The sequence below is a fragment of the Providencia sp. PROV208 genome (assembly GCF_028479465.1).
In the GTDB taxonomy this organism is placed as follows: domain Bacteria; phylum Pseudomonadota; class Gammaproteobacteria; order Enterobacterales; family Enterobacteriaceae; genus Providencia; species Providencia alcalifaciens.
On sequence record NZ_JAMPNS010000004.1, the window covers coordinates 288358 to 334080 of the forward strand.

43 protein-coding genes, 1 tRNA gene and 1 pseudogene (1 of these 45 only partly in view) are annotated in these 45723 nt (G+C 41.2%); 33 read left to right on the forward strand and 12 right to left on the reverse strand.

Translation table 11 applies throughout. From position 1 onward, the window contains the following. From PR766_RS04685 to PR766_RS04715, 7 genes are all read left to right on the forward strand, one after another. Window positions 1–41 carry the 3' end of a BMC domain-containing protein gene (locus PR766_RS04685; RefSeq protein ID WP_006658507.1) on the forward strand. Its footprint begins 352 nt before the window's first position, so only the last 41 of its 393 coding nucleotides appear in the window; its start codon lies off the left edge, out of view; the stop codon is at window positions 39–41. Beyond that, on the forward strand, window positions 38–682 hold the full coding sequence (locus PR766_RS04690) for a phosphate propanoyltransferase (RefSeq protein ID WP_006658508.1): 645 nt from the start codon (window positions 38–40) through the stop codon (window positions 680–682). Before PR766_RS04685 ends, PR766_RS04690 begins: the two co-directional genes overlap by 4 nt. A 22-nt stretch (window positions 683–704) precedes the next feature. Next, window positions 705–1403, forward strand: a complete 699-nt coding sequence (locus tag PR766_RS04695; protein WP_224050613.1) for a hypothetical protein — start codon at window positions 705–707, stop codon at window positions 1401–1403. Window positions 1404–1455: 52 nt separating this feature from the next. After that, window positions 1456–1869: a DMT family transporter gene (locus PR766_RS04700; RefSeq protein WP_006658510.1), complete on the forward strand. Its 414-nt coding sequence runs from the start codon at window positions 1456–1458 to the stop codon at window positions 1867–1869. A gap of 18 nt (window positions 1870–1887) precedes the next feature. Continuing rightward, a complete protein-coding gene (locus PR766_RS04705) occupies window positions 1888–2214 on the forward strand; it encodes a DMT family transporter (RefSeq protein WP_006658511.1) in 327 nt (108 codons plus the stop codon). Window positions 2215–2374: 160 nt separating this feature from the next. After that, window positions 2375–2710, forward strand: coding sequence for a tRNA-binding protein (locus PR766_RS04710; RefSeq protein ID WP_006658512.1), 336 nt, complete (start codon window positions 2375–2377; stop codon window positions 2708–2710). A gap of 70 nt (window positions 2711–2780) precedes the next feature. Then, on the forward strand, window positions 2781–3476 hold the full coding sequence (locus PR766_RS04715; protein ID WP_154636250.1) for a helix-turn-helix transcriptional regulator: 696 nt from the start codon (window positions 2781–2783) through the stop codon (window positions 3474–3476). A 13-nt stretch (window positions 3477–3489) separates the two neighbouring features. Here the strand turns inward: PR766_RS04715 and PR766_RS04720 are convergent, their stop codons facing one another. Then, a complete protein-coding gene (locus PR766_RS04720; RefSeq protein WP_006662505.1) occupies window positions 3490–3858 on the reverse strand; it encodes a DUF1992 domain-containing protein in 369 nt (122 codons plus the stop codon). 456 nt (window positions 3859–4314) lie between these two features. Here PR766_RS04720 and PR766_RS04725 point away from each other — a divergent pair, with 456 nt between their 5' ends. The 7 genes from PR766_RS04725 to PR766_RS04755 all read left to right on the forward strand — a co-directional run bounded on the left by PR766_RS04725 (window position 4315) and on the right by PR766_RS04755 (window position 12619). After that, a complete protein-coding gene (locus PR766_RS04725; RefSeq protein ID WP_154636249.1) occupies window positions 4315–5886 on the forward strand; it encodes an AbgT family transporter in 1572 nt (523 codons plus the stop codon). Window positions 5887–6525: 639 nt separating this feature from the next. Next, window positions 6526–7839: a sn-glycerol-3-phosphate ABC transporter substrate-binding protein UgpB gene (ugpB, locus tag PR766_RS04730; RefSeq protein ID WP_154636248.1), complete on the forward strand. Its 1314-nt coding sequence runs from the start codon at window positions 6526–6528 to the stop codon at window positions 7837–7839. Window positions 7840–7907: 68 nt separating this feature from the next. Beyond that, window positions 7908–8795: a sn-glycerol-3-phosphate ABC transporter permease UgpA gene (gene ugpA / locus PR766_RS04735; protein ID WP_154636247.1), complete on the forward strand. Its 888-nt coding sequence runs from the start codon at window positions 7908–7910 to the stop codon at window positions 8793–8795. After that, complete coding sequence (ugpE, locus tag PR766_RS04740; RefSeq protein WP_006658519.1) at window positions 8792–9637, forward strand: sn-glycerol-3-phosphate ABC transporter permease UgpE; 846 nt, start codon at window positions 8792–8794, stop codon at window positions 9635–9637. The genes ugpA and ugpE overlap by 4 nt, the downstream gene beginning before the upstream one ends. A gap of 2 nt (window positions 9638–9639) precedes the next feature. Further along, window positions 9640–10710, forward strand: a complete 1071-nt coding sequence (locus PR766_RS04745) for a sn-glycerol-3-phosphate import ATP-binding protein UgpC (protein ID WP_006662509.1) — start codon at window positions 9640–9642, stop codon at window positions 10708–10710. Then, window positions 10707–11450: a glycerophosphodiester phosphodiesterase gene (ugpQ, locus tag PR766_RS04750; protein WP_154636246.1), complete on the forward strand. Its 744-nt coding sequence runs from the start codon at window positions 10707–10709 to the stop codon at window positions 11448–11450. Before PR766_RS04745 ends, ugpQ begins: the two co-directional genes overlap by 4 nt. A gap of 209 nt (window positions 11451–11659) precedes the next feature. Continuing rightward, a complete protein-coding gene (locus PR766_RS04755) occupies window positions 11660–12619 on the forward strand; it encodes an Rpn family recombination-promoting nuclease/putative transposase (protein WP_036978163.1) in 960 nt (319 codons plus the stop codon). Between the two features lie 58 nt (window positions 12620–12677). Here PR766_RS04755 and pta read toward each other — a convergent pair whose 3' ends face one another. The 6 genes from pta to PR766_RS04785 form a co-directional block, all read right to left on the reverse strand. Further along, window positions 12678–15911, reverse strand: coding sequence for an autotransporter Pta (gene pta / locus PR766_RS04760; RefSeq protein ID WP_154636245.1), 3234 nt, complete (start codon window positions 15909–15911; stop codon window positions 12678–12680). Window positions 15912–16375: 464 nt separating this feature from the next. Then, on the reverse strand, window positions 16376–17746 hold the full coding sequence (locus PR766_RS04765; RefSeq protein WP_154636308.1) for a class-II fumarase/aspartase family protein: 1371 nt from the start codon (window positions 17744–17746) through the stop codon (window positions 16376–16378). Window positions 17747–17757: 11 nt separating this feature from the next. Continuing rightward, window positions 17758–19314 carry a PTS transporter subunit EIIC gene (locus PR766_RS04770; RefSeq protein WP_006658525.1) on the reverse strand — a complete coding sequence of 519 codons (1557 nt, stop codon included), beginning with the start codon at window positions 19312–19314 and terminating at the stop codon, window positions 17758–17760. Window positions 19315–19595: 281 nt separating this feature from the next. Next, window positions 19596–20336 carry a MurR/RpiR family transcriptional regulator gene (locus PR766_RS04775; RefSeq protein ID WP_006658526.1) on the reverse strand — a complete coding sequence of 247 codons (741 nt, stop codon included), beginning with the start codon at window positions 20334–20336 and terminating at the stop codon, window positions 19596–19598. Between the two features lie 312 nt (window positions 20337–20648). Continuing rightward, window positions 20649–22097: a glycoside hydrolase family 32 protein gene (locus tag PR766_RS04780; protein WP_230086812.1), complete on the reverse strand. Its 1449-nt coding sequence runs from the start codon at window positions 22095–22097 to the stop codon at window positions 20649–20651. Continuing rightward, window positions 22091–23356 (reverse strand): MFS transporter, encoded by a 1266-nt coding sequence (locus PR766_RS04785; RefSeq protein WP_154636243.1) that lies wholly within the window; start codon window positions 23354–23356, stop codon window positions 22091–22093. Before PR766_RS04785 ends, PR766_RS04780 begins: the two co-directional genes overlap by 7 nt. A 253-nt stretch (window positions 23357–23609) precedes the next feature. Between PR766_RS04785 and PR766_RS04790 the strand changes: the two genes are divergently transcribed. After that, window positions 23610–24605 (forward strand): LacI family DNA-binding transcriptional regulator, encoded by a 996-nt coding sequence (locus PR766_RS04790; protein WP_154632994.1) that lies wholly within the window; start codon window positions 23610–23612, stop codon window positions 24603–24605. A 28-nt stretch (window positions 24606–24633) separates the two neighbouring features. After that, window positions 24634–25557: an aminoimidazole riboside kinase gene (locus PR766_RS04795; RefSeq protein WP_036978157.1), complete on the forward strand. Its 924-nt coding sequence runs from the start codon at window positions 24634–24636 to the stop codon at window positions 25555–25557. Between the two features lie 128 nt (window positions 25558–25685). Here the strand turns inward: PR766_RS04795 and PR766_RS04800 are convergent. Then, a pseudogene (locus PR766_RS04800) lies at window positions 25686–25784 on the reverse strand (DUF932 domain-containing protein); the annotation flags it as partial. A gap of 746 nt (window positions 25785–26530) precedes the next feature. Here PR766_RS04800 and PR766_RS04805 point away from each other — a divergent pair. The 9 genes from PR766_RS04805 to PR766_RS04845 all read left to right on the forward strand — a co-directional run bounded on the left by PR766_RS04805 (window position 26531) and on the right by PR766_RS04845 (window position 34944). Beyond that, window positions 26531–26848: a helix-turn-helix domain-containing protein gene (locus tag PR766_RS04805; RefSeq protein ID WP_036963350.1), complete on the forward strand. Its 318-nt coding sequence runs from the start codon at window positions 26531–26533 to the stop codon at window positions 26846–26848. 506 nt (window positions 26849–27354) lie between these two features. Next, the gene (locus PR766_RS04810; RefSeq protein WP_051459478.1) at window positions 27355–27933 is read left to right on the forward strand and encodes a fimbrial protein; all 579 of its coding nucleotides are present in this window, start codon (window positions 27355–27357) and stop codon (window positions 27931–27933) included. Window positions 27934–27979: 46 nt separating this feature from the next. Beyond that, window positions 27980–28678, forward strand: coding sequence for a fimbrial biogenesis chaperone (locus PR766_RS04815; protein ID WP_154636242.1), 699 nt, complete (start codon window positions 27980–27982; stop codon window positions 28676–28678). A gap of 19 nt (window positions 28679–28697) precedes the next feature. Then, a complete protein-coding gene (locus tag PR766_RS04820; protein ID WP_179896986.1) occupies window positions 28698–29207 on the forward strand; it encodes a fimbrial protein in 510 nt (169 codons plus the stop codon). Continuing rightward, entirely contained in the window at window positions 29173–29742 is a 570-nt protein-coding gene (locus tag PR766_RS04825; RefSeq protein ID WP_036978155.1) for a fimbrial protein, read from the forward strand. The genes PR766_RS04820 and PR766_RS04825 overlap by 35 nt, the downstream gene beginning before the upstream one ends. Window positions 29743–29752: 10 nt before the next feature. After that, window positions 29753–30436, forward strand: a complete 684-nt coding sequence (locus PR766_RS04830; RefSeq protein WP_195848323.1) for a fimbrial biogenesis chaperone — start codon at window positions 29753–29755, stop codon at window positions 30434–30436. Continuing rightward, a complete protein-coding gene (locus tag PR766_RS04835; protein WP_036963354.1) occupies window positions 30433–31185 on the forward strand; it encodes a fimbrial biogenesis chaperone in 753 nt (250 codons plus the stop codon). Before PR766_RS04830 ends, PR766_RS04835 begins: the two co-directional genes overlap by 4 nt. A gap of 20 nt (window positions 31186–31205) precedes the next feature. After that, entirely contained in the window at window positions 31206–33791 is a 2586-nt protein-coding gene (locus tag PR766_RS04840) for a fimbria/pilus outer membrane usher protein (protein ID WP_228075487.1), read from the forward strand. A gap of 34 nt (window positions 33792–33825) precedes the next feature. Next, on the forward strand, window positions 33826–34944 hold the full coding sequence (locus PR766_RS04845; RefSeq protein ID WP_036963356.1) for a hypothetical protein: 1119 nt from the start codon (window positions 33826–33828) through the stop codon (window positions 34942–34944). A 267-nt stretch (window positions 34945–35211) separates the two neighbouring features. On the opposite strand, the gene PR766_RS04850 is transcribed toward PR766_RS04845, so the two are convergent. The 4 genes from PR766_RS04850 to PR766_RS04865 all read right to left on the reverse strand — a co-directional run bounded on the left by PR766_RS04850 (window position 35212) and on the right by PR766_RS04865 (window position 36975). Then, window positions 35212–35532 (reverse strand): Arm DNA-binding domain-containing protein, encoded by a 321-nt coding sequence (locus tag PR766_RS04850; protein WP_036978152.1) that lies wholly within the window; start codon window positions 35530–35532, stop codon window positions 35212–35214. A 183-nt stretch (window positions 35533–35715) separates the two neighbouring features. After that, window positions 35716–35791: transfer RNA gene (locus PR766_RS04855), tRNA-Phe, on the reverse strand. Window positions 35792–35917: 126 nt separating this feature from the next. Further along, a complete protein-coding gene (gene dicD, locus PR766_RS04860) occupies window positions 35918–36490 on the reverse strand; it encodes a division control transcriptional repressor DicD (RefSeq protein ID WP_412033821.1) in 573 nt (190 codons plus the stop codon). A gap of 191 nt (window positions 36491–36681) precedes the next feature. Next, window positions 36682–36975, reverse strand: a complete 294-nt coding sequence (locus tag PR766_RS04865; RefSeq protein ID WP_006658533.1) for a helix-turn-helix domain-containing protein — start codon at window positions 36973–36975, stop codon at window positions 36682–36684. A 535-nt stretch (window positions 36976–37510) separates the two neighbouring features. Here PR766_RS04865 and PR766_RS04870 point away from each other — a divergent pair. The 8 genes from PR766_RS04870 (at window position 37511) to PR766_RS04905 (ending at window position 45710) form a co-directional block, all read left to right on the forward strand. Next, window positions 37511–38662 carry a glycerate kinase gene (locus PR766_RS04870; RefSeq protein ID WP_036967491.1) on the forward strand — a complete coding sequence of 384 codons (1152 nt, stop codon included), beginning with the start codon at window positions 37511–37513 and terminating at the stop codon, window positions 38660–38662. Window positions 38663–38796: 134 nt separating this feature from the next. Next, window positions 38797–39795 (forward strand): 3-oxoacyl-[acyl-carrier-protein] synthase III C-terminal domain-containing protein, encoded by a 999-nt coding sequence (locus tag PR766_RS04875; protein ID WP_154636239.1) that lies wholly within the window; start codon window positions 38797–38799, stop codon window positions 39793–39795. Next, on the forward strand, window positions 39792–40799 hold the full coding sequence (locus PR766_RS04880) for an NAD-dependent epimerase/dehydratase family protein (RefSeq protein ID WP_154627814.1): 1008 nt from the start codon (window positions 39792–39794) through the stop codon (window positions 40797–40799). Before PR766_RS04875 ends, PR766_RS04880 begins: the two co-directional genes overlap by 4 nt. Continuing rightward, window positions 40796–41596, forward strand: a complete 801-nt coding sequence (locus PR766_RS04885; RefSeq protein WP_154636238.1) for an MBL fold metallo-hydrolase — start codon at window positions 40796–40798, stop codon at window positions 41594–41596. Before PR766_RS04880 ends, PR766_RS04885 begins: the two co-directional genes overlap by 4 nt. Next, on the forward strand, window positions 41593–42870 hold the full coding sequence (locus tag PR766_RS04890) for a F390 synthetase-related protein (protein ID WP_230086798.1): 1278 nt from the start codon (window positions 41593–41595) through the stop codon (window positions 42868–42870). Before PR766_RS04885 ends, PR766_RS04890 begins: the two co-directional genes overlap by 4 nt. Next, a complete protein-coding gene (locus PR766_RS04895; RefSeq protein ID WP_154636306.1) occupies window positions 42867–43496 on the forward strand; it encodes a phosphatase PAP2 family protein in 630 nt (209 codons plus the stop codon). The genes PR766_RS04890 and PR766_RS04895 overlap by 4 nt, the downstream gene beginning before the upstream one ends. Next, a complete protein-coding gene (locus tag PR766_RS04900) occupies window positions 43493–44617 on the forward strand; it encodes a sterol desaturase family protein (protein ID WP_036978139.1) in 1125 nt (374 codons plus the stop codon). Before PR766_RS04895 ends, PR766_RS04900 begins: the two co-directional genes overlap by 4 nt. Continuing rightward, window positions 44604–45710 (forward strand): fatty acid desaturase family protein, encoded by a 1107-nt coding sequence (locus PR766_RS04905; RefSeq protein ID WP_154636305.1) that lies wholly within the window; start codon window positions 44604–44606, stop codon window positions 45708–45710. The genes PR766_RS04900 and PR766_RS04905 overlap by 14 nt, the downstream gene beginning before the upstream one ends. Window positions 45711–45723 lie beyond the last annotated feature (13 nt).

Sequence of the window (45723 nt, forward strand, 5' to 3'; positions counted from 1 at the left end):
TAGAGCCAAAAGCGGAAGTTCGTAAAGGGAAGAAATCATGATAAACCAGCAGCTAATGGGGAAAATTCTGTCTCGCTTAGCCGTGCCAAACTCTGCTGCAATAATGGAGAGTCCTATCGCTATTCCGGTGGGCGTTTCTAACCGTCATGTTCATCTTTCGCAAGAGGACGTCACCGTTCTTTTTGGTGAAGGTTATCAACTCACGCCATTTAAAGATTTGAAACAACCGGGACAATTTGCGGCAAAAGAGTGTGTGATGGTGGTTGGACCTAAAGGGTCGATCAGTAAAGTGCGAGTATTAGGACCAACAAGACCCAAAACTCAGCTTGAGGTCTCGAAAGCCGATTGTTTTGCGCTTGGCATTAAAGCACCAGTGCGTGAGTCTGGGGATCTAAATGAGTCAGGAAATGCGCTGTTAATTGGTCCGGCTGGGTACGTTAATCTCTCGGAACAGGTGATTTGTGCCCAACGCCATATTCACATGAACCTGATGGATGCTCGCGCGCTCAATGTCGTTAATGGACAGCGGGTATGTGTGCGCACTGAGGGTGAGCGTAGCCTCGTATTTGATGAAGTTGTTATTCGAGTCGATGCGCGATTTTCTCTGGAATTTCATATTGATACAGATGAAGCGAATGCAGCAGGGTTACGCAATAATGACAGTGTTTTTGTTGTCAGCTAAATACTTAGCGAACGGTGGCAAGATGAACGAAAAAATAATTGAGCAGATAGTGTCACAGGTACTGCAACAGCTGAAACAGCGAGTATTAGTGGTATTGTCCCCTAGCCAAGCTTATCAACAGGCGGTGTATCAACGTTTATTGTCGTTATCCTCGATGTCTTTTTCTTTCTATGCCACCAAGGAAATGTTAACGCAATCGACAGGAAACCAATCGACAGGGAACCAATGGAAAGAAATCGGACAACAATTTGATATTAATACCTTTAGTGTAGACAAGCTGGCTGAATTCCATTGTGTGTTTTTACCTTTTCTGGGAAGTAAGGTCGTTAGTGAAGTTGTGAATGGATTATCCGTTAGCGAAGAAAGTGAAATTATCTTACATGCACTCTCTCAAAATATTCCTATTTTGGCGCTGAAATATCATTGTTGTCCTGATAGTGATTTAAACCAGATATTAGGTTTGAATAAAAATGAACAGTATAACGACCTAATTAAAGAGAATATAAATAAGGCTATCTCATTAGGTATTCAATTCGATACATTTAATAATATTGAAAATAAAATACTCATTAGAAATGATGAGGCATCGAGTGAAAATAAAGTTAATCAGAATCGCTATATTACTTTGAACGAAGTAATGAATGACCCAAAGGAATACTCTCTAAATAAAAATAAATTAACAGATTCAGCAATAGATTATTTAAAGTCTCTAAAAAAATAGATTTCATTTCAATTTAATATTTTAAACGTCTATCTATGTAGGAGTATTATCTATGTCTTCTAAAGCAAAATCATGGCTTTGGATGCTGGCGGTGATTATTTCTGAAACCTCAGCAACATCCACATTGAAAATGTTCGATAATAGTGAAGGAACAACCAAATCATTATTATTAGGTCTGATAGTGATTCTGTATGTTATTTGTTATTACTCTCTTTCTCGCGCAGTGAAATATATTCCAGTTGGATTAGCATATGCCACTTGGTCAGGCACGGGCATTTTAATGGTTTCTACCTTAGGTATGCTTTTTTATGGGCAGCATCCCGATATGGCGGCAATTATCGGAATGGGGGTCATTGCGTCTGGCATCGTGATTATGAACTTGTTTTCTAAGATGGGGGCTGATGAGGCTGAACCAGCTGAAAATTCAGAAGCGTCACTGTCTTCAACTAACAACGTCGCTCATTAATAAGAAGAGAGGAATAGTATGTTTACTGGATTTTTATGGTTGGCATTATCGATTGGTTCGGAGATTACAGGAACATCGATGATCAAAAAAACCAACAGTTTTAGTAAATTAGGTCCATCCATTTTAGTGATTGTAGCTTACTGTTTGTGCTATTTTGCGTTAACTCGTGCAATGGGATATATCCCTGTGGGTGTTGCGTACTCTTTATGGTGTGGGTTTGGTATTGTTGGTGTAACGTTAGTTTCGATGATTTTATATAAGCAGAAACCCGATGTGCCTGCTGTCTTCGCGATGGGATTAATTATCTCTGGCGGTATTATTATGAACACCTTCTCAACGATGTAATCTTCGGTTTTATCTCTCGTATACCCATTGATTATTGCCTGTTTTTTCAGGTGATAATCAATGACGGTTTCACAACATAAAATGAATGTTTAACGCTAAGAGCCATTGTCTATCCTATGCTAATTTAACGTATGACTATCGTTTAATTTAGGAATGAGATATGCAAATTATTGAGTGGGATGACTTTACGAAAGTTGAAATGCGTATTGGCACCATTATTCGTGCGGAAGTGAACAGTAAAGCGAAGAAGCCCGCTTATGTCATGGATGTGGATTTAGGAGAATTAGGAATTAAACGCTCAAGTGCACAAATTACGGTGCATTACACTCCCGAAAGTTTAATTGGAAAACAGGTTTTATGTGTGTGTAATTTTGAAGTTAAACGTATTGCTGGCATAAAATCTGAAGTGTTAATTACGGGAGCACCAGATGAAACAGGGGCTATTGTATTAGCGGAATTTAATTTACCCGTGCCGAATGGTTCTCGTCTTGCTTAAGCCGTAAGGCTGCATTTTCTTGATTAAAACCGTTATACTCCTACTGTATGCCACCCAGTAGGAGCTCACCTTGTTATTACCTGAACTGCATTATCGCCAATATTCTCAAGAGGTTATTTCTCATCAACATGATGGGCAATGGCAGGTGGTATTTGCCGTATCTGGCGTGATGGAAATCAATATGCATCGCCAACACTGGCTATTGAATGCGGGTCAGGGGGTGGTGATCCCTCCGAGTGTGAGTCATGCCTTTAGTGGGCAAAAAGGTAATCAAAACTATGTATTGGAAATGCCAGCAACAGCACAGTGGGCATTAAGTGAGCGAATGACCCACTTCGCGCTCACGCCTGCTGCGATAGGGTTATTGAATTGGTTACAGCATTTTCCTCAAGCACCTGAACAGAACTTTGCCGTCGCACGTCTATTATTAGCCCAGTTAACGCCTGAAAATCGTTGGATTGATGAATTGACTCACTGGATTGAATTACGTCTGCATTTACCCATAAGCTGCGAGGATATTGCCTCTGCATTTTATATGTCTGTCAGTACATTACAGCGTAAAATGAAAGCAGAGACTGGGGGCACAGTCATGCAATTTCTATTACAAAAACGGATGGAAGCTGCTGGAAGTTTATTATTAACTAATCAAACCATTGAGCACGTAGCCACTCTTGTCGGGTACGATTCCCATTCAGCGTTTAGCCACGCATTCCGTAAATTTTACGGTAAAACACCGTTGGAATATCGCCTAAAATCCCTGATATGATGTCTAAATTATGTCATTTAGACTCTAAGTGCTGCGAAATTGTCGCGGAGTACTCTCCGTATAAAAAATCGGTGTTGATATTGGCTTGTTTGAGTTTTAACTCAAGTAATGCCAGCTGTTTGTTGATAGCCACATAATTAGGGTCATCGGCAGAGAGTTGCTGTAACATATGGCATAAATTGAGCGCTTCTTTTTTCTGCTGTAATTCAGCAGGTAGATATCCTGAATTTTTGAGAATACGATATCCCGCCCTTAATTCCTCAGGAACGAGGCTATCATCATCAAGCTGCAAAGGCTTACCCTCACCATTGAGATTGGATAATTCTCCCTTGTTTAAGGCGTCTTGAATATGGCGCTCGGCCCAAAGATCAATTACAGACATGCTTGTTCGCTCTGTTGTCAATAAGCATGAATTATAACGTTGATTAGTATGAATGAGAAACGCACATTAATCTGGCTAATGGTTTTTTTGTAGGGGGTGAATGACACAGATTTTGAGGTATTGTAAAAATGTGCATTAGACAAATTAAATGAAATAAAACCGACTAAATTTGATACTTTGATAGTGTTAAATAATAAAAAATGGCACCTTAATATTATTAAAATGTTAACTTGACCACATTTTTTATATTTACTGATATTTAATTTTTATAAAATTTGATTATTACATAAATAAAATTTAACAAAATTAATGCTGTTATTTTATTATCCATCTAGTAATTATTAGTTTATGTATTCAAATTGTATCAAATTTGTTGGTTTGAAATTGTGTATTTGTGATTAGGTGAAGCAAAAAATATTGTGTAATGTCCATTTCTCTTGTTTATAAGGAGAAAATATGGAGCAAAAAAAACAAGAGGGTAGCCGTTTTTTACGTACGGTTGAGTGGTTGGGTAATGCCTTGCCACACCCTGTCATTCTATTCATTATCTTAATTGGGATTTTATTAGTCTCTTCAGCAGTCGGTCAGTATTTTGGTATTAGTGTTCCTGATCCTCGTCCTGAAGGCGCGAAAGGTCGCGCTGAAGACGGAATCATTCACATTGTGAGTTTATTAGATGCTGAGGGTATTCGTAAAATTCTCTCCAATGTCGTGACCAACTTTACCGGATTTGCTCCATTAGGTACGGTATTAGTGGCATTGTTAGGTGTGGGGATTGCGGAACGTGCAGGTCTATTATCCGCTGCAATGCGTCTAATTGTGATTAAAGCGCCTCGCAAATTAACGACTGTTGCAATTGTGTTTGCTGGAATCATGTCGAATACTGCCGCAGAGTTGGGATATGTGGTGCTGATTCCTCTTGCCGCAATTATTTTCCATTCATTAGGTCGCCATCCACTTGCAGGGTTGGCAGCGGCATTCGCTGGCGTATCCGGTGGGTATTCCGCAAACTTATTGTTAGGAACAGTTGATCCGTTATTGTCTGGGATCACACAGCAAGCCGCACGAATTATAGACCCGACGTATATCGTCGGTGCAGAAGCGAACTGGTATTTTATGTTCGCCAGTACGTTCTTGATTACTATTTTGGGTTACTTCATCACCGAAAAAATTGTTGAGCCACAGTTAGGTCCCTATCAGGGCGGTGGTGTTGATGAAGATGAAGATAAGCTCAGAGCTTCAGCTGAAGTGACGCCGCTTGAGAAAAAAGCGTTGTTCTGGGCATCGGTGACTTTCTGGGGATTAGCGGCAGTATTAGCCTTAATGGTGGTGCCGGAAAGTGGAATTTTACGTAATCAAGAAACTGGGTTAGTGAGTAATTCACCTTTCTTAAAAGCGATTGTGGTATTTATCTTTATTTTCTTTGCGGTTCCAGGGATTGTTTACGGCTATATTGCAAAAACCATGCGCAGTGATAAAGATGTGGTTGATGCGATGGCAAGCGCAATGAGCACCTTGGGTCTCTATTTAGTCATCATTTTCTTTGCAGCACAGTTCGTTGCATTCTTTGGATGGACAAATATTGGGCAAGTTATTGCGGTCAAAGGCGCTAATTTCTTAAATAGCATTGACCTACACGGTGGAATATTATTTGTTGGCTTTATTCTGATATGCGCCTTTATTAACTTGATGATTGGATCAGCTTCTGCTCAATGGGCGGTGACTGCGCCGATATTTGTTCCGATGTTAATGTTGGCAGGCTATTCCCCTGAAACTATCCAAGCTGCATATCGTATTGGTGATTCTGTGACAAACATTATTACGCCAATGATGAGTTATTTTGGATTGATTATGGCAATCGTTGTCAAATATAAGAAAGATGCTGGAATTGGTACCTTAGTTTCAATGATGTTGCCATACTCCATTATTTTCTTTATTGGATGGTCACTGTTCTTTATTGTCTGGGTATTTATTTTGGAGCTGCCAGTAGGACCAGGTTCACCAATTTATTTCACGCCGGGCAGTTAGTTTCATTATTAAACTATTAGATTGCAAGGGTAAATAGCTTTCTATTTACCCTTTTTTACTTCTATTGATATATGTATTTATAAGTAGTTATAAAATGACCATCATTAGATGGCTTGTTTGGTAGGTTATTATTGGTTTATTGATTTTATTGTATTAAATATTTGTTGTTATTTCATTGTTACCCTAAAGTTAAATGAGAAATTAAATTTATTTGCATGATTACGTCAAGAATAGACTTGTTCTCAAGTTTGTTTTTATTTATGTATTATTTTAAATAAAAATAAGGGTGATTAATATGTATAGAATGACAATTTCCGCAAAATTATTCCTTGCATTTTTTTTTACTTTATTATTCATGTTTCCTATTTTTTGTTATTTGGTCATTTTTCAATAATCAAAAAAATGCTTTAAATTACATCGCGTGTTTATTTGTAATATAGCGAGAAAATAAAACACGTCGATTGTCATGTAAGCGTCATTTGCAAGAGATATGGCTGTCATCTGTCTGTCATGTATTGGCGATATTTCTGTCATTTCTCGGTGATAAATTCTCTCTCGAACATAAGCTGCGTGAATTCGCACATTTCAGTGTAAATCTCAGCGAATAAATTTTAGTCATCATAAAAGAGAGAAATTGACATGGCATCGATAAAACAGTCGGCTCTAGCACTGATGCTTGGTTTTGCGTTTAGTTGTCAGGGAATAGCAGCCACCACAATTCCATTTTGGCATTCAATGGAGGGGCAGCTTGGTGAAGAAGTGAATGACCTTGTCACTCGCTTTAATGAAACGCATCCTGATTACAAAGTGGTTCCTACCTATAAAGGGAATTATGAACAAAGTCTTGCTGCGGGAATAGCCGCATTTCGTTCCGGTAATGCCCCTGCTATTTTGCAAGTTTATGAAGTGGGCACGGCAACGATGATGTCATCTAAAGCCATTAAGCCAGTCTATGAAGTCTTTAAAGAGGCTGGCATTGATTTCGATGAATCCCAGTTTGTTCCTACCGTCTCCGGTTACTACAGCGACGCAAAAACAGGTCACCTGTTATCTCAACCTTTCAATAGTTCTACACCGGTTCTCTATTACAACAAAGAGGCTTTCAAAAAAGCAGGTTTGAATCCAGATGAGCCACCAAAAACATGGCAAGACCTTGCTCAATACACTGAAAAATTACGTGAGTCGGGAATGAAGTGTGGCTATGCGAGTGGCTGGCAGGGATGGATTCAAATCGAAAACTTTAGTGCATGGAATGGGTTACCTGTTGCAACGAAAAATAATGGGTTTGATGGTACGGATGCAGTTTTGGCATTTAATACACAAGATCACGTAAGGCACATTGAACTGCTACAAGACATGAATAAGAAAGGGACGTTTAGTTATTTAGGACGTAAAGATGAGCCAACCGAAAAATTCTATAACGGGGATTGTGCCATTATTACGGGGTCTTCCGGTTCTCTAGCCAATATCCGTAAACACGCCAAGTTTGATTTTGGTGTTGGTATGATGCCATACGACGCGCAAATTCCAACTGCGCCACAAAATGCCATTATTGGCGGTGCGAGTTTATGGGTGATGGGGGGCAAAGATCCCGCAACTTATAAAGGCGTTGCTGAATTTATGAAGTTCCTTGCTGAGCCTGAGAATGCCGCAAAATGGCACCAGAATACGGGGTATTTACCGATTACCAAGGCGGCGTATGAATTAACCCAAAAGTCGGGTTTTTATGACAAAAATCCCGGTGCAGATATTGCCACGCGTCAAATGCTCAATAAGGCGCCTCTCCCTTATACCAAAGGATTACGCTTAGGGAACATGCCACAGATTCGTACCATTGTGGATGAAGAGTTGGAATCAGTATGGTCCGGTAAGAAAAACCCACAGCAAGCATTAGATGCTTCTGTTGAACGGGGTAACCAATTATTACGCCGCTTTGAAAAATCCACTCAGTAATGAGTCCTTTCGCCCCTCTGATGGCATGCAGAGGGGCGCTGCATCACATCTGATTTATTGGGTTGCTTATGTCATCATCTCGTCCCGTATTTCGCTCCTGCTGGTTGCCTTATGTCCTTGTATTGCCGCAATTAATCATTACGGTCATTTTCTTTATTTTGCCCGCAGGGCAAGCCCTATGGTACTCCCTACAAAGTATTGATCCTTTTGGATTATCCAGTGAATTTGTGGGATTGGAAAATTTCACTCAACTCTTTAGCGATAGCTATTATGTCGACTCTTTTTATACCACGATGATTTTTAGCACGTGGGTCGCGGGGTGTGGGTTAGTGGTTTCACTTTTTTTTGCTGCGTTAGTTGACTATGTGGTGAGAGGGAGTCGTTTTTACCAAACATTGATGCTGTTGCCTTACGCAGTAGCTCCCGCTGTGGCGGCGGTGTTATGGATGTTTCTCTTTAGCCCAGGAAGAGGATTAATCACCTATGGTTTGGAGGCGATTGGGTATGATTGGAACCATGCACAAAACAGTGGGCAAGCCATGTTTTTAGTGGTTCTAGCGTCAGTTTGGAAACAAATTAGTTATAACTTTTTGTTTTTCTTTGCTGCGTTGCAGTCGATTCCTAAATCTCTGATGGAAGCCGCTGCAATCGATGGTGCGGGTCCTATTCGACGCTTCTTTAAAATATCTTTACCACTGATTACCCCTGTCAGCTTCTTTTTACTGGTCGTGAATTTGGTGTATGCCTTTTTTGATACCTTTCCGGTGATTGACGCGGCAACGGGAGGGGGACCCGTACAAGCAACCACAACACTCATTTATAAAATTTATCGTGAAGGTTTTTCGGGACTCGATCTCTCTTCATCCGCAGCACAGTCAGTCATTTTGATGGGATTGGTGGTCATCTTAACGGTAGTTCAATTTCGTTTTATCGAACGTAAGGTGCGTTACCAATGATTGAAAAAAATCGAGGGTTGAGCCTATTTAGTCACTCAATGCTGATACTTGGAATTTTGGTGATTTTATTTCCACTGTATGTGGCGTTTGTTGCCGCGACGCTGGACGATAAAGCGGTTTTTGATACTCCGATAACGCTGATCCCTGGTACCCATTTATGGGAAAACCTGACCTATATCTGGAATAACGGCGTCGCAGCAAACAGTGCACCATTTTGGTTAATGCTGGTGAATAGCGCCATTATGGCGCTGGTAATTGCGATAGGAAAAATCACGATTTCGATGCTATCAGCGTTTGCGATTGTTTGGTTCCGTTTCCCATGCCGTAGTCTATTTTTTTGGATGATTTTCATTACGTTAATGTTGCCTGTAGAAGTCCGTATTTTTCCTACTGTAGAGGTCATTTCCAGCTTAAACATGGTGGATAGTTACTCTGGGTTAACCTTACCGTTGATGGCATCAGCCACTGCCACTTTTTTGTTTCGTCAATTTTTTATGACGTTGCCGGATGAGTTAATTGAAGCCGCACGTATTGATGGTGCCTCCCCAATGCGTTTTTTCCGCGACATTGTATTGCCATTGTCTAAAACAAACTTATCCGCACTATTTGTGATCACGTTTATCTACGGTTGGAATCAGTATTTGTGGCCGATTTTGATCGTCGCAGACCCGAGTTTAGGAACAGCAGTGGCTGGGATCAAAGGCATGATTGCTTCTGGAGAAGGGACAACACAATGGAACCAAGTGATGGCAGCAATGTTGCTGACACTCATTCCTCCTATTCTTGTTGTATTAGCGATGCAGCGTGCTTTTGTACGTGGCTTAGTCGATAGTGAGAAATAACCATGGCAGAATTAAAGCTTCAAGCCGTCACCAAAAGTTGGGACGGAAAAAATCAAGTCATTAAGCCGCTTACGGTAGATGTCGCCGATGGCGAATTTATTGTTATGGTGGGACCTTCAGGGTGTGGAAAATCCACGTTATTACGCATGGTGGCAGGGCTAGAGCAAGTGACCAGTGGGGACATTTGGATTGACCGAAAACGCGTGACGGAATTGGAGCCAAAAGAGCGTGGTATTGCGATGGTTTTCCAGAATTATGCGCTTTATCCTCATATGAGTGTTGAAGAAAATATGGCGTGGGGATTAAAAATTCGCGGGCTTGGGAAAGAAATCATTCGTCAAAAAGTACAGGATGCAGCCCGTATTTTAGAACTTGATGGTTTATTAAAGCGCCAGCCTAGAGAGCTCTCTGGCGGTCAACGTCAACGGGTGGCTATGGGGCGTGCGATTGTCCGCGATCCTGCGGTATTTTTGTTTGATGAACCGCTTTCTAACCTCGATGCAAAATTACGCGTGCAAATGCGCCTTGAGCTACAGCAACTACATCGACGTTTAAAAACTACCAGTTTGTATGTCACGCATGATCAGGTGGAAGCGATGACATTGGCTCAGCGAGTGATGGTGATGAATAAAGGCATCGCAGAGCAAATTGGTTCACCAGTCGAGGTGTATGAACGTCCTGCTAGCCGTTTTGTGGCAAGCTTTATTGGTTCCCCCGCGATGAATTTGTTGGAAGGAAAAATAAGTACTGATGGCGCATGTTTTGAATTAAACGGTGGAATGCAATTACCTCTAGAGAGAACATATTTACAGTGGGTAGGGCATGCGCTAACGTTAGGTATCCGACCGGAACATTTGCAATTAGGCTCTGAATCATCAGGGGGGATTCCCCTTGAAGTCGACACACTCGAAATGTTAGGTGCCGATAATCTTGTGCATGGTCAGTGGGCTGGACAAAAAGTGATTGTACGTCTTGGTCACGAACATCGACCCCAAGTAGGTACAACACTATGGCTTCATCTTCCTGAAGCCCATCAGCATTTTTTTGATACTCAATATGGACACCGTTTATGAATCTTTGGCCTTATCCTAAAATTGTTGCTCATCGTGGTGGTGGAAAATTAGCCCCTGAGAATACCCTTGCCGCCATCGATGTCGGAGCAAAATATGGTCATACGATGATTGAGTTTGACGCTAAATTATCCCGCGATGGTCAAATTTTTCTGCTTCATGATGATACCCTTGAGCGCACCAGTAATGGGCATGGTATTGCGGGGGATTTCGATTGGAGTCAGCTAATCAAAATAGATGCGGGAAGCTGGTATAGCCAAGAGTTTGCTCATGAACCCTTGCCATTGCTGTCACAAGTCGCGGAGCGTTGCCAGCAACATAACATGATGGCAAACATCGAAATTAAACCCACAACGGGCTTAGAAACCGAAACAGGAACTGTGGTGGCTCTCGCTGCTCGTCAATGGTGGCAGGGGCAAACAGCGCCATTACTCTCTTCATTTTCAATTGAATCCCTTGAAGCGGCTCAGGCCGCTGCCCCCGAATTGCCACGCGGTTTACTACTCGAAGAGTGGCGTGAAGATTGGAGAGAACTCACGGGGCGCTTAGATTGTGTGTCTATTCATTTGGATCACATTTTACTGGATAAAGCGCGAGTTGATCTTTTGAAACGTGCTGGCTTATTTATTTTGGTGTATACCGTGAATGACCCTGATCGCGCTAAATTATTATTAGACTGGGGGGTGGATGCAATTTGTACCGATCGTATTGATCTAATCGATCCAAACTTCCCTGTAAAGTAGAACAGCAATCCCTTTGTTTTTAAAGCTCCCCCAATAAGCCTATTGCTTATTGGGGGAGCTTTTCCATTGTGTAAATAAGTAATTTATTCAATTAAAAACAATGAGTTAGTTTGTCAAGTGATTATCGGTAATTAGGATTAACTTTTTTCCTTTTTCTTGAAAATATTGGTTAGTATCTCGTCATCACACGGATAAGGATGGCAGTAGATATGACAATGCAGCTCATTGCTAGACCCCATGATTCGGCTTTTAAAGGTTTTATGAGCAAAGTCGATAATGCGCGAGATTTCTTTGAAATCTATCTTCCGAACCGCATTAAACCACTTTGTAATTTGGATACACTGAAGCTAGCGAGTGCTTCATTCATCGATAAAACCTTGCGGTCTCGTTTTTCAGATATGCTTTATTCTGTTCAAACTCTCAAGGGAAAAGGGTATTTCTACCTATTAGTTGAACATCAATCTACCCCCGATAAGCTGATGGGATGGCGGCTTATGCACTATGCATTCTGTGCAATGAACCAACATTTGCAGCAAGGAAATAACGCATTACCACTGGTGGTACCTATCTTGTTTTATCATGGGAAACAGTCGCCTTATCCCTATTCACAGGTATGGACTGATTGTTTTCCGTGGGCAGATTTAGCCTATGACCTTTATTGCAATCCATTGCCGCTGGTGGACGTGACGGTAGCGAGTGACGATGAAATTGTGAATCACCGAAAAGTTGCTGCAATGGAGCTCGTGCTTAAACATTCTACATTGAGGGATGACCTGATAGTGCTATCCGAGCGTTTAGCTCAGGTGATTAGTGAGAATGAAAACCACCGTGATGATGTGATTTTAATCATTAACTATCTGTTTAGTGTGATGGATACCCCGACATACACTCAGATAGTCAAAACATTAATTGAACAAACCGAAGGGTATCAGGAGACTGTCATGACGATTGCTGACCGTTTAAGAAATGAAGGGTTAGAAAAAGGCTTAATAAAAGGTAGAGAAGAAGGAAAAGCAGAAGGAAGAGAAGAAGCTCGGCAAGAGGAGCAAGCGATAGCTAGACAGCGAACTTACACTCAAGTTATTACCAGTTTGGACCTTGGCTTAAGTATTGACATTATCAGTAAAATTACAGGGTTACCACATTCTGAAATACAAGCTATGCGCTAAAATAATACAGGGCAGAGTTAACGTAACAGTGAACTCTGCCCTTTTTCAATCTATTGTATTAGAAGTTAATTTTTAATGTCGCATTCACACCACTTGATTTGACATCACTGTTGTATTGACCTTGGTAAGATACGCCGAGAGTCGTCGATTTGTTAAGTTGAGCATCAATACCTAAGCCAATTCCAAACAGATTATCCAGCTTACCGCCACGGATTTTGGCTTCGCCAGTATCTGATAAGAACAGCATGGCTTCAGGGCGATTATCACCAAATAAGTGGCTGGCTGAAACATCGCCTTTCAGGGCTAAATTAACGTTACCCGCGGCGAATGGGTAGCCACCACGTAAACCGACAGTACCAACTTGGATATCTTGGTTGTCAGTTTTAGTGGTGAATTGCATATTACCCACTTGTTCATGCAGATTGTCACTGGTGACATGTAACCAGTTAAATCCAGCATAGGGTTCAATCGAATATTGATCATTATTCAATTGGGTATACGCACCTTCCACGAAGAGTTGAGTAATTTTCGCATCATAGCTGCTGGAGTTGTAACCTGAATCTTGACCAACCCATAATGTGCGTTTCGCATCACGATCTTGGTTAGTATGTGTGACACCATAATTAATGGCAGCAACATTCTGGATATTAGATACACCGTAGGCACCGACATGCAGGTCATTGCTGTCAATTTTACCGTACTCATGGGCTTTATATTTAGATGAACCGGCCCCGAAGAACAGACCCGCTTTGGTGTGAGTGGCCACATCAATTTCTGCACCGACTAACGCTGCGTAGAAATCGGTGTCCATATTGCTGTAACCATAGTCAAGGTTGCCCCATTGACCAACACCCGTCATCCAAATACGCGCATTGCTGTTTTCAATATTGGCATAACGACCATGACCCACGCCGATAGCCTGATCTTTCACGGTACGAGTTAGACCTAATACGTTCACCACGCTGGCATTGTTCGCATTAAGGTACATATCACTACCGAGTGATTGATAAGTATTACGAAGGTCACGTTCGCTCATCGGTAGTGTTGCATCAAACAGCTGACCTTTAGCATTACTTTCTAATGCATTGGCAATTGAACGACTATTCTCATTATTGGCAAATGAAGCAAATGAGGTATCCGCTTTTTTGCTCAGAGAGCCTGTAATGGTGTTGTCTTTTACGGAAACGTCTTTTTGGAATAGCGCATAATCATCTGCGGCAGCATTATTGGTATTTGCTGCGAGCATTTTGGTTTTAGCGCGGTTGTCGGCTAAATTATCTGCGTTAACCGTACCTTGGATTGAATTATCATTAAGATAAACGTCTTTCAGTTGCCCAATATTATCAGCAGCAACGTCCAGTTTAGCGCCTTGATTTAAGGTCATATTACCGACATTCACATCATGACCTGCGGTGACTAAATAGGTTCCTTTGTCGTTGATGTTGATATTGGCTTTATGGCTTTCATTGGAGACTAACTGACCTTTCTGCGTAAATTGGTCATTATAGCGATTAAGAACACTCAACGAGCCGCCGTTAACGTTCACGTCTGCAGTACCGAAGGATTCAGTAAAACCGTACAGAGAGCCTTGTTCGACGGTTGTACCACCACGGTAGGTGTTATCCCCTGTCATCACCAATGTGCCTTCACCCGCTTTGACTAAAGAGCCATCATACAGACCTGCATCGATTTTGGCTTGGATGGCCTCAGCACGTTTTTGGTAATATTCCTGACGCCATTTTTTAGCATCTTCTTTATCGACAATGTGAGAAGTCGGGTCTGGGTTGCCATCGTTTACCACGAAATCGGTACCAAGATTATAATCGCCACCGGCATCGATACCGTGGGCTTTATAATCGGCTAACCATGCTAAATCTTCGGTTTCACGCTGATCTAACGCGGCTTGGTTGATGTCGTTTGTCCAGACATCGAGAGGTACTGCATCCAGTTGATATTCGAATTTACCTAAGAATTGACCGGGACCATACATACCTTTTTCGAGATCCGGTGTACCCCAACCATAGCGCTCATCAGGTAGACCATCAGCGGATGTCCAACCTTTATAGAGGCTGCCATCTGGGTTGTAACGGTTGGCAGTTGTGAACATAACATCACGCACTTGCAGGGCATTCATGGATTGATAGCGGGACATTAACACGCCCATCGCACCAGTGACGTGCGGCGCTGCCATTGAAGTACCGCTAAAGGTATCCCAACCCGGATTACCGTTTTCATCCACAACGCTGGAATAGATATAGCGGCTAGGCGCAACGACGGTCCACCATTTGGCATTACCCGCTTCGTTGAACATACCTTCAATTTCATAACCGGTCTTATCTGCGGTCTGTTTTAAACCCGCAACGGCAATCCAATGTTTCTCAGCTTGTGGATTGAAATAAGGGTAGAGAGGGCGGTAGTACGGGTTTTTGAAATCACGGTTACCTGTCGTGAAGACTTGTACCACATTGGTATCTTTCACTGCATCATAGGCGGCATCCACAAAGGATGGATTATCGCCATAGATTTTTTTGAAGTAAAAATATTCGTATTCAGTTTGTTGAGTGGTATCTACGGGTAAATGCACGCTAGTATTACCACCATCCGGTCCGACGGTTTTACCAGCATCAATAATTCTTGGGTTAGTTCCCCAGCTGTTATTGATGACTTGAGCGCCCGCATCGACCATGGCTTTCCAGCCAGTATAGAAATATTGGTAGTCTTGATAAGGTCCGTAGTTGTTGCTATCGGTAGCGCCGGTATTGCCCACATAGACATCCGATCCCCATGCAACTCCATGCATGCCTTCACCATCTCGATTCGCGCCAACAGTACCTGTAACGTGTGTGCCGTGAGTATCATTCACGCCTTTGATCCAATCGCCAGTCACATCGAAGGCTTGGCCTTTTTCATAGTGACCGCCTAATTCTTGTGGGTAACGCATACCTGTTGAGCCGTACTCACCTTTGGCTTTAACGGCGTGGAAGCGGGAACCACTCAGTTCTTGGTGAGATAATAACGCACCGGAGTCCATGACTCCGATTTTAGCGCCTTGTCCATGATATCCCAGCGCGTATGCACTAGAAGCATTCATGGCGGCTAAGCCCCAATCATTTTTATATTCTTGGCTTTCCCAACTATTTTTATCACCGAGTTGCCCAGTTTCAGAGTAAGCCAGTGTATAACCAGAAAATAATAGAGCAGAGGTAATAATCGAGAGTTGGAAAATATTTTTATTTATTACAGCTTTATTTTTATTGCGTGAAGATACAGCGAATTTTTGTGCTTTGTTCATTCTGATACCTTTATTATCAATAAATAACCATCATTAAGAATCAAAAACAGAATCGCTGAGATAATCTATTTTTTCTAAAAATAAATACTTGAGCGTCATCGCAAAGTTTTATCATTTATCCATAAAGTAGATTTATTGACTGGCTAATCACAATAAAACCAGATTAATGGCACGTAAAAAGAACAAATAAAATGACAATTTCATGTGGGGAATTAAACTAACTTCTGCTTTTTCATCATGAAATTAATATTTGAATATATTTTTTTAGAATAAATTAAGAGTGGCAACAATTTAGCTTTATTTATTAACAGGCGTTTTTTATTAATGGATTTAAGTACGACTACTTAATTAAGGGTAATTAATTATTTTCTATTATTTAGCAATATTCATATTTTTATAACCAAAAAAAGCCCCCATTTTTTCAAATGAAGGCTATCTTTAAAATAAAATTAGGAAGCTAATAATTACTTATAAAGCTTTTTAATTTCTTGTGCGGCTGCAAAACCACGTTTTGCTTCTTTTTCTGCAATTTCAACGGACAGACCAATGTAAGAACGAGGGTCTAGCATGGCTTTGATTTCATCATTGCTAAAAGCGTCTGTGATAGTTTTGTTTTTGGTCAGGTTAGTATAAAAATCCTCACCATCCGCCGCAGTTTTGATGGCTTCTTCATACAGTAATGAGTGCGCTTTATCTTTACCCAGCTTCTCTGCCATTTTCATCATCACGTATTCAGTATTATCTAACCCTTTGTTTCTAAGAACGTTGTGCAGCATTCTCTCTTCGTGAGGTACCAGAGTTCTCGAAAGCTCTTCGGTTCTTAATAAAATTTCAGTGGTCAGTTCCAGCGCTTCTTCGATAAGCCCATCGAATAACATATAAGAGCTACTATCACCTTCATACGGTCTGACGGCAGAATACATCCCAACACTCGGTAACGAATACAGTTTTTGGGAGTTAGCAATAATCCCTTTCGCCAGTTTCGGGTTGATTTTGTGTGGCATGGTGCTGCTGCCCACAGTGCCTTTGGTGAATCCTTCAGACACTTCCGCTATTTCTTCCAGCGTCGTGCTGTAAACTTCTTCCCCGATTTTATGGCAGATATTCGCCATCAGCGCTAAGTTTGCCATGTACTCTAATTTATGGGTGCTTAGGTTACGTGATGGCACTTCCATCGCATGCATACCCGTCAGTTCAGCAACACGTTTTTGTACTTCTAAACCAATACCCGGCATGGAGTTAAACGCGCCCACAGCACCACCCATCATGATGGTAAATACGCGCTTTTCACACTCTTTCATACGCTGGTAGCAGTCGATGAAATCGCTGATCCACACGGACACTTTGTACCCGTAAGTAATTGGGATAGCGTGGCGTCCATGGGTTCTGCCCGGCATCACCATATGCTTAGTTTTTTCAGCAAGGCCCGACAGGTTTTCGATGATCTCACTTAACAGCAACATAAATTTATTATGTACCGTTTTCATCATGTACAGCTGCGAGCTTTGCTGAATATTTTGAGTGGTAATTCCGTAATGGATGTATTTACCACTCTCTTCAGAACATGCATTCACCAATACTTTTAAGAAGGGAACGAAGCCGTGCCCAATTTTTTGGTAAATGCGGCTCATCTCTGCAAAATCAATGTTCTCAATAACCGCTTTTTCTTTAATTTCATCAGCCGCTGACTGGGGGATGAACCCCGCTTCAGCTTGCGCTTGAGCTAACATGGATTCAAACATCAGCCAAGTATTGTATTTGGCTTCATCCGATAACAGGGCTTTTATGCCACGGTCATCGATAGTTTTACTCTTAGAATCATATAAGGCTCTCATCATATATCCTTTTATTTCTTCATGAACTCATCAACAGCGTTGCGAACAAATTCAACTTTCGGTCCATACACTACGTGGACGTGGTTTGCCGATGGAAAGAAGAATGCGGTACATCCTGATTCCAACATTAAATCTTTATCAATTTTATTCACTTCTGCGACATCAATACGCATACGGGTAATACAGTTATCTACGTTACGAATGTTCTCTTTACCGCCTAAGGCTTCAACAAGGATCTCGGCGATTTCGCCATAACGTTTTTCTTTAATTAAAGTATTTTTCAGGTTGCTAGACTCTTCACGACCTGGGGTTTTGATATCAAATTTGATAATCGCCCAGTAGAAGATGAAGTAAGTCACCACGGCCAAGCCGCCACCAATCAGCACTAAGAATATCCAGTTAGTGTGTTCGTACAGCAGGCCGAAGATAGTGAAGTCAAACACGGTTCCACGGATATACCCGATAGCAACGCCAGCGAATGACAACAACACTGCACCAATACCGACGATGATGGCATAGATTAAGTACAGCAGCGGGGCGATAAACACGAAGGTAAATTCGAGCGGTTCGGTAACGTTACCGAGCATTGCGGTGAGCACCATGGTCACCAACATTGATTTAACTTCAGCGCGGTTCTCTTTTTTCGATGTTTTATAGATAGCTAATGCAATGGCAGGGAATAGGAACAGCGTCACCAGCATTTGTTGCTGCGCCATAAAGCGCGTCAGGCTTGGCATCATTGCCCAGTATTCACTACTTGGACCTTGCTTAAATAACACTTCTGTTAAGGCTGGAACGACACCGACAAAGGTCTGTCCATCAATAACATAGGTACCACCAGCTTCGGTAAATCTAAACAGAACGTTCCAAACGTGGTGTAACCCGAATGGAATAAACAGACGTTCACCCCCTGCGGTAAAGAATGGGCCGACAGGACTTAGGAAGACGGCAGAAAGCTTCATCAAGCCTTGAACTAATACTTCCCAGATAAACGGTAATGTTCCACCGACCATGATCATTAAACCGACCATGATAATCGCAACCGATTTTTTACCTGAGAAGAAAGCGAAGGCGGTTGGCAGCTCGAGGTTATAGAATTTATCGGTGGCCCATGCACCAATTAACCCTGTAATAATTCCCCCAGCGGCACTGATGTTTAAGGTTTGAATACCTAAAACCTTAATCTGTCCTACTTGACCCATAATCGCCGGATCCGCCAGTTTACCGGTGAGCACTAACCAAATATTCATGGTGATGATCAACGAAAGGTAACCCACAACGGAGGCGAAGACGGCGATTCCTTTATCGCGCTGACTCATTCCATACGCGACCCCCATGGCGAACAGTAATGGAATATTGTCGAAGATAACGCCCGCAATAGAACGGATACTGACAAGTAATGCGTTAACGGTTTCATTGCCGAGGAAAGGGAATCGAGCAATCATGTAGGTTTGAACTAATGCACCACTGATCCCCAGTATCATACCAATTGGAGCCAGAACCCCGATTGGCAGGAGCAGTGTCCTACCAAAGCGCTGGATTGACTCACCAAACTTTCTTTTAGCCATATTTTTTCCTAATGACGAAGAATTATTGAAATTAACTGGAATACTAGCACTGGGTTTTTTAAATGAAATGATGTTACGGTTTTAAATATTATCTCAGGTCATGCTTTAAGACCTAGGTCATTTAAATAAAGTAAATCTTTAAAAATCATGTTGATAATGATTTTCTTATCAATGTATTAGGGATTTTTTAAATAAATAATTATTTTAAAAATATCAAAAATAATTGAGTGAGGCGTAATTAACTAACTTTAAGCTAAATAAAAGAGAATAGAGGAACGTATTTACAGTAGATTTTCTAATTCATTAATAAGTAAATCTACCAGAATAAAAAATCCGGTTCTCGATTTTGAATCATCGCGTTTGGTGTCATAACTGTCGGCAAAGCAGAAAAGCGTGTTATTCGCATATGCGGTGAGTTCATTGGTATGAAAGGCGGTCATACTGATGATATTGGCTTCTTTCAGTTGAACGATTTTGGCGGTTTCGATGATCTTTTTCGTACCGCCTGAAAGAGAAATAAAAATGACGGTATCATTTTGGTTAACCAGACGAGTAAAGGAGTCAGAAAGGTTGTAATCATTGATAAAAAAGCAATGTAATCCGAGGGAGAAGAGTAAATGCTCGAGATAATAGCCGACGGCTTTACTGGTTCCTCGTGCCACTAGGAAAATATTTCGTGAACCGTGCAATATTTTCGCACAGTCCCGAATTTGGTCTTCATTAATCAGCGTGAACGTTTTATGAATATTATTTTCGAGCTGCTTTTTATATGACGCTGGATTTTTTTTCTCAGCTTTATTCTGTGAGAGTATATGATTATTAATTTGGAATTTTAGTTCTTTAAACCCACTAAACCCTAATTTCTGGGATAAGTTAATAATGACTGTTTTAGATACAAATGTTTTGGCAACTAATTCATTAATATTTAAGTAGGGAATATCGGCAATGTTATCGGTAAGATATTTTAATACTTTTTTTTCACTGACGGTTAAGTTGTCATAATTCTTTAGAAAATCCAGCATATCTCACCTGATCAATAGAGTATCAAAAGCCCATTTTAGTCTGGGTTCGCGTGTTATTTATGATGATATCGACACTGTGTGAAGTGAGCAAAAGCTCAACAGCGTTGATTATACGTTAAAGCCGTATTTTATGCAGGTTTTCCGAGAATTTTTTTGATGTGAATGACTTATAAGGTCGATAATAATACTTATCTATTTAAGCTAAGAATATAAAAATGAGACGGACCTCAACCAGAGTCTAAAAGATTAAAAACGCCTTGTGATAAAGCACATCACGAGGCGTTTTTGTTTATCCCAATTCCTGCTCAATCATTATTTGAGTTGCCAAAGCGTTCCTTCAGAAATAACCGCGCTGCCATGAGAAGCAAATAACATTAGCTTGCGCGCATTAGGCTGGGGATATATACGGCTAGACATTGCGGCGTCACCATCGTTGACAAAGACTTCAACGGAGGAGCGGTCAATAAAAATACGCAATGAAAGTTTATCGCTCGTAGGTAATGGAATGCTGCGATAACCGTCCAACACATATTCTGGGTAGTGCCGCCAGAGCACTAAGCGTTGAGATTGGCTATCAATATACAGCTCTAATCCATCGCCAACTTTATTACCTAGCGCTATGCCATATCGTTCTGCATGGCTTTGGCGTATATCCCAAACGAGTTCTAATTCGACGGCGCTGGCATGGTCGAGTAACACTTCTGTTTTACTGATCGAGTGCGGCTCAATAGGTTGGCTCTGTTGGCGCAGTGAGTTGGCTTCAATCACTGGGCGTTGGCATAAATGCCCATCTCGTTCAAATAACTCGCGTGGTAAGGTTAAGCAGCCCGCCCAGCCTTCTTGTTTTGATGGCATCACTGATTCCCACATATCCATCCAAGCCATAATGACACGGCGACCATCCGCTGTAGTGAAGGATTGTGGAGCGTAGAAATCGTGCCCGTTATCTAGTTCAGTCAATTTTTGGCTTTGTATAAATGCACTTCCTGCTTGCCAATGACCTTGGATCACTCCTGATTGGAAGCGGTTACGATATTGATAGCCTTTGCTTTGTTGAATGCCTTGTGGGGAAAACATCAAATAGTGGTGGCTGCCACAAGGGAAGAAGTCTGGGCATTCCCACATATAGCCGCCATCCAGATCCGCATGTGCGAGGATCCTATCGAGCTGCCATTCTCGCAATGAACGACCTTTATATAGCAGCGTTTGTCCACAATTAGCGGCATCTCGTGCCCCCACCACCATCCACCAAGTGCCATTTTCTTGCCAAATTTTTGGATCGCGAAAATGCATAATGCCTTCAGGGGGAGTGAGGATAACACCCTGTTTTTCAAAGTGAATACCATCAGTGCTTGTTGCCAAGCATTGAACTTCGCGGATTGCGCTATCATCGCCTTCTTCTTTGAGCCATACATGTCCGGTATAAATCAGCGAAAGTACTCCGTTGTCATTCACGGCACAGCCCGAAAAACACCCATCACGATCATAGTCATCACCCGGTGCTAAAGCGATAAGTTGGTGCTGCCAATGGATCATGTCGTGACTTGTTGCATGACCCCAGTGCATAGGTCCCCAATCTGCACTCATTGGATGATGTTGATAAAAAGCATGATATAAGCCATCAAAATAGATTAAACCATTTGGGTCATTCATCCAGCCAGCAGGCGGGGCGAGATGGAAGTCAGGGTAATAAGTATTGCCACGCTGAGCTTTAAGTTGCTCGAGAGCAAACTGTGCTTGCTGAAGTTGTTGTTTCATAATTCCACCGTTTTTTTCGACGTTGTCATGGGGTTGCTGACGGTTGATGTGTTTTCTGATTGCAGAAGTACGCTAGAGATTATCGTCATGGAAATGACGATGGCGGCGAGGATCATATAAGTATCGGCGAAGCCTAATGTGTCATAGCCGTACCCTGCTAACGGGGATAAGAATGAAGCACACAGTGACGCCGTAAACTGGAAGCCGACTAAATAGATGGTTGCGGATAAGCGTTTATCAAATACAGACGTAATGTATTTAAATAATGAAATTAAGAGAATAGGAAGTTCAACGGCATGCAGTAGCTTCATTAATGAGATAGTGATGGCGTCATCGGCAAGTCCTGAACCCAAAATACGTAGCGCCATGATCAAACCACTTAACAATAGACCCCGTTTAGCACCGATACGATTTACAAGGAAAGGCGCTAAAAACATCCCGCCTGCCTCTAAAAAGACCTGAAGCGAATTTAAGTAGCCGAACATCTCATTGCCTTCATTTTGATTCGCAAACAGGGAGGCAAAATAGACTGGAAATTGTTGGTCGTAGACGTTATAAACACTCACACCACAGACAAATATTACTAAAGACCAAAATGAGCGCATACGTAAAAGTCCCAGCGCATCAAAGACAGTTAGCGATTGAGTTTTACCGAATTCAAGTTCGTTCATAGTATGAGGACGAACGTTACGTAAACGCCATAACAGAATGATAAACAGCAGTGCGCTGACAGACCCCATGGCGAAATTTAAGTTGGGATCAATATTAAATAACAGCCCAGCAAAGAAAGTGGCACCCGCCCAACCCAGCGATCCCCACATACGGGCACGCCCATATTCAAAGCTCGCGATGCGGCTAACCCGTTCAGTGTAGGATTCAAGTGCACCGATACCAGCAAAGAACGTCGCCCCGACATAAATCCCTAACGCTGCGGCACCCGCAAAAATGTTCCATTTTAATAACGGAGTACAGACAAAAATAAACCAAGGTCCACTGATTAATAACAACCCACCCAGAAACCATAATAAATTTTTGCGTAAACCGAGTCTGTCCTGAATAAATCCATACAGAGGCTGTGCACAAAAAGCCGTTAGACTAATGACTGAAAAAATAATGCCGGTATCAGTACCCTTTAAGCCAATTTTTTGGCTGAGCCACAGAGAGACTAAGGAAAACACGGATGACCATGTCCAAAAGAATGTAAATAATAAGCCGCTTAATGTGAGATAGGCATGTATGTTAGCGCGTGTTTTTTTGCCCATAGCTATTCTCCTACTGTCAGAATACCTATATTGTTAATGTTAACATCAGCATTAGAAAAGAAGGCATTGTGCATAAATATGATGTTAATCACCAATGTTAACATTAACATTGGTGGTATGTGAGGGGTGTCACAGGTTTTTTATTATCACAATCATGTGGCTATTTTTTGGTTGATATACTCCGATGAAAAGACGTTGGATAAGTCATTTCATCGCTTAAGACACATGTCGAATTTAGAGCGCAGAGGGCAAAATGGTACTCTTAAAAGATGTCGCAAAGCTGGCTGGTGTTTCAATGATGACGGTTTCAAGAGCGATTAATAATCCTGAGAAACTGAAAAAAGAGACACTGGCGCGTATTCAAAAAGCAATTAGCGAAACGGGTTATACCCCTGACCTCTCTGCACGCATGATACGCGGTACGCGTTCAGGACAAAAACCGCGAACTATTGGCGTGTTAGCACTTGATACGGCGACCTCGCCATTTTCTGTCGATATTACGCTCTCTATTGAAGAAACGGCGCGTTCACATGGTTGGAATAGTTATGTTGTGAATATGCTAGAAGGTGATGATCCTGAAGCCATCGCGAGTCTGCTTTTTTCGCATCGCCCTGATGGCATTATTTATACGACAATGGGGCTACGGCAGGTTGAAATAACCAAGCACATGATGAAAGTTCCACTGGTACTCGCCAATTGTGAAAGTTTGAATGTACAGACTGCCAGCTATGTGCCGGATGATGAAGATGGGCAATATAACGCGGTTAATGCACTATTAAATGCAGGTTATCGTCGACCATTGTGTCTATATTTACCTGCCAAACATCCAGCGACTATCCGTCGATCTCTTGGGGTCAAACGTGCTTGTGAGGAGCATGGTATTCATGCCGACACGCTCATCCATCATTTTTTGATGATGGACAATTATTCGGATATTCCTGAAATCGTGCGTCAGCAGATCCACCATGGTAAAGCGAACTTTGATTCAGTCATCTGTGGAAACGATCGGATCGCCTTTATTGTTTATCAGATCTTGCTAGAAAGTGGATTAAAGATCCCAAAAGACGTGGCGGTGGTTGGCTATGACAACATGGTTGGGATCGGTGAATTATTTATCCCTCCTCTTTCAACGGTACAGCTTCCCCATTATGAGATAGGCAAGCGCAGTGCGTTGCATATCATTAATGGGGAGACACACCGAGATACTGTTTATATTTCATCGCCTTGGCTACCAAGGGATTCAATTTAATTTTTAACTATTATCTGTGGAGTAATTTATGACCGATAAAGTGTGGGTCCTTGGTGATGCTGTCATTGATCTGATCCCTGAAAGAGATGGTTGCTTATTACAGCTTCCGGGGGGAGCGCCAGCTAATGTTGCTGTTGGTGTCGCTCGCCTTGATGGGCAAAGTGGGTTTATTGGTCGTGTCGGGAACGACCCGTTTGGTCGCTTTATGCGCCGTACACTCGCGCAAGAGAATGTGGATATCGCTTATATGAAGTTAGATCCACAACATCGCACATCGACCGTGGTGGTTGAACTTGATGACGAGGGGGAGCGGACTTTTACGTTTATGGTACGCCCTGCTGCAGATCTTTTCTTAGAAATTGAAGATTTACCCATATTCCAGAAAAATGAGTGGTTACATGCTTGCTCTATTGCGCTGAGTGCTGAGCCGAGTCGTAGCACAACATTTCATGCCATGGAAATGATTCGCCGTGTAGGGGGCCGAGTGAGTTTTGATCCAAATATTCGAACTGACCTATGGCAGGATGAAACCCTGTTACGTGAGTGCTTAGATAAAGCGCTGACATTTGCATCTGTGGTGAAGTTATCCGAAGAGGAACTGTTTTTTCTAAGTGGTAAAACCGATATTCAGCAAGGTATTACACATCTTTCAGCGCAATACTCTTTTGATTTACTGTTGGTCACTTTAGGTAAAAACGGCGTGATGGCGTGTTGGCAAGGCAATATACTGCATTATTCGGCTAGATCAGTCGTGGTCGTTGATACTACTGGCGCGGGAGATGCTTTTGTTGCTGGTTTATTAGCTGGATTGTCTGTCTATGGTTTGCCCCATGATGAAAACACACTTGGTATCATTATAGGGCAAGCACAAATTTGTGGTGCGTTAGCCACGACTGCGAAAGGGGCAATGACGGCATTACCTTATCGTCAAGCGCTACAAAAGAGCCTTTAGTATGATTTTGTTTTTATGGATATTGTGAAAATGCAGCAAGGACGGAACGATTTATCAACGTGATTTGCCAGAAAAGCAAAAAAACGCCACTAGGGGGAAAAGCCTTCTTTTTGAAGGCTATTGAATCATGTTATGGTGGGAATATAGTCGTATTTTTTATTGCGAGAGACATGTTTATCTTCTGAAAATACACTTGGTATAGTGCGAAATAATTCTTCGGTGGTTAACCCCTTGTGATAATTCCTTGTAGTTAAATCTCTTCATACGGGTCTGTCGGAAGTCGGATGCGGTAGTATACATGTTCAGTTCTAAGGAAGGACTGGCTGGGGGGCCTTCCTCAACACCCCAAATGTCTGAGTGACCAACAGCAATCTAAATTTGTGTCAACTCCATAAATGAAACCATAGTCTTAAATGTATGTGTCATTTTTAATGCAACTTAATGTGATATAAATCAAAAACATCAATGACTTAAGCTAAATTCAATGTCATTAAATGTCATCGAAATAATATTTAGACATGTTTTTTACACTTCGATGTATTGAATACATAATTGTTACCAATCATGTAATGAAAGAATAGAGGTTAGCTGATTGAATTTTATTAGTATTTTCATATTTTTCATGATGATTCTTTCAGCTTTGATAATTTTTAAAATGTAACTATGAAAAAATATTTTTTTCAACAGATAAAGCTAAAATTTACTCTTAATTTGAGTTTTTATGGAGTTTATTACTAGTCATTTAAGCTGCGTTATGAGTAAGGATATTGTAACCTTTTGTAATTTATTGGTTTTTATAAAATCAACGCAGGAGTAATGTGTAAATTATGCCTTGGATGAAAATACTGCCAAATTTAGCCCTATTGTTTTTTACTCCTGATTTGTTTAAAAATAAAAACAGATTCATGGTGATGTATTTATTTTATTTAATATTTTTGAAATTGATTCTTATTTAATGTTTTAAGGTTTATGAATGAGTTTAAAAAAAATAGAGAGAAGGAGAGAATTATTTTCTCGAGCTATTGCAGATGAAATTGCATGCTTAAGAAGAAATAAATTATTATCAGGTAGACAATTAGGCTCACTCATTGGCATTTCACAGCAACAAATTTCACGCTATGAAAATGGCATTTGTGAAATAACTTTATCCACGTTATGTCTTTTGCTTCATTATTTGGAGATATCTTTAGAATCTTTCTTTTTCTTTGTTTCGAAACGAATAGAAGCTGAGTTATCAGGGCTTAACAGTGAATTTAATTTATTATTTAAGAAATATGAGACTATAATATAAAAAATTATAGTTAGATTAACGATCTCTTTATTAAATAAATATATAAATCTTATTTCAATTAAATGATATTAATATTAAATGAGGGCTGAGGTTGTATGCTTGAAAAGTTAATTAGAAAAGAACTAGAGATTTAGTCATGATTTAACAGCAAGACATCATATAATTAAATAGCAAAATACTATCATTAAAAATAGATTTAAATAAAAGAGTAAAAGGCGGTTGGTTTATTATTATTCTTGTTACATGAGAATGCATTTCATCGTTCTGATAGAAAAGAAAAAATAAAATTATACGAAATGGCAATTTTGTATAATTTTATTTGATTTATTATTTTCTGCTTTTCTGAATCGGTAATTGAATAAATATTGCAAATTTAGTTTTTTGTAATCAATCGAAATTTTCGAAGAGAAATAGGCTTTAAATAGTTTTATATAAAAATCAAGTGTAAGAGTAATTCTGTCTCCATGTGGTGTCGTACGTTTTTATCATTATAAAAGAGGTTCAATATGAAAATTAAATTAGCATCTATTACTGCATTAATGTTAGCCGCTGGTGTTGTAAGCTCTGCAATGGCTGCAACAACAACAACGGTCACGTTTAAAGCACAATTACAGAAAGGAACTTGTGATATTGCAACAAGCTCTGGCGCTATTGTTGATTTCGGGGTTTTCACTGCTGATAGCATTACCCAAGATCCAACAACATCTATTGCTAAAAAAGACTTCAACTTAGTATTAACGAACTGTGCAGGTGCTGAAACTACTTCTGGTGCATTAAGCTTATACGCAGATGGTCAAGCAAGTATTTTTAATCCAGCGCTGTTCGCAAACACGGATGCAAAAACATTAGCAGTCGGAATTAAAACTAACCCGACTTCAGGTACAGCGACTGAAATTAAACCAAACCAATTAATTAGTGTTAATCAATCATTGGTTATGAGTAAGGATGAAGAAGGTGCTGTCACTGACGTTGATGGTAATGCAGTAAATCTATTACCAATGCAAGCAGACTTGTTCGCACTTAATGGTGCTAACGATACAGATATTTTGAATGTACCTGTTATCTTTAGCGTCGCTTATAACTAATTAAAGTAGGGTGATTACAGTTTTGTAATCACCCTAATAAAAGTCTATGAAAAATACACTGTCGTTAAAAATTTGGCTGTTGATTATTTTATCTAATTTCTTATTGTTAAATAACTTTGCTTATTCCGCTGGAGTCGGTATTGATGCCACGCGCATTATTTACTCGCAAGGTGAAAAAAGTGTTTCTGTGACACTCAGAAACAATGATGAAAAAACGAATTATCTCACACAAATCGCGATAACGAGTGAGCAATATCCTGATGCTTTTGAAGTCGCGCCACCCTTATTCCGTTTAGAAAAAATGAGCCGACAAGACGTGCGTATTATGTTAGTTAATAATCAACTGCCTAAAGATAGAGAATCGGTTTTTTATTTTAAAGCCCGAATGGTACCAGCGAGAGATAAAAATAGTGAAGGGGTGATTATCGGTTTTGACAATATTATTAAATTATTTTATCGGCCTACCGATTTAAAGCAAACAGCTAAAGAAGCACAGTCATCGCTAGTATTTAAAAATGTTGGTAATAAAACGGAGGTTATCAACCGTTCACCTTATTACATCAGTCTATTTAACGTGACGTTGAATAATAAAGCGATAGCCATTAATTCAGACAATAAAAATAATATGATAGCACCATTTTCAAGTATTAATTTTGACCTAAAAGTACCAAAAGGAGCGATAGCAAAATGGACCGTAATTAATGATTTAGGAGGCTATGATGGTTACTCAGCAGAAATTCAATAAATGTTTTTTAGGATTACTATTGCCCGCGGTTTTATTACCTAATATCAGTTTAGCCGATGAAAGTGCAACGATTTATTTTAGTGGCACAGTGGCTAATGCCACGTGTGAATTTGCCGCTGATAGCGATCAAGAAGTGATATTTGATGAACCTTTTAGCAGTAGTGTGCTGAATGCGCTGCAGCCAGGTGAAGAAAGTGATTATCGTAAATCCTTCATGGTGGAATATAGCTGTGAGGGTATCTCAGATGACGCAGAGTCTATCGATATCATCATCACGCCAGTCAGCAGCACACAAATAAAAAATAATGTGTTGTATGAAGACGACGATATCAATGTGGGATTTTTATTGATGAATTGTGGTGATGACAATGGTGCATGTGAGGAAGTGATTTTCTCGGGCGATGAAGCTACTGTCGAGTCAGGGACTGGCGAGCATTATTTTGAAGTCGTTGCTGCAAAAATTGATAATCAAACCATAACATCAGGTGATATTGATGCTGCTATTGAACTCTCACTGCAAATACCATAACAAGAAAAAATATTTGGTTATTTTTTCGTGGGTGTTTTCTTTATTGCTTTCTGTGCAAACGAAAGCGGATAACGACTCGATCCGGTTTGAATTTACGGCTTATGTTGACCAAGAGCCATGCGAAATTATTGTCGAAGATCTTTATGCTGCTACTGATGAAATTGATTTCGGCATTGTATCAATGCAGGAAATTATTGAGCAAACACAGAAGAAGCAATTCGAAATTATTTTGCAAGACTGTGAAGGTGATTTTTCAACTAGCTCCATCAAAATAACCTCTGGAAGCACCGTTGATGGCTCAAATGATTATGTCTTTAATAGCAATCCTGATGCTTATTTTGGTGTCGCTATTATGGATGAAGATGAGCAAGAGAATTTTGCCGTGGGTGATACTGTTTTTGATGATATCGAAGATGGCGATGAACACATAATCTTAACGGCGGTACTAGCTTGTTATAATTTGGGCAACAGTTGCTCAGAAGATGATGTGGGTGAATTCACGGCACATGTCACTTTTAGTTATTTCTCAGATTAAGGCGACTATAATGAAAAAAATAACGTTTGCTGCTCTGTTATTTTTTAGCTCTTTCTTAGCTTACTCCGCAGGTTTAAGTTTAAATAAGACACGGATCATTTTTAATGAAGGCGATAAGTCAGCATCAATAACCTTTAAAAATAATGTGGATTCTCCTTTTCTGGTTCAAAATGAAATTTATGATGTTGATAATAATAAAAGTGATTTTTTTGTTATTACGCCGTCTATTTTTAGGGTCGAAAAAAACTCAACCTTTATGATGCGTATTTTTCCAGCATCATTAAATTTATTACCAAAAGATCGTGAAAGTGTATTTTATTTTAGTTCAAGGGCAATCCCGCCAAAAAGAAATGATGAAAAAAGTAGTGGAAAGTTGTCAATAGTTACTAATTTAGTAATTAAGCTTTATTACCGACCTAAAAATTTACCGATAACAGCGAAAGATTCGTATGAAAAAATTTCCGTAAGTTATGCGAATAATGCATTAACCATCAATAACCCAACACCTTATTATACGACTCTGGTTGATATGAAGGTGAATAATACACGTAAAATAAAAAATAAAATGGTTGCACCTTATTCAAATGTCACGATCTCAGATATAGCTGGGCTTAACTCTTTTTCATGGAGAATAATGAATGATTATGGTGGAACAACCAAGCCATTTATATTTGAAAGTAAGGCTAAAAAATGAAAATGATTGCATGGGTTGTATTCTTTTTAGGTTTATTAAACTTTCACCAAGCGACGGCAAAAAACACTAGTAGCGGTTTACGTTTTCCCAGTGAACGTTTGGTTTTTCATCAAGAAAGCCGAGGACTCTCATTCTTATTAAAGAATAACGATCAAAATGCTTATCTTGTTCAAGCGGATATAGCTATTCCTGATGAGTCGACAGGTCTGAATGTGAAAAAGGAAAGCGTAATTCCTTTTATGATCACACCTCCCTTATATCGGTTAGAGGCAAAGTCAGAATATAGCTGGCAAATTAAAAAGATTGATAATTTAAAAAAATTACCGCAAGACCGGGAGTCGGTATTCTTTGTTCGATTAAAAGCCATTCCACCGAAAGGCACGAAAAATACAGTGAGTTTTAAAAAGATGGATGGCGATTTAACTTTATCAAAAGTCTTACATTATAAATTTTATTATCGACCAGAAACGATTAAAAATCTTAAAATGGCGAATGTCAAAGATAAGTTTAAATTTACGGTGTCTGATGGGAAATTGATTGTGGATAATCAATCTCCTCTTTATTTAACTTTTGGGAAAATAGCGGTAGGACAGCATCAAATTGACAATATGCAGCTTTTTAAATTGGTGCCACCTTTTAGTAAACAAAGTTATCCATTACCGAAAGGGAATTATGCCAATGCCATAGTGAGTTGGCGATTATTAAATGAATTTATGCTGGAAATGCCAGAACAAACTCAAAAACTATAAAAAATAACTGAGAGATAACGATGAAATTATATAATTTGTCTAAGATGAAAAATAAAATTTTTTATCTTAGCTTTATTTCTTATTGTCTTGGCGTTGCTAGTTATTCTTTTGCAGAGGATTTTTTTGATCCCAAATTATTATCGTTGCAGTCAGGGATCGATCCAAATTCAATTGATTTATCTCAATTTGAAAAAGCTAATAGCGTGCCTGAAGGTAAATACAATATTACCGTCTATATCAATAAAAGAGATATGGGAAGTATGGATGTCACGTTTGTAAAAGGCAGTGATGGCCATATTTCCGCTGAATTTACTAAACCTATGTTAGGAGAGCTTGGCGTGAATTTAGCTTCGATCCCTACATTACAAAAACTTTCTGATGATGAGAAGATCACCGCATTAGGGGATTATATTCCTGACGCGTTTGTGAAAACCAATTTGTCTAAACTGAATATGGAAATCAGTATTCCACAAATTTATATGGATAACCGCGCTAATGGCTATGTACCTGAAGGCATGTTGGAAAATGGTATTCCTGCCATTCTGCTTTCTTATCAGCTTAATGGTAACCATAGTCGTAATAAATCTCAGAGAGAAACACAAAATAATGATAATGCCTTTTTGAGTTTGCGTGGGGGCGTCAATTTAGGGGCTTGGCGTTTGCGCTCAAACTATCGTTATTATTATTCTAACTCAGAAGGAAGACGTAATTACAGTAACCAAACGTCGACTTTTTCAAACACCTATGTGATGCGAGCGATTAACGCGTTACGTGGTGAAGTGTTGGTGGGTGAAAGTTCAACGGGCAGTAACGTTTTTGATAGTATTCCGTTTAAAGGGATTAAGCTGTTTTCAAATGAAAAAATGCTGCCTTCTAGTATGCGTGGTTTCGCTCCTGAAATTAATGGTATTGCGCAATCCAACGCGCGGATCACGGTCAGTCAAAATGGCAATGTCGTGTACCAAACTTATGTTGCTCCGGGACCTTTTAGTATTAGAGATTTATATCCAACCGGTTCTTCAGGGAATTTGCAGGTCAATATCAGCGAAGAAGATGGTTCTGAGAGAACCTTTGTCTATCCGTATTCTTCATTACCGGTGATGTTAAGACCGGGTGGCGTAAAATATGAAGTCACAGCAGGGGAATATAACGGCAATTTAACTCGCTCTTCTAAACGTGCCAAATTTGTGTTGGGGAGTTTGATTTATGGTTTGCCTCATGATGTGACCTTATATGGTGGTTCTTTATTCTCTAAAGATTATTTCTCTGGGGTGATGGGGACGGGTATTTCTTTAGGGAACTTTGGTGCCTTATCTGTCGATATTACCCATGCGGCGGCGTCTTTTATTTCTGGTGATCGAAAAGAAGGTCAATCCTTTAGGATTAAGTATTCAAAAAGCTTAACCTCAACGGGCACCAATGTTGATTTAACGGCATTGCGTTATTCAACGCGCCATTTCTTCAGTTTCTCGGATTTTAATACCCATAATTACCAGCTCAGTGATGGTGTGGCACCTTGGTTAGGGCTACGTCAACGTTCCAGTTTCCGAACGGCACTTTCACAATCACTGGGTAAATATGGTTCGATTTATTTAAGTGGCAGTCGTACTGATTATTGGGATTCCAATACGGAAACCACTCAATTATCGACAGGGTATAACGGTAACTTTAAAGGGGTGAATTATAACGTCAGTTATGCCATTGACTACAGAAAATCCGATAGTCGCAATGATTGGCCTAAAAATCATCAAATCTCCTTTAATGTGAATGTGCCTTTTAGTTTATTTACTAATGAAGAGCACTTACGAAATATGAGCAGTAATTATTATATTTCGAAAAATAACCGCGGTAACTATAGCCAGCAAATGGGGCTACACGGTTCATTATTGGACAGAGATTTATCTTACTCGCTTTCACAAAGTATGGGGAATAACAACCAAGAGAGTAATAGCTCGATTAGTATGAATTACAACACTTCAAAAGGCAGTCTTTCTGGAGGGTATAACTACTCATCAAGCTCTTCTTCTTTCAACGCGGGTGTCAATGGCGGAATGGTGATCCATTCAGGTGGTGTGACACTGGCGCGAACGTTAGGTAATTCAGTGGTATTGGTTGAAGCACCGGATGCGGACGGTACCTTGCTAAACCAAGGTAATGGCAAAATAGATATGTTTGGCTATGCGGTAGCACCAAATGTTAACGAGTATGCCAAAAACACCATTGGCTTAAATGTGAATACCTTACCCGATGATGTGACGCTACCGAAAACGTCTCAAAACGTCTATCCGACCAAAGGGGCGGTGGTGAAAGCCAAATTCCCAACGCGTGTTGGGATGCAAGCCTTGATTTCGTTGACCTATGAAGGCGGTACTATCCCATTTGGGGCGATTGCTAAGCTGGGTGATAATGACGCAACTGAAGAGAACACCAGTATTGTGGGTGATAACGGCCAACTTTATATGAGTGGATTACCAGACTCCGGAACATTACTGATCCAATGGGGAAATAGCCACAGCGCATCGTGTAGTGCTCATTATACTCACTTAAAAGATATTGCAGTAACGGAAGACAATCCAGTTAGAAAAATTAACCTAACGTGTCAGTGATTAACGCAAGATAGCCAGTATGAGGAATGAAATAATGACATTAACGATGAAAAAGGGTGTTGCAAAAGCTATCTTAGCGTTGTGTTTGCTGAAAACTTCATTAGGAGTTGCTAATACTCTAGATGTAACTATTCCACCAGATACAGATGTGGCTTATGTTTCGACCAACTCTTCGATTAACCTTGTTGGTCCTTTAAAAGCGACACAGAATTGGCCGTCTTTTGGTTTGATATCGGTTAGTTCTGATGGAGCTTACTGTATTTCTGTAGATGCTCTTCATGAAGAAGATAACCAATATTACTTTCAATTAATGAATGAAAATCATGACCATGTTGGCTATTTTTCTCTTAGTTATTTTGCGACGGCAAATTGGGTTGAAGCAGATGGTTCAGAAATGGAAGGTTCTGTTAGGGTGATTAATGGTGAAGTTGTTCAAATAGATAATTTAGAAGCTATAGGTGGAAATCCATATTGCTTAAATCCACCAGGAAGTAGTGATGATTTTTTCGACCCCAGTGAAGATAGAGAAGTCAATATTACTCTGACAGGCGGCGAAATAAAGTTTTTATCGGCTGATTACGCTGATCCTGGTGAATATACTATTGCACTTGAAAACGGCACTGATGTCGAGACATTATATGGAGCATCATTATCAAGACAGGCACCCGGAGACCTTTCTGAAGTATTAATAAATTCTATTAACATTAATGTATTAGATGCTTGCACCATTGATGTCAATGGAAATACTTCACCGACGTTTCACCTCGCTTCCGATGAAGATATAGGACTTGTGGATAAAGAGCATGTTACCGTCGAAATCGACTGTGATAGTAATATTGGAAACACTGTTTTAGGTTCGGTTCGATTGCAAACTGGGTTAATTAAAGATGAACCTAATAAATTCTATTTAATTAATGAAGACTATGAAGATAATGGTTTATACATTGAAGGGATAATCAATCAGAATGGTTCAGATTGTGATGACGAGGGGGAGGTCTTATTTAATGGTGAGATCTTTGATATTGATTTAGATTCTAAATATGGAAATTATAGCGGTGAATTTACCATTGATTGGAATTTATGCAAAGACGAGCACTATATTGAACCTGGTATTTATCACGGAGCGTTAGATCTCTCTGTATTTGTTAAATAAAAAAGCGTTATTGCTATGTATTTCAAGATAATCACCAAATAGAATAGGTATGCAAGCAGACTGAATTCCCCAATCATAGAGGAATTCAGTCATCATATCAGAGGTCTTATTAATCCAGAGATAAAAAATGAATAGTAATAATTAACTACTACTTTATCTTAGGTTATTGTGGATCAAAACAATCAATTCAAGCATATAGATTATGATGAGTTTCTAAACATATAGAAACTTCGACCACACTATGACCTTTTTCAGTAATTTATTTTACTACCGAAATTTTAAATTCTTCACGGTATTTTCACTCATGGGCTTAGAGGGATTGTGAGCGCCCGTTAAGATGGGGTCATGTTCACATGGGTTAATACCTTTAGCAATCTGCTTTTTCAGCTCATCGCGTTTTAGTCTAGCTTTCGATAAAGAGGTATCCGGGTATAACCCTAGCACTAGGGTTTTCTCTTTATCTAAATGACGAGAGCGTAATCGCCAGTACTTAAAAACTTTGGTGTAAACCAATAAATGTAAACCTGCATTATCGGTTAATTTATAGGGCTTAGCATCGGATTTAGCGACTTCACATTTTAGTGTCAATCAGGTCCACTGTAAGCTTCCTGAGAGGTAACGTTCGTACCACTAGCGTATGTTACCGCACAATAGAGTTGATGTGGGCAGAGTTAAGTAGAATTTAGCTGAGTTGAAACTTTGGGAGAGTATGAATTTTAGCGGGCGTTATAAGCAAAAAACCCCGCTTTTCAGCGAGGTCTTATAAATGAGTGGTGCCCGGACTCGGAATCGAACCAAGGACACGGGGATTTTCAATCCCCTGCTCTACCGACTGAGCTATCCGGGCAACGGGGCGCATTAAACCGTATTAGGCTGTTCTCGTCAATGCATTTTTAATAAAAAAAACCATTTTCGTACTGAGTGTTTTCTTTTTCGACAAAAAACGTCTGTTTAACGCGCGAGTGAGTTAAATTTAACTTAATGCGCCTTTTTTACGGCATAACGCGATAGTTAAAATATCTTCTGAAAGCTGTTGGGCAATTTCAACATCATTGACATCGCGATTAATCAACAAGCGATTCAAACAACCTTCTAAGACCAGCTCCATTTGATTGGCGACTAACTCGGCATCTTCAATATCTAATTCATCCAAGAGTTGCTTAGTAAAGTTGAATGAATTGGCTTTTTGTAGGCGGCTTAATTGGTGAATAGGATGTTCTGGGTCAGGATAGTAGCTACAGGCAGAGATAAATAAGCAGCCTGGGAAGCGTCCTTCACGGACTTTCTCTGTGAGCTGTTGATAGCGTGCCATAAGCTTTAATTGTGGGCTTAGTCGCTCATCTAATAACGTCTGACGCTGCCATACTTCAATTTGTTGTCCATGATAGCGTAGAGCGTCATAAACGAGCGCCTCATCATCAGGCCAAAATTGGCGAAGGGTCGTAAAATCAGATTCAACTTCAGTCAATAAACTCTCTGTCGATGCGGATAACCCTTGTTTTTCTAACTGGTTTAACGCATGGCTTAAAATAGTGTCGCGCTGGATACTCATTGTTATCTCCATCACAAGATTTGCTGATTTTGCCATCATAGCAATGTTCAAAGTTGATTTATAGGCGTTGATTTTGTCACAGGTATGACGGTCATTGAGGGGAATTGAGGGAGAAAAGGAATAAAAAGAGGTAGAGAGGATGGCTCCTCTCTATACCTAACAAATTGTTTAGTAGAAAGTTATTTCTAGTTAAGCAATTTTCTCTCTATATCAATATCGATATGATAAAAATCGAAAATATTTTGTAAGAACTCATCAATATCGTGCTTTTTTAACTCTAAAGCATGCAAAATTCCCAAAAGATTTTGAATAGTAATCGCATTGACACCTCGCTCATAGCGAGAAATTTGTTGTTGGCTGATGCTTAAACGAGAAGCTAATTCAGCACCCGTGAGTCCAACAACTTTACGGCGGCGTTTGAGAAATGAACCAATATAGGTAGACACTTCATGGTTATCGAATCGTTGGTTAGTTATCATGATCCCTCCATGCGAGAATGATTAAGACAATATTATTCAAAGATAATTAAATATTATTATCTTTAATGGGCTAGAGTAATCGAAAATTGACTAGGTCAATTTGGGGATATTTAACCGCTAAGTTAAATTAATTACCAATATTTATGACGGATTGATAGGCTATTTTCGATAGCTAATAGCTATTTTAAGTACGCAAATCAAGAGTGCAAAATTAAAGTTGTTTGGGTTTTTATTTTAATCATCTTCAGTTATTTAGTTTATTAAACTAGATTATTGGTTTTTTGGTGTATTTTTATTGTGATAAACACTGGCTTGTTTTTCATGGGAATAACGAGGAAAATAATAATGAAATATTAATTAAGACATGTGCTGTTACACTTATATATATGTTATTCATAAATATGTTTCGAGAGAAAGATTTATATTTACTTCGTCATAAATATATAGATTTGTTTATTGATTATCGATGTTATTTTAAATAGTTTATCAAGAATAATAATAAATATTAGAGATTGTAAATAAGGAATACAGATTAATGAAAATTATCATTGCACCTGATTCTTTCAAAGAAAGTATGAGTGCGGACATTGCAGCTCAGTCAATCATTCATGGTTTTCAACGGGTGTTTCCTGAAGCGGAATATGTGTTGTTACCTGTTGCTGATGGTGGCGAAGGAACGGTTGATGCATTAGTCGCTGCGCGGCATGGCAAAAAAGTGTCGGTGAGAGTCGCTGATCCTCTCGGTATGCCGGTGACGGCGCACTATGGATTATTAGCCGAAAGTCAAACTGCGGTCATTGAAATGGCGCAAGCCAGTGGCTTGATGTTAGTGCCTATTGAGCAGCGCAACCCGATGCTGACAAACAGCTATGGAACGGGACAGCTGATTGCGCATGCGCTTTCCCAAGGTGTTAAGCAAATCATTTTAGGCATTGGTGGTAGTGCGACCGTGGATGGTGGCGTGGGAATGTTGCAGGCTCTCGGCGTCAAATTTTATGATGAAAATCGGCAGTTGCTTGGGACTTCCGGTAACATTCTCCCGCAAATTGCTCATATTGATATTCAGCATCTTGATTCACGCTTGTCCCATTGCAAAATTGACGTGGCTTGTGATGTCAGTAACCCTTTAGTTGGCAAGCAAGGCTCAGCGGCAGTTTTTGGTCCGCAGAAAGGGGCGACTTCAGAAATGATTGTGGAATTAGACAAGGCTCTGGATCAGTTTGCGGGTCATCTTCAGAATTTAACAGGAACAGATTATCGTTACCTTGAGGGCGGTGGTGCCGCAGGTGGGATAGCTGTTGCTATTGCTGCATTACTCGGTGGTGAGCTTAAATCAGGTATTGAGATTGTGATGGCGGCTTTGCAGTTTGAGCAACATTTGCAGAATACGGATTTGGTGATTATTGGTGAAGGCAGTATGGATGGGCAAACCGCAGGAGGAAAAGCGCCAATAGGTATTGCGAGACTGGCAGCAAAACACCAAATTCCAGTCATTGCACTGAGCGGAGTATTAGGCGAGGGCATTGAGGCGTTGTATCAAGAAGGTGTGACGGGAGTATTCAGTATTTTACCGCGCTTAGCCCCACTCAATGAGGTTCTCAAACAGGGTGCAGAGAATTTAGAAAACGCTGCCTTTAATGTGGCTAATGTTTTGAATATTGGTCGTCATTTGAAGAATAAAAATTAAAAAATTTACTGATGGAAAATATGGCGTTTTTTCCGATATTTATTTTATATGCACTTTTTCCGATACCATGTAGCGATGTAATTTGGTAAATGATGGGTTAATAAAGCAATAAACAAAAAAGAATAGGTAAAAAGATGCTTAACCCGACTACATTTGTCCCACTGAAAATCATCGCTTCTGGCATTGCATTGCCAGCCCATAAAGTTTTATCAGTGGATTTGGATAAGCAGCTGAATAAGCCTAGCGGTTATGTTGAAAAACGCTCAGGGATCCGCTGGCGCTACCATGCTTCCAATACGGATAGCCAAGCTGAATTAGCTGCAGCAGCAATTCACGATGCATTAACTCGTCACCATATTGATCCAGCTTCAGTGGATGCCTTGATTTGTGCCTCGGCTATTCCCGTTCAAGCCCTACCTTGTAGCGCAGCTCATATTCTCGCAAGTTCAGCACTTCATTCGGGTATTGCCTGCTTTGATGTGAATGCGAGCTGTGTGAGTTATTTATCGGCATTGCAAATCGCGGGTGGGCTACTCGCAACCCATCAGTATCGCCGAATTGCGATTGTCTCTGCGGATATTGCTTCTCGTGGGATCGATTGGGAGCATGAAGAATCTTCGCTGATCTTTGGTGATGGCGCAGCTTGTACACTTGTTGAGCATGGTGATGGGCATAGTGGCATTTTGGCATTTCGCTTGGAAACCTATCCTGAAGGATTAGATCTCTGTGAAATTCGTGCGGGGGGGACTCGCCGTAATCCACGCTCAGGTATGGAGCCGAGCGATTTCTTATTCCACATGAAAGGCAAACCGCTATTCAAGATGGCATCCGCCATGGTTGAGGATTTTATGGAGAGAATACTGTCTCAAGCGGGAGTGACCTTAGCGCAGATAGACACGGTGGTTCCCCATCAAGCGAGTCACTTATCCTTGGAACATATGCGTAGGCGTCTTGGTGTCACCGCCGAACAGTTAGTCGATATCTATGCCACACATGGCAACCAAGTGGCGGCATCAATTCCTTCCGCGCTACATGAAGCCATTATCACCGACCGTTTTTATGGTAAATCCCACGTAATGTTGGTAGGAACCGCAGCCGGTTTGGCGTTATCTGCCTTGGTTTTGATCCCATGAAAATTTTAGTGACAGGCGCGACCAGTGGGCTTGGGCGCAATGCCACAGAAATCTTGCTACGTGATGGGCATCAGGTGGTAGCTTGCGGGCGTGATTTGGTTATTGGTCAGGAATTAACGGATGCAGGGGCGGTATTTATTCCCGTTGAATTAGCACAGTTGACCCCTGAAACCGCGCACGAATTGATGGCAGGGTGTCAGGCAGTTTGGCACTGCGCCGCACTGTCGGCGCCATGGGGTGCGCGTGAAACATTTGAAGCCATTAATTGGCAAGCAACCAAAACCTTGGCGCAGACCGCGGCAGAGCAGGGCATCGAGCGGTTTGTGCATATCTCCACACCAGCTATCTATTTTAATTTTACTCACCAGCACAATATTTTCGAATCAACGAATAACACGCAATTTGCCAATGATTATGCGCGAACGAAGTTCCTTGCCGAGCAAGAAATTGCCAAGATAGTGCCGAATTATCCTTCAACTACCTTTGTGATTTTGCGCCCTAGAGGATTATTTGGGCCTCATGATCGGGTTTTATTGCCGCGTTTGATGGCGCAAGTCCGCACCCGCCATGGCAAATTGGTACTGCCGGCAGGGGGCAAAAATGCCTTCGATTTGACCTACGTTGAAAATGTGGTGGATGCCATGATGTTGGCAACCGAAAAACCGTTAAAAAGTGGCTCGATATTTAATATCACCAACCAAGATCCTCAACCGTTAGCCACGACATTAAGAATGCTGTTTGAACAAACTGGAACGGCGTGTCAGATTAAATCAGCCCCTTATTCGCTATTATACGGTGTGGCATTCTGCTTAGAAAAATTGGCGATTATGCAGCGAAAAGAGCCGTTATTAACCCGTTATAGCCTCGGTGCTGCTTATTTCACGATGATTTTAAATAATGAATGCGCTCAGCAGGAACTCGGTTACCACCCTCGCTATTCCATGGCGCAGGGCATTGCACGCACAGCCAAATGGCTTAATGAAAATCAAGAGGGCAAATCATGATGAACATTCGGGTCTTTGAAGTGGGATATTGCACCCATCCCGGTTGTGTTGCCCTCAAGGGTGCCAGTATAAAGGCGTGTAAATTCCCTGCTCGGGCGTGGCTGATTGAAGGGCATGACCAACGTTGGCTGTTCGATACGGGGTATGCTGACCATTTCTATGACCATACCCGCGAGGGGATTATGCGGTTGTACCGTGCGGTCACGCCAGTTTATTTCGATACTCAGGATGCGTTAGTGTCCCAACTTAAGGCAGATGGTATCGAGCCTGCCGACATCACTGGGGTGATTATTTCTCATTTCCATGGTGACCATATTGCGGGATTGCGAGATTTTCCCAATGTCCCTTTTATTTGTTCTGGCGATGGCTGGGAGAAAACCCGAGGATTAACGGGTTTTTCGGCATTACGTAAAGCCTTTGTGCGCGGATTGATACCCGAAGATTTCGAAGAAAGAGCGCGGTTTTATGAAGGTTTTGAGCATATTGAGCTGCCCGAAGCTTTAGCCGAATTAGGATTTGGTTATGCAATAAACCCTGAAAAAACCTTAATTGCAGTACCGCTGCCGGGTCATGCCGCGGGGCATACAGGGCTGTGTGTCGCGACGGATGACGGCTGGATCTTGCTGGCGGGGGATGCGGCATGGTCACCAACGAATTACCGAGAATTACGCGGACCAATGGCGGTAGCGAATTTAATTATGGATGACCGCCAAGCCTATTACGAGACGCTGAATAAATTACACCACATTGATAAGCGTCACATACCGATTCAACTGTGCCATGAAGGTGATTTGTGAGGCTGCTAAAAATTCTGTGGTATTACTGGCAAACTCGCCGACTACGTTTTACCGATCGTGGGGTGCTAGAACGATATCAACAGAGACGATTATCGCGATTTACTCAGCGTTTTTTACGTCGCAGTCCCTATTTTTCGGCGTATTGTGAGCAAGCACTCACTCAATGGCCCGTGATGGATAAAGCCTTGATGATGCGGCATTTTGATAGCATGAACACTCAAAATCTGAAGGTTGATGAGTTATTCGCTTGCGCAAAACAGAGTGAGTTTTCTCGGGATTTCTCGCCAACAGTTGGGCAATTCAGTGTGGGGTTATCATCTGGTACTTCAGGTAAGCGCGGTATTTTTGTGGTCAGCCCTGACGAACAAGCTCGCTGGTCGGGAACCATGTTAGCCAAAATGTTACCCGATGGGCTATTTGCGGGTGAACGTGTTGCATTATTTCTACGTGCAAACAATAACTTATATGAGAGTGTGAATAATCGTTGGCTTTCTTTTCAGTTTTACGATCTGCTCGGGGATTTTGATGAGCATCTTGCTACGCTTAATGAATGGCAGCCTACTATTATTGTTGCTCCTGCACAGGTGCTAGTGGAAATTACAAAGCGTCAGCTACGAGGTGAGTGTTCGCTAACTCCGAAAAAAGTGATTTCAGTGGCAGAAGTATTGGCAGCGGATGATAAGGCATTGCTCCAATCAGTGTTTCTTGATGTCGGTGAGGTGTATCAAGCCACCGAGGGCTTTCTGGGGTGCACCTGTGCCCATGGAACGTTGCATCTTAATGAGGCTTTTTTATATATCGAAAAGCGATGGATTGATGAACGTCGATTTTCACCGATTATCACGGATTTTACGCGACAAACTCAGCCCATTGTGCGTTATCAACTCGATGATATCTTGGTTGCTAGAGAAACCCCATGCCCCTGCGGTGATGCACAACTGGCTATTGAACGCATTGAAGGGCGTAGCGATGATCAATTGGTCTTAACCAACCAACAAGGTGAGCCAATAACTCTGTTTGCGGACGCCTGTAACCGAGTGATATGTAATACTTTACCAACGGAAACAGATTACCGACTTCATCAACAGGGGCAGTTATTCACCTTATCCGCGGATTGTGAAGACGCGGCGCTCTTGGCGTGTAAGCAAGCACTAACTGACTATTTTGAACTGCAAGGCGCAGTGATAGCGCATCTTCAGTGGCAACTCAACACGACCTTGCCCGTGACGACAATGGCAATCAAGCGTCGGCGGATCACGCGGGAGGCTCCATGATAACGTCGATGTCAGTATGGCAGCGCGTGGGGCATTTGTTATTAGGTTGGGGATGCGTTGGGTTTGTCTACTCCTTGACGGGGCATATTTATTCTTCCGCACATATTATTTCCCCCATAGTGATTGATGATGCCATCGGTTATTCGCCAAATTCAGTATGGCTCTATCTCTCTTTTTTCCTTTTTATTCCTTGTGGTTATCTGCTGAGTAATGCCGATAAAGTAAAGCCGTTAATGTGGCAGATGATCCTCTGTGCGGTGCTATCAGGTACGGTATACCTGATTTATCCAACTACAGCAGAATTTCCTCAAAATATAGGTAGCGGGCTGACTCAGCAGGTGCTTGCCGGGTTATTGCAGGTGGATACGTCGCAAAATATGCTGCCTTCGCTCCACGTGTCGTTGACGTTAATTGCATGGAGGGCTTTGTGTCGAAAAGACCAATTTTTGAGAAACCTCTTGTGGCTATTGTGGGCGTTGATGATTATTTTTTCTGTCTTAATGCTGAAGCGGCATCTGTTTATTGATGTGGTTGGCGGCGCGGCTTGTGCGTGGATAGCGATAACGGTTGTTCGTTTACTGACGTTTCGCTTATTGGCGGCTAATCCGTCACGGAGAGTGCGATGAATGAACTGACATTTCCCATTATCTTTATGGTGTTGATTGTGATGGTGGAGGCGCTGATTATTGCCCGCCAAAAACAGGTTTCATTTAGCTGGCAAGATGTGGTGTTTAACTTAAATTCCGGTCATATCATGTTATGGCTGTTCCGTGGATTAGAGCTATTTTGCTACGGATTTGTGGTGACACATTTTTCTTTTGGCGTTGTCGATAACTGGCCGACGTGGTTGGTCTGGTTGTTCACGTTGGTGGCTTGGGATTTAGGCTTTTATTGGCTGCACCGCTTACACCATCGTTACCGTCTTTTGTGGGCCGTGCATGTGGTGCACCATCAAGGGGAGCATTTTAATCTCTCGTTAGGGGTACGTAATTCGTGGTATTCCTCACTCACTTCGATTCCGTTCTTTCTGTTATTGGCGTTGATGGGCGTGCCGCTCACCGTCTTTATGACGGTATCTGTGCTTCATTACACCATTCAATTTTTTAACCACAGTGGGTTAATTCCCCGTTTTAAATGGTTGGAAGCGTGGATGGTGACACCGCATCATCATCGGGTGCATCACATTAAAACAGGTGGGTATGCCAATCGCAATTTTGGCGGTAGTTTTATTATCTGGGATAAGTTATTTGGTACGTTCTCTGAATCCCCTGAAACACCTCATCAATACGGTATCGGTGGTGAGCCCGCGACAGAAAATCCACTGATTGACAGTAACCGTCCATTTTTGCGTATGCTTGGCATTAAAAAAGGGGATAAAACGATACGTTCTCCCCGCTATCACATTGGAAAGATAGGCTTGGTTGGCGGCACGTTACTCTTGTTTATTCTGGTGATTGGCTATGTTTATCGCTACGGATACGGTTTTAATGGGACGACACTCGAGCAAATTGGGTTATTCCTCCTTCTGGCGAGCGGGACTGTGGCGCTGTCAGGGCTATCTAGCGGTCAGAATTGGGGAAAATGGAGCTGGTTTGTGGTTGCCAGTATGATGGTGTTGTTGATCATGATGGCAGGATGGATAACGCCATTCTGGCTGGTGGCGAGCACACTGTTATGGCTACACAGTGTGTGTGTGCTCATCGGCATTGGATCAACTGTTGTGGATAGCGATGATGTACAAGCCTAGCCCATTACCTCCGCTGGCGTTTCGTCAGAAAGATGACCTTGCTTTCCATCGTGAATTACAGCGAGCCGCTAACGGATACTTGCAAGAACGCGGGGAGCACCGCTTTGCGGATGGAAAAGCCTTCCTGAAAAGTGCGTTATTGGTTATTGCTTGTTTTAGCACTTATTTTGTCATGCTGAGTTCTCAAGGGAGTGTAGCTTTTTTTATTGGCTACCCACTGTTTATTTTCTTTGCCTTATTATTGGCGATCAATGTGGTGCATGACGCCTCTCATAATGCGGTATTTCAACGCGGATGGGCGAATCGTTGGTTGAATTTCTGGGTGACAATTCCGCTGGGATTAGACCCAGATTGTTGGCGAGTTCGTCATATTCTTTTTCATCATACTCATACGAATATCCGTCATTATGATTTAGACATTGAAGAAAATTTTTTACTGCGCCAAACCCCTTATCAACGCTGGTATCCGTTTATGCGTTGGCAGCATCTGTATTGGCCGCTGATTGCAGCAATGACGTTCCCCGCCCTGATTTGGGGATTTGATTGGTTTGATCGCTTTCATTTCACGCGGGTGGCACCCAAAATGCGCCATCAGGGCGCCAAAGGTATTGGTATATTTTTGCTAAGTAAAATGCTGCATCTTGCATTGGCATTATTATTACCGTATTGGGTGCTGTCCCCTTATGGCATCGGCATTGGCACACTGTTCGGGGTTTATCTACTGAGCCAGATGCTGGCATCACTGATTTTTGTGGTGCTGATCCTCGGAACTCACTGGGCGAAAGCCACTTTTTATACACCGCCAGAATCGGGACGAATGGCACAAGGATTTTATACTCATACATTTTCAACCACCTACGATTGGCAAACTACACCGACATGGTTGACTTATTGGCTCGGTGGGTTGAATTTACACCTAACGCACCATATTTTTCCCAATTGGCACCATCGGCATTATCCCGCTCTTGCTAAGATTATTCAGCAAACCGCGCTGCAATTTGGTTTGGATTATCATTGTGTTGACGCCAAAACGCTGTGGCGTTATCAACAACAGTTTTTACGGCGGATGGGTGAGGGGGAAGGGTTTAGGTAAGCAAGATTCACTT

Coding starts and splice junctions, on each gene's coding strand:
- PR766_RS04690 (WP_006658508.1), top strand. CDS start 38: ATGATAAACCAGCAGCTAATGGGGAAAATTCTGTCTCGCTTAGCCGTG.
- PR766_RS04695 (WP_224050613.1), top strand. CDS start 705: ATGAACGAAAAAATAATTGAGCAGATAGTGTCACAGGTACTGCAACAG.
- PR766_RS04700 (WP_006658510.1), top strand. CDS start 1,456: ATGTCTTCTAAAGCAAAATCATGGCTTTGGATGCTGGCGGTGATTATT.
- PR766_RS04705 (WP_006658511.1), top strand. CDS start 1,888: ATGTTTACTGGATTTTTATGGTTGGCATTATCGATTGGTTCGGAGATT.
- PR766_RS04710 (WP_006658512.1), top strand. CDS start 2,375: ATGCAAATTATTGAGTGGGATGACTTTACGAAAGTTGAAATGCGTATT.
- PR766_RS04720 (WP_006662505.1), bottom strand. CDS start 3,858: ATGTCTGTAATTGATCTTTGGGCCGAGCGCCATATTCAAGACGCCTTA.
- PR766_RS04725 (WP_154636249.1), top strand. CDS start 4,315: ATGGAGCAAAAAAAACAAGAGGGTAGCCGTTTTTTACGTACGGTTGAG.
- ugpB (WP_154636248.1), top strand. CDS start 6,526: ATGGCATCGATAAAACAGTCGGCTCTAGCACTGATGCTTGGTTTTGCG.
- ugpA (WP_154636247.1), top strand. CDS start 7,908: ATGTCATCATCTCGTCCCGTATTTCGCTCCTGCTGGTTGCCTTATGTC.
- ugpE (WP_006658519.1), top strand. CDS start 8,792: ATGATTGAAAAAAATCGAGGGTTGAGCCTATTTAGTCACTCAATGCTG.
- PR766_RS04745 (WP_006662509.1), top strand. CDS start 9,640: ATGGCAGAATTAAAGCTTCAAGCCGTCACCAAAAGTTGGGACGGAAAA.
- ugpQ (WP_154636246.1), top strand. CDS start 10,707: ATGAATCTTTGGCCTTATCCTAAAATTGTTGCTCATCGTGGTGGTGGA.
- PR766_RS04755 (WP_036978163.1), top strand. CDS start 11,660: ATGACAATGCAGCTCATTGCTAGACCCCATGATTCGGCTTTTAAAGGT.
- pta (WP_154636245.1), bottom strand. CDS start 15,911: ATGAACAAAGCACAAAAATTCGCTGTATCTTCACGCAATAAAAATAAA.
- PR766_RS04765 (WP_154636308.1), bottom strand. CDS start 17,746: ATGAGAGCCTTATATGATTCTAAGAGTAAAACTATCGATGACCGTGGC.
- PR766_RS04770 (WP_006658525.1), bottom strand. CDS start 19,314: ATGGCTAAAAGAAAGTTTGGTGAGTCAATCCAGCGCTTTGGTAGGACA.
- PR766_RS04775 (WP_006658526.1), bottom strand. CDS start 20,336: ATGCTGGATTTTCTAAAGAATTATGACAACTTAACCGTCAGTGAAAAA.
- PR766_RS04785 (WP_154636243.1), bottom strand. CDS start 23,356: ATGGGCAAAAAAACACGCGCTAACATACATGCCTATCTCACATTAAGC.
- PR766_RS04790 (WP_154632994.1), top strand. CDS start 23,610: ATGGTACTCTTAAAAGATGTCGCAAAGCTGGCTGGTGTTTCAATGATG.
- PR766_RS04795 (WP_036978157.1), top strand. CDS start 24,634: ATGACCGATAAAGTGTGGGTCCTTGGTGATGCTGTCATTGATCTGATC.
- PR766_RS04805 (WP_036963350.1), top strand. CDS start 26,531: ATGAGTTTAAAAAAAATAGAGAGAAGGAGAGAATTATTTTCTCGAGCT.
- PR766_RS04810 (WP_051459478.1), top strand. CDS start 27,355: ATGAAAATTAAATTAGCATCTATTACTGCATTAATGTTAGCCGCTGGT.
- PR766_RS04815 (WP_154636242.1), top strand. CDS start 27,980: ATGAAAAATACACTGTCGTTAAAAATTTGGCTGTTGATTATTTTATCT.
- PR766_RS04825 (WP_036978155.1), top strand. CDS start 29,173: ATGCTGCTATTGAACTCTCACTGCAAATACCATAACAAGAAAAAATAT.
- PR766_RS04830 (WP_195848323.1), top strand. CDS start 29,753: ATGAAAAAAATAACGTTTGCTGCTCTGTTATTTTTTAGCTCTTTCTTA.
- PR766_RS04835 (WP_036963354.1), top strand. CDS start 30,433: ATGAAAATGATTGCATGGGTTGTATTCTTTTTAGGTTTATTAAACTTT.
- PR766_RS04840 (WP_228075487.1), top strand. CDS start 31,206: ATGAAATTATATAATTTGTCTAAGATGAAAAATAAAATTTTTTATCTT.
- PR766_RS04845 (WP_036963356.1), top strand. CDS start 33,826: ATGACATTAACGATGAAAAAGGGTGTTGCAAAAGCTATCTTAGCGTTG.
- PR766_RS04865 (WP_006658533.1), bottom strand. CDS start 36,975: ATGATAACTAACCAACGATTCGATAACCATGAAGTGTCTACCTATATT.
- PR766_RS04870 (WP_036967491.1), top strand. CDS start 37,511: ATGAAAATTATCATTGCACCTGATTCTTTCAAAGAAAGTATGAGTGCG.
- PR766_RS04875 (WP_154636239.1), top strand. CDS start 38,797: ATGCTTAACCCGACTACATTTGTCCCACTGAAAATCATCGCTTCTGGC.
- PR766_RS04880 (WP_154627814.1), top strand. CDS start 39,792: ATGAAAATTTTAGTGACAGGCGCGACCAGTGGGCTTGGGCGCAATGCC.
- PR766_RS04885 (WP_154636238.1), top strand. CDS start 40,796: ATGATGAACATTCGGGTCTTTGAAGTGGGATATTGCACCCATCCCGGT.
- PR766_RS04895 (WP_154636306.1), top strand. CDS start 42,867: ATGATAACGTCGATGTCAGTATGGCAGCGCGTGGGGCATTTGTTATTA.
- PR766_RS04900 (WP_036978139.1), top strand. CDS start 43,493: ATGAATGAACTGACATTTCCCATTATCTTTATGGTGTTGATTGTGATG.
- PR766_RS04905 (WP_154636305.1), top strand. CDS start 44,604: ATGTACAAGCCTAGCCCATTACCTCCGCTGGCGTTTCGTCAGAAAGAT.